This is a genomic window from Bifidobacterium apri, assembly GCF_009299485.1.
In the GTDB taxonomy this organism is placed as follows: domain Bacteria; phylum Actinomycetota; class Actinomycetes; order Actinomycetales; family Bifidobacteriaceae; genus Bifidobacterium; species Bifidobacterium apri.
The window spans coordinates 1-57,671 of record NZ_WBSO01000005.1 but is presented as its reverse complement, the minus strand read 5'-3'; the positions used below and the strand labels follow the sequence as shown (position 1 = coordinate 57,671).

38 protein-coding genes, 1 tRNA gene and 1 rRNA gene (1 of these 40 running past the window's edge) are annotated in these 57,671 nt (G+C 59.6%); 18 read left to right on the top strand and 22 right to left on the bottom strand.

Annotated elements, in window-relative coordinates; genetic code table 11:
- Positions 1-1,395: the 5' portion of a DUF6049 family protein gene (locus tag DSM100238_RS04880; protein ID WP_152355575.1), read on the bottom strand. It extends 912 nt beyond the left edge of the window; the window shows 1,395 of its 2,307 coding nt (coding positions 1-1,395); it begins with the start codon at positions 1,393-1,395; its stop codon lies off the left edge, out of view.
- Positions 1,359-2,009 (bottom strand): NUDIX hydrolase, encoded by a 651-nt coding sequence (locus tag DSM100238_RS04875; RefSeq protein ID WP_167511044.1) that lies wholly within the window; start codon positions 2,007-2,009, stop codon positions 1,359-1,361. Before DSM100238_RS04875 ends, DSM100238_RS04880 begins: the two co-directional genes overlap by 37 nt.
- Before the next feature lie 85 nt (positions 2,010-2,094).
- Here DSM100238_RS04875 and DSM100238_RS04870 point away from each other — a divergent pair, with 85 nt between their 5' ends.
- Positions 2,095-3,513: a CCA tRNA nucleotidyltransferase gene (locus tag DSM100238_RS04870; protein ID WP_152355627.1), complete on the top strand. Its 1,419-nt coding sequence runs from the start codon at positions 2,095-2,097 to the stop codon at positions 3,511-3,513.
- A gap of 193 nt (positions 3,514-3,706) precedes the next feature.
- Here DSM100238_RS04870 and DSM100238_RS04865 read toward each other — a convergent pair whose 3' ends face one another.
- The 7 genes from DSM100238_RS04865 to DSM100238_RS04835 form a co-directional block, all read right to left on the bottom strand.
- Positions 3,707-4,330, bottom strand: coding sequence for a LytR C-terminal domain-containing protein (locus DSM100238_RS04865; protein ID WP_152355574.1), 624 nt, complete (start codon positions 4,328-4,330; stop codon positions 3,707-3,709).
- Between the two features lie 30 nt (positions 4,331-4,360).
- Positions 4,361-5,278: a 4-(cytidine 5'-diphospho)-2-C-methyl-D-erythritol kinase gene (locus DSM100238_RS04860; protein ID WP_152355573.1), complete on the bottom strand. Its 918-nt coding sequence runs from the start codon at positions 5,276-5,278 to the stop codon at positions 4,361-4,363.
- Entirely contained in the window at positions 5,275-6,231 is a 957-nt protein-coding gene (gene rsmA / locus DSM100238_RS04855) for a 16S rRNA (adenine(1518)-N(6)/adenine(1519)-N(6))-dimethyltransferase RsmA (RefSeq protein WP_152355572.1), read from the bottom strand. Before rsmA ends, DSM100238_RS04860 begins: the two co-directional genes overlap by 4 nt.
- Positions 6,232-6,277: 46 nt before the next feature.
- Positions 6,278-7,825 carry an aggregation-promoting factor C-terminal-like domain-containing protein gene (locus tag DSM100238_RS04850; RefSeq protein WP_152355571.1) on the bottom strand — a complete coding sequence of 516 codons (1,548 nt, stop codon included), beginning with the start codon at positions 7,823-7,825 and terminating at the stop codon, positions 6,278-6,280.
- Between the two features lie 540 nt (positions 7,826-8,365).
- A tRNA-Thr gene (locus DSM100238_RS04845) sits at positions 8,366-8,439 on the bottom strand.
- 303 nt (positions 8,440-8,742) lie between these two features.
- Positions 8,743-9,735 (bottom strand): DsbA family protein, encoded by a 993-nt coding sequence (locus DSM100238_RS04840; protein WP_152355570.1) that lies wholly within the window; start codon positions 9,733-9,735, stop codon positions 8,743-8,745.
- A gap of 202 nt (positions 9,736-9,937) precedes the next feature.
- Entirely contained in the window at positions 9,938-11,995 is a 2,058-nt protein-coding gene (locus DSM100238_RS04835; RefSeq protein WP_240812349.1) for a protein kinase domain-containing protein, read from the bottom strand.
- Between the two features lie 259 nt (positions 11,996-12,254).
- On the opposite strand from DSM100238_RS04835, the gene DSM100238_RS04830 reads away from it, so the two are divergent.
- From DSM100238_RS04830 to DSM100238_RS04820, 3 genes are all read left to right on the top strand, one after another.
- Positions 12,255-15,179 (top strand): glycoside hydrolase family 3 protein, encoded by a 2,925-nt coding sequence (locus DSM100238_RS04830; protein ID WP_152355569.1) that lies wholly within the window; start codon positions 12,255-12,257, stop codon positions 15,177-15,179.
- 741 nt (positions 15,180-15,920) lie between these two features.
- Complete coding sequence (locus tag DSM100238_RS04825; RefSeq protein WP_152355568.1) at positions 15,921-18,374, top strand: glycoside hydrolase family 3 C-terminal domain-containing protein; 2,454 nt, start codon at positions 15,921-15,923, stop codon at positions 18,372-18,374.
- A gap of 28 nt (positions 18,375-18,402) precedes the next feature.
- Positions 18,403-18,975 carry a GtrA family protein gene (locus DSM100238_RS04820; protein WP_152355625.1) on the top strand — a complete coding sequence of 191 codons (573 nt, stop codon included), beginning with the start codon at positions 18,403-18,405 and terminating at the stop codon, positions 18,973-18,975.
- Positions 18,976-19,159: 184 nt separating this feature from the next.
- On the opposite strand, the gene DSM100238_RS04815 is transcribed toward DSM100238_RS04820, so the two are convergent.
- Together DSM100238_RS04815 and DSM100238_RS04810 are read right to left on the bottom strand one after the other, a co-directional pair.
- Positions 19,160-20,515 (bottom strand): GHKL domain-containing protein, encoded by a 1,356-nt coding sequence (locus DSM100238_RS04815; protein ID WP_152355567.1) that lies wholly within the window; start codon positions 20,513-20,515, stop codon positions 19,160-19,162.
- Positions 20,516-20,521: 6 nt separating this feature from the next.
- Positions 20,522-21,253 (bottom strand): LytR/AlgR family response regulator transcription factor, encoded by a 732-nt coding sequence (locus DSM100238_RS04810; protein ID WP_152355566.1) that lies wholly within the window; start codon positions 21,251-21,253, stop codon positions 20,522-20,524.
- Positions 21,254-21,684: 431 nt separating this feature from the next.
- On the opposite strand from DSM100238_RS04810, the gene DSM100238_RS04805 reads away from it, so the two are divergent.
- Both DSM100238_RS04805 and DSM100238_RS04800 read left to right on the top strand, forming a co-directional pair.
- Positions 21,685-22,812, top strand: coding sequence for an ABC transporter ATP-binding protein (locus DSM100238_RS04805; RefSeq protein WP_152355565.1), 1,128 nt, complete (start codon positions 21,685-21,687; stop codon positions 22,810-22,812).
- A 123-nt stretch (positions 22,813-22,935) separates the two neighbouring features.
- A complete protein-coding gene (locus tag DSM100238_RS04800; protein WP_152355624.1) occupies positions 22,936-24,372 on the top strand; it encodes a DUF4032 domain-containing protein in 1,437 nt (478 codons plus the stop codon).
- 148 nt (positions 24,373-24,520) lie between these two features.
- On the opposite strand, the gene rlmB is transcribed toward DSM100238_RS04800, so the two are convergent.
- Positions 24,521-25,531, bottom strand: coding sequence for a 23S rRNA (guanosine(2251)-2'-O)-methyltransferase RlmB (gene rlmB, locus DSM100238_RS04795; RefSeq protein ID WP_152355564.1), 1,011 nt, complete (start codon positions 25,529-25,531; stop codon positions 24,521-24,523).
- 254 nt (positions 25,532-25,785) lie between these two features.
- On the opposite strand from rlmB, the gene DSM100238_RS04790 reads away from it, so the two are divergent.
- The 3 genes from DSM100238_RS04790 (at position 25,786) to DSM100238_RS04780 (ending at position 31,857) form a co-directional block, all read left to right on the top strand.
- A complete protein-coding gene (locus tag DSM100238_RS04790) occupies positions 25,786-28,782 on the top strand; it encodes a cation-translocating P-type ATPase (RefSeq protein WP_167511043.1) in 2,997 nt (998 codons plus the stop codon).
- Between the two features lie 313 nt (positions 28,783-29,095).
- Positions 29,096-30,418: an MFS transporter gene (locus DSM100238_RS04785; RefSeq protein ID WP_152355563.1), complete on the top strand. Its 1,323-nt coding sequence runs from the start codon at positions 29,096-29,098 to the stop codon at positions 30,416-30,418.
- A 698-nt stretch (positions 30,419-31,116) separates the two neighbouring features.
- Complete coding sequence (locus DSM100238_RS04780; RefSeq protein ID WP_152355562.1) at positions 31,117-31,857, top strand: alpha/beta hydrolase; 741 nt, start codon at positions 31,117-31,119, stop codon at positions 31,855-31,857.
- 296 nt (positions 31,858-32,153) lie between these two features.
- On the opposite strand, the gene DSM100238_RS04775 is transcribed toward DSM100238_RS04780, so the two are convergent.
- Positions 32,154-34,232 carry a cation:proton antiporter gene (locus DSM100238_RS04775; RefSeq protein WP_152355561.1) on the bottom strand — a complete coding sequence of 693 codons (2,079 nt, stop codon included), beginning with the start codon at positions 34,230-34,232 and terminating at the stop codon, positions 32,154-32,156.
- 215 nt (positions 34,233-34,447) lie between these two features.
- On the opposite strand from DSM100238_RS04775, the gene DSM100238_RS04770 reads away from it, so the two are divergent.
- A complete protein-coding gene (locus DSM100238_RS04770) occupies positions 34,448-34,930 on the top strand; it encodes a nucleoside deaminase (protein WP_376830991.1) in 483 nt (160 codons plus the stop codon).
- 24 nt (positions 34,931-34,954) lie between these two features.
- Here the strand turns inward: DSM100238_RS04770 and DSM100238_RS04765 are convergent, their stop codons facing one another.
- Entirely contained in the window at positions 34,955-37,168 is a 2,214-nt protein-coding gene (locus DSM100238_RS04765) for an alpha-galactosidase (RefSeq protein WP_152355560.1), read from the bottom strand.
- Between the two features lie 344 nt (positions 37,169-37,512).
- Here DSM100238_RS04765 and DSM100238_RS04760 point away from each other — a divergent pair, with 344 nt between their 5' ends.
- On the top strand, positions 37,513-38,358 hold the full coding sequence (locus tag DSM100238_RS04760; RefSeq protein ID WP_152355559.1) for a sulfite exporter TauE/SafE family protein: 846 nt from the start codon (positions 37,513-37,515) through the stop codon (positions 38,356-38,358).
- 19 nt (positions 38,359-38,377) lie between these two features.
- Here DSM100238_RS04760 and DSM100238_RS04755 read toward each other — a convergent pair whose 3' ends face one another.
- Entirely contained in the window at positions 38,378-39,085 is a 708-nt protein-coding gene (locus DSM100238_RS04755; protein WP_152355558.1) for a response regulator transcription factor, read from the bottom strand.
- 55 nt (positions 39,086-39,140) lie between these two features.
- Positions 39,141-40,826, bottom strand: a complete 1,686-nt coding sequence (locus tag DSM100238_RS04750; protein WP_152355557.1) for a sensor histidine kinase — start codon at positions 40,824-40,826, stop codon at positions 39,141-39,143.
- 136 nt (positions 40,827-40,962) lie between these two features.
- On the opposite strand from DSM100238_RS04750, the gene DSM100238_RS04745 reads away from it, so the two are divergent.
- Positions 40,963-41,874: a DUF5067 domain-containing protein gene (locus DSM100238_RS04745; protein ID WP_152355556.1), complete on the top strand. Its 912-nt coding sequence runs from the start codon at positions 40,963-40,965 to the stop codon at positions 41,872-41,874.
- A 476-nt stretch (positions 41,875-42,350) separates the two neighbouring features.
- On the opposite strand, the gene DSM100238_RS04740 is transcribed toward DSM100238_RS04745, so the two are convergent.
- From DSM100238_RS04740 to DSM100238_RS04715, 5 genes are all read right to left on the bottom strand, one after another.
- Positions 42,351-43,046 (bottom strand): ABC transporter ATP-binding protein, encoded by a 696-nt coding sequence (locus DSM100238_RS04740; protein ID WP_152355555.1) that lies wholly within the window; start codon positions 43,044-43,046, stop codon positions 42,351-42,353.
- A gap of 67 nt (positions 43,047-43,113) precedes the next feature.
- The gene (locus tag DSM100238_RS04735; RefSeq protein WP_152355554.1) at positions 43,114-45,306 is read right to left on the bottom strand and encodes a hypothetical protein; all 2,193 of its coding nucleotides are present in this window, start codon (positions 45,304-45,306) and stop codon (positions 43,114-43,116) included.
- 526 nt (positions 45,307-45,832) lie between these two features.
- The gene (locus tag DSM100238_RS04725) at positions 45,833-47,074 is read right to left on the bottom strand and encodes a sensor histidine kinase (protein WP_167511042.1); all 1,242 of its coding nucleotides are present in this window, start codon (positions 47,072-47,074) and stop codon (positions 45,833-45,835) included.
- Complete coding sequence (locus tag DSM100238_RS04720) at positions 47,071-47,754, bottom strand: response regulator transcription factor (RefSeq protein ID WP_152355551.1); 684 nt, start codon at positions 47,752-47,754, stop codon at positions 47,071-47,073. Before DSM100238_RS04720 ends, DSM100238_RS04725 begins: the two co-directional genes overlap by 4 nt.
- A 12-nt stretch (positions 47,755-47,766) precedes the next feature.
- A complete protein-coding gene (locus DSM100238_RS04715; protein WP_152355550.1) occupies positions 47,767-49,008 on the bottom strand; it encodes an ROK family transcriptional regulator in 1,242 nt (413 codons plus the stop codon).
- Positions 49,009-49,242: 234 nt separating this feature from the next.
- Here DSM100238_RS04715 and DSM100238_RS04710 point away from each other — a divergent pair, with 234 nt between their 5' ends.
- From DSM100238_RS04710 to ilvA, 5 genes are all read left to right on the top strand, one after another.
- Positions 49,243-50,532 carry an ABC transporter substrate-binding protein gene (locus DSM100238_RS04710; RefSeq protein WP_152355549.1) on the top strand — a complete coding sequence of 430 codons (1,290 nt, stop codon included), beginning with the start codon at positions 49,243-49,245 and terminating at the stop codon, positions 50,530-50,532.
- A gap of 26 nt (positions 50,533-50,558) precedes the next feature.
- Positions 50,559-51,500, top strand: coding sequence for a carbohydrate ABC transporter permease (locus DSM100238_RS04705; RefSeq protein ID WP_152355548.1), 942 nt, complete (start codon positions 50,559-50,561; stop codon positions 51,498-51,500).
- A 44-nt stretch (positions 51,501-51,544) separates the two neighbouring features.
- A complete protein-coding gene (locus DSM100238_RS04700; protein WP_152355547.1) occupies positions 51,545-52,378 on the top strand; it encodes a carbohydrate ABC transporter permease in 834 nt (277 codons plus the stop codon).
- Positions 52,379-52,753: 375 nt separating this feature from the next.
- Complete coding sequence (locus DSM100238_RS04695) at positions 52,754-54,577, top strand: glycoside hydrolase family 13 protein (protein ID WP_152355546.1); 1,824 nt, start codon at positions 52,754-52,756, stop codon at positions 54,575-54,577.
- 131 nt (positions 54,578-54,708) lie between these two features.
- Positions 54,709-55,974, top strand: coding sequence for a threonine ammonia-lyase (gene ilvA / locus DSM100238_RS04690; protein ID WP_152355545.1), 1,266 nt, complete (start codon positions 54,709-54,711; stop codon positions 55,972-55,974).
- Positions 55,975-56,084: 110 nt separating this feature from the next.
- On the opposite strand, the gene DSM100238_RS04685 is transcribed toward ilvA, so the two are convergent.
- Complete coding sequence (locus DSM100238_RS04685; protein WP_152355544.1) at positions 56,085-56,852, bottom strand: SIR2 family NAD-dependent protein deacylase; 768 nt, start codon at positions 56,850-56,852, stop codon at positions 56,085-56,087.
- Between the two features lie 605 nt (positions 56,853-57,457).
- Between DSM100238_RS04685 and DSM100238_RS04680 the strand changes: the two genes are divergently transcribed.
- Positions 57,458-57,671: ribosomal RNA gene (locus DSM100238_RS04680) — 16S ribosomal RNA — on the top strand; the annotation flags it as partial.

Sequence of the window (57,671 nt, the reverse complement as noted above, 5' to 3'; positions counted from 1 at the left end):
CAGATTACGGGACGTATACGGTTGCTCCATCTGGTAGAACGCACTTTGCGCGACAAACCGTGACAGGCGTCCTGCGTCGCTTGTCTCACTATCGGCTTCGCTGCTGGTCGCCTTGCCTTGGGCGAGACCGGTCAGTTCCTGCTGCGCGGCCAGGACCGTCACATCGCCGAAATCGGTGGAAACGACATATTTGCCCGTATGAACGGTGCCGGAACTGCCGGCATCGTACCCGGAAGTGGCGATGACTGTCGAATACCCCTGCTCCCGTGCGGTATTCAGCGCTTGGCTTGTCCAACGACCACTGCCTTGCCACGCGATGATGTCATGCGTCGCGTTCGTGCTGCCGACCGCCGAACGATACGCGGCCATACTGGCAGAAGCATTCCAATCGGTTGTGTTGACACCGGCTGATTGATAGGCGGCGGGCGTGTTGAGCGCTGCATACCCCGTAATGTCGAACATACCTGGCTGGCTGATCGCCGACGCCTGCGCGGGGATGGACATGGATTGCAGGTACATGGGATCGGCGACGACCTGCAGTTTGGCATGCTTCGTGAGCAGTTGAGATTCAGCCCGTTCGCGCTTGGACGCGTCAGTACCGGTGAATACCGCGCGGACAATCGAAGACGAGTTCAACCATGCGTGCTCCGCGTTGACGATATTGGACACGATGGTCGTATTGCTTTGCCAGGCTGTCGTGCTGAGCGGCTGGACGACCGTGATATTCATCGCCGGCGTATTCGCCGTTGTCAACCCGTCGGTTGAACGGGTCAGGAACGTGTGCAGGGAAGCGCTCGCTGAGCCTGATGCCGAAGCATAGGAGATACGTACCGGTTTCGGCCCCCAACTGGTGATTGCAGCCAGCTGCGCGGCGGATGCATCGATATCGACGGTCACCGTCGTCGTGCCATGGGCGGCAATGCTGCCGACATCGACTTGCGCCAGCTGATTGTTCATAGGAATGCGCGACTGGCCTTGCGCCCAATCTTGGATATCGGTACGGGAAACGAAGGTGTACAGCGCGTTCGCGGCGACCGTCACCGTGCCATCGCCGGTGGCTACGCTCGACGTGTTGCGCAAGGTGAGCTGCAGATGATAGCCGGATGAGGCGGTGACAACCGGCGTGGCGCTGTCAATGCTCATCGAGATCGTGGAATCCTTCTGCCGCGACGTGGTACGTGAGGCGGCGGTCGAGGAGGAGCCGGACGCTTTGCCGGTGGCGGTTACCGTACTCGCATCTGCGGCAGCATACCCGAACATCGAGGGCACGACGACAGCGAGGATACAGGCGACCAGCAGGCGCAGCAGACGCTGCATCCGCGCCAACCGGACGCCATGATGTGCGGGGTAGTTCAACGTTATGCCTGCCTGTTCAGTTTCCTGGCGTAAAGCCATGCGATCTTGCGTTCATTAGGATAGCTGAGCACATTGTCCAGATCCTCAAACTTCACCCAGATCGCGTCCTCCGCCTCATGGTCGGGGTCGCCGGTCACCGTGAGTTCGCCGCTGATCCGGCGAAGCGCATAATGATGCACCAGCTTATGCACGCGTTGGTTTGTGCCGGTGAACCAGTAGTCGATCGTGGCGATGGAATCAACCACTTCGCCGAGGATCCCCGTTTCCTCATGCACTTCACGGACTGCGGTCTCTTGAGGCGTTTCGCCTTTCTCGATATGGCCCTTCGGCAGACACCATTCCAGATGCCCGCTGCGCGAATGCCGGGCGATGATCGCGACACGGCCGAGATCATCGAACACGAGTCCGCCCGCGGAATACTCCCTGACCACCGGAAGTTCCTGCGCGTCCAGCGAAGCGAAGGTTGCCGGCGTGTCGCCAGCCCTGCGGTGGGGCATCAGCGCAGGAGTAGGGGTTCCCGGCTCGATATCTTGATATTTCACGGGTTCTTCCGACTGCGATGTGTACATCAGCGTGTCGGACGACGGGCCCATTTGGGTATGCTTGTCCGCAGCGTTGGCGAGCATGCGCGCAAAGTCTGCGGGAGTAATCATGTCTTCCACCTTACTCAAACCAATGTGCAGGTGGAGTAACGGTATGCTTGGAGGCGTAGAAAGTGCTGAATCGAAAGGGCGTGCGTTGAACTTCGAAGTCTGGCCAGAAGCGATAGAGCTGGGTCATATGTTCGCGGATGAAGGGTATGAGCTGGCTCTCGTGGGAGGTCCGGTGCGCGACCTGTTGCTGCATCGCAAATCCCACGACCTTGATTTCTGTTCTTCGGCCAGGCCTGAGCAGTTTGAACATATCCTGCGGTCGTGGGGGCATGACGGGTTCTGGGATATGGGCCGCAAATTCGGCACGCTCGGGGCGATGCGCCGTCGGCCTGATGGCACACCCGTACAGGTTGAGGTCACCACGTACCGCAGTGACACGTACGACCCTGATTCGCGCAAGCCGGAAGTCAACTACGGCGATTCGCTGGAAGGGGATTTGTCCCGGCGTGATTTCACGGTGAACGCCATGGCGTTGCGTGTGCCGGATCTGGAATTCGTCGATCCGTTCGGCGGCGCGAATGACCTGGCCAAAGGCGTGTTGCGCACGCCTGTTGATCCGCGGCAATCCTTCGACGACGATCCGCTGCGCATGATGCGCGCGATTCGCTTCGTCGCCCAACTGGGATTCAACATCGAACCTGAAACCGCGCAGGCGATCACCGAGATGACTGAACGCATCCGTATCGTCTCCGCCGAGCGTGTCCGTGACGAACTCGTCAAAATGCTGTTGTCATCCCGTCCGCGTGCCGGTGTGGAGGCGTTGGTGGATTCCGGGCTCGCCGATATCGTGCTGCCGGAAATCCCCGCGTTGAAACTGGAAATCGACGAACACCACCGGCATAAGGATGTGTTCGAGCACACCATGATTGTGCTTGATCGCGCGGTGGCGTTGGAAACCGGTCCCGACGGCCCGGTGCCCGCACCCGACCTCGAATTGCGACTCGCCGCGCTGCTGCATGACATCGGCAAGCCGGCGACCAGGCGGTTCGAAGACCATGGCAAAGTCAGCTTCCACCATCATGACGCCGTCGGCGCGAAGCTGACGCGCAAACGTTTGCGCGCGCTGCATTTCGACCATCATATCGTCCAGGATGTGAGCGAACTGGTGAATATGCACCTGCGTTTCCATGGGTATGTCGACGAGCCTTGGACCGATTCCGCGGTTCGTCGCTACGTGCGCGACGCAGGGCCGCTGTACGAGCGTCTCAACCGGCTGACCCGCGCCGACGCGACCACGCAAAACAAGCGTAAAGCCCAGATGTTCTCCGATGCGATGGACGAAATGGAACAACGGGTGCGCGATCTGAAACAGCGCGAAGACATCGAGGCGATTCGCCCTGAACTCGACGGCAACGAAATCATGCAGTTGCTTGGGCTTGAGCCGGGGCCGAACGTGGGAGCCGCCTACCAGCACATGCTGGAATACCGCTTGGATAACGGTCCTGTCGGTCATGATGCGGCAGTAGAGGAACTCAAGCGATGGGCTGCGTCGGAGGGCGCGTGAGCATAGCGTCCGCACGCATCTGCGCACGCCGGATGACGGACGCCGCACCTGGCAGAAGAGGCATGAGACCGGCCCGAATCAGGCGTGTGCACGGTATGCGGTCCAACAAACAACCGGTCATGCTGACGATGGGTTCAGCATGACCGGTTGTGGCGACAGAAAGCAGGACGCCGTGCGGGTCGCCCCCGGGCGGTCAGTTCACCGCGTCATGAGCCAAGGCTTTGGGCAGATTCGTCATCTTGCTGCCGTCCTGGCAGCCGCTGATATTGCTGATTTTCGCGCCTTTGCCCAGCACCTTCGACTTGGTCTTGAGATTGTTGAACGTGGCGCCGAGCACGACGTCAATGAGCTTGTCCTGACGATCGTCCATCTTCAAGACCGCATCGGTGAAGTTGTCATTGAGCGTGTACGCCTCATTGATGTTGTTCTTGCCGTAATAAATGATGGTCTGCTTGACGTCCGTCTTCTGATAGTTCGACACGTTTTCGACAGTGAACCCGCGATTGGTGAGCGCCTCGCCGACAGCGCGCGCGAATCCCGAATGCTGGGTGCCGTTGAGCACGCGAACATGGACGGTAGACGTATCGACATATTTCGCCGTGCCCGATGAATCCGGGACGGCACAAGCCGCAGCGACACCGTAATTCGGCAGGTTTTCGGACGTTGGCACCGCACCAAGACCGAACACATGGAACGAAAACAGCAAGGCGATAATCAGCACAATCACCATACCCATGATGGTGAAAGTGAACACCGCGGTCTGGCGGTGACGAACATAGGCTTTACGCGCCGCGCGTTCATCATAGATTCCGGTCATAGCATCCTCTTCGTTCTGTATCCATCCACTCTACCGGCAATCGCTGACTCCGGGAACGACGTGGATCCGCGGCACAGCCGGGGCTTGCGCCTCGATGATCCGATCAACGGCATCGCCGGCGCGCCAGGTAGCGGCAACTGCCGCCATCGCTTGCGAATCCGGCACGAACGCGACAACGGAAGGTCCCGAACCGGACACCAACGCATGGGTCGCCCCGGCTGCGACCGCCGCATCCATCGCTTCGCCGCTGCGAGGATGAAGCTGCACCGCGGCATATTGAAGATCGTTGTTTGGCCTGGCATCGCCGTCGCGCCGCCATCCGTCACCGATACGGTCGAATTCAGCATACACACGAGGCGTGCTGAGCTGCGTATCGTACGCCCCGACGAGCACCAAACCCGCGAATCCCTGATTGCGCAGCCGTTCGGCGGCATCACTGTCCGGTGGTATCGCAGTGATGCGCTCGCCGAATCCGGTGCCATGCGCGTATCCGCCAGTCAAGCAGAACGGCATATCGGCGCCGAGCGTCGCCGCAACCGACTGAAGGCGCTCAATCGGCCAGTGAAGATTCCACAACGTGTCCAAGGCGAGCAGTGTCGCCGCGGCATCAGCCGAACCCCCGGCGAGACCTGCGGCGACGGGAATGCGTTTGGTGATATGCACGGCGGCATCGGCATCATGCCCGCTCGCCTGCGCCAACGCGTTGACAGCACGCACAGCATGGTTGCTGCTGATGTCGCCGTTGTGCTCGAGGTCGGCGAGATGATCGCCACCCATAGACAGTCGGACGCCGCTTCCCGGATTCGTGGGAGATACCGTGACCGTGTCGTAGACGCCAAGCGCGCAGTAGATGGTGTCAAGCTCATGCCGCCCGTCCCAATCGGCATGTCTTGCGCCGACATGCAAGGTGAGATTGGTTTTCGCGGGGCAGTCCACGCTCACCTTCATGCCGATTCCTGCTTTCCTTCGGTGCTCTCCTGTGCCGACTGCGCGGCGGCAAGGCGTGTGAACTCTTGGATAGTCAGTGTTTCCCCGCGGCGGGTCGGATCGATGCCGCAAGCCGTGAAAGCCTCCGGGCCGACCATGCGTTTGAGGGCGGCATGCAGGGTTTTGCGCCGCTGCCCGAATGCGGCGTCAACCAGTGCGAACACATCGGCGCGTGCGGCGCCCAGCTCAGATGCTTCCGGCAATTGGCCTTCGGGGTACCGGGTGAAGGTGACCAAGGCTGAATCGACGTTCGGGGCCGGCCAGAACACGTTACGGCCGATCATCGCCGACCGTTGCGCAATGCCGTACCATGCGAGTTTTACACTCGGCGTGCCGTAGATTTTGCTTCCCGGTGTCGCCGCAAGACGGTCGGCGACTTCTTTCTGCACCATGACCGTGAACCGGTCAAGTTGGGGGAATCGTTCAAGCAGGGTCAATATGATCGGTGTGGCGACGTTATACGGAAGATTCGCGACCAGCGTGATATGACGGGCGGCGGATAGTCCGGGCGTATCTTCAGGGGTGACGGTCAGGGCATCATGGTTGATGACGTGCAGCCGGTTTGTGGCTTGCGGCATGAACTGTGCGACGGTGCCGGGCAGACGTTGTGCCAGGGGCGGGTCGATTTCAATCGCCGTGACATCGGTTCCGGCTTCCAAGAGCGCCAAGGTGAGTGATCCGAGTCCCGGTCCGACTTCCAACACCGTGTCGCCGGCAGACACACCGGATTCGTGGACGATTTTGCGCACAGTGCCGGGGTCGATGACAAAATTCTGGCCGAATTTCTTGGTCGGGCGGATGCCCGCTTCGGCGGCGATGCGGCGGATGTCGGCGGCTCCGAGCAGGTGCCCAGGGCGGTCTGTGGCGGTGTTTTCTCGGTTGTCCGCCGCTTGTAGAGATGTTGTGGTGTTCATTCGTGCTTCTTGTCGAGTCTCGTGTTCGTGATGGCCGGATGGCGGATCAGTACCAGTTGTAATCTTTCCAGTGTTGCCAGGCTACGGAAGGTTTGCCATAGCGGATGGTGATGTAATACAGGCCCCAGTCGATCTGGACGGCGCCATCATCTTTCCAGTTGGCGCCGAATTGGGACATTTTGCTGCCGGGCAGGGATTGGGGGATGCCGTAGGCGCCCGAGGTGGGGTTGCCTGCGGACCACCGCCAGCCGGATTCTTTGGTCCACAGGTTCAGCAGGCATGTCCATTCGTTGCCGGTCCATCCGCGTTGCGCGGCGGCGCCGGCGGCATAGGTTTGCGCCTGCTGGACTGTCGGATGCCATAGTCTGGAACCTGCCGCCGAGGAGCTGCCGCTGCCGGAGGAGCTGCTGCCGGATGATCCGCCGGTCGATGCGGTGTTGCTCGGGCTGGGGCTTGGTTTGGATGTTGCGGTCTGGCTTGGTGCCGGCTTCGGCGTTGTTGTGGTCTTCGACGGGCTTGGTGTCGCCGTGGCCGTTTTCGATGGTGCCGGTTTCGGGGAAGCGCTGGCGGACGAGGACGGGGATGATGATGCCGAAGCGGATGGTGACGAGGAGGACGATGATGACGATGACGACGATGACGAAGAAGCTGAATCGTCGGAGTCCGTGTCGCCTTGCGCTGCCGACCCGCTGCTGGAACTGTCGGAACTGTCGGAACCGTCAGAATCGTTGGAATCGCTTGACTGCTCCGGTCCTACGGCGATGATCTGCATGACCGGGGCGGCTGTGGTCTGTGACGAGGTCAGTGTTTCGCTTTCCTTGACTCCATCGACGTAAGTGACGTCATAGGTGTCGACTTTGGTGCCGTTCTGCCCGGCCTGTTGGACGACGGTCTGGCCGGGTTGGAGGCTGTTGTCGACGACGGTCTGCGTGTCGAAGGGGATGGTTTCCGTGCGGGTTTCGGTTTGGTGTTTGACGCGTTGCACGCGCAGGATGGTCGTCCCGTTGTCTCGTTCGACGCTGACGCGGTCTTCTTTGCCGAGCGTGATGCCCTTGGAATCAAGGATGGATGCCGCTGTCAGCTTGCCGTTCGGGGCGATGGAGGTGACGCCGTCGGCGATGACGGTGACCGGGCCGCTTTCGTTGATGACCAAGCCGCCGGTGAGTTGGTTGTAGACGTTCTTGATGTCGACGGTCACTTTCGAAGCGGCCTGTTCGTTTTGTTCGAAGAAGCCGAGCAGCTGGTCCATGCTTGTGGCGACTGTCCAGAACGGGACTTCGGTGCCGTCGATATTGATGGTGGTCTCGTATGCTGAGCGGATGGTAATCACATCGTGGTCTTTGAGCGAACCTTTTGACGTCGATTCGATGAGGTCGTGGGATTTGATGGTGATGCCTTGCTCGTCCAACAGGCGATCTACCGAGGACGCATATGTGGTGACTGTCGTGGTTTGCCCGTTGATGGAGAGCGCAACGGTTTTTCTCGCACCGACGGCGAATGTACATACTGAGGCGAGCACAACCGCAACCGAGCAGCATGCCACTCTGATGCGACGCAGTATCACCGTGCGTTGTGGGGTCCAACGACGCGCCATGCCATCACCTTCCGAAATCGCTGAGCGGGCTGCCTGTATGGCAGGCCTCTGGCTTGCATTGTAGCGGTTTGTTCGGTCGCGGTGCGCTGTTTGACGGAGCTCGCAACATTCTCCCACATTCGCGGGTTTCGGTGATGTGTCGCATATCGCGGAACGCTGAGGTGGCGGATTCGGGTGTGGCGCCGTAGCACACGAGGGGTTGACGTTTATCCGCCTCTTGATGCCGATAATGCCGCAAACGGACTCAGTGTGACCAATTTTACGAAGGTGGCGAGTTCGCGTGAACTTGTGCCGGTGCTGGGATTGCGGGTTATGCTGGAAAAAAGCAAGCCCGCCACTATGGGCGGACTTGAAAAGAAAAAGGGGGGCCGAAGAGAAGGGGATGTTCCGGCCCCCCTCAAGGTGAAGCTGGTTGGGGGACGCTCCACCTTTATGTTGCCAAGGGTCGTAGTTGGGGGGAAAGACCCTTGGCTTACTTACTCGCAGTAAGACTCAACGTGGTGCCGCTGGTGCGACACGATAATACTGTACCACGTTTCGAGCCTCCTGTCGGGATCGAACCGACGACCTGCCGCTTACAAGGCGGCCGCTCTGGCCATCTGAGCTAAGGAGGCGTGAGCATGCCGATTGACAACAATATTGTCGATTATGTTGCCACGACTCAAGCACACCGAAGATTAGCATACCAGTGCTGATGAACATCGGTTTACCGATGTGTCTGGGCCGTGTCGCGTGCGCGGTTCCGCAGGGGCGATGGCAAACGTTTGCATACAAAAGTAAAATGTGTGGATTTTGAAAATATACGCTAGGGGCGAACAATACGTGCTTGCCTTCGACCCCCGAACGGCAAAAGCCCCGGCCGACATGACCGGGGCACTGGAAAACAGCGGCGGGGCAAGCCCACGCCATCGGAACGGCTACTTGCCGGTATCGATGGCCTTCGGCTTGCCGGAGCCGATCGACGGCATGACGCCGCTCTTACCGACCTGGCTTTCCTTCAGTCCGATAGAAGTGAGCAACGCTTCCTTGATGGACATGTTGTACTTGCCGACCTTCACCAAATCCAGATACGTGCCATTGATGGTGATGGTAGGAGTAGTCATATAGCCGGCGTAATCACCTGACACGTTCGCAAGCTCCGGCCGCATGCTGGTATACGTGTCCGAAGCCTTCAGCCACGCGGTATAGGTGTTTGAGAACGCCTTGGAAGCCACCGCGGCGGATACACCTGCCTTCTGCGCCTGCTCCTGCAGCTTCTTGTCGCTCACCGGGACATAGGAGTCGGCCTCATCCGGCTGGAAGTCCTCGTCATAGATATATTCGATGTACTTGAGCAGATGCTCCGGGTTGTCGTCATGCTCGACGATATACACCGCGGCGTTGGCGGCGCGTGAGGAATAGTTGTCCGACGAGCTGGCGTCACGCGAAGTCATCAGATGGAACTCGAGATTGACCTGACCCGCCTTGAACATCGCTTCAAGGGTCGAATCAATCTGCCGGTGCATCGACCCGCAGCCGGGGCAGATCGGATCCATATACAGCGCAATGGTGGGGGCGTCGCTGATCGTCTTGTTATAGCCGTTCTTCGAGAACAGGAATCCGCCGGTCGAATTCGCATTTGACGGCTTGGTCTTCACCGCGTTCATTGCCTTCTTCGCCGCGGCAACGGAGGACGGCGAAGCGGTGCCGGATGATGTGGATGTCGAGGACGGATGAGTGTTGCGATACACCGTGACACCGATCACCGCAACCAACGCCACGACCACAAGAACCACGATCGCGCCGATCAGCGTCTGCTGCTTGCGCTCACGTTCCGCCTGCTCAGCCTGCTCTTTGAGACGTGCCTCTTCCTCGGCCCTACGTTCCGCGCGGGTACGGCGTTTGGCGTTCCTCTTGTCGTTCTGGGGCATGATTGTCCTTTCTGGTATGCACGATTCCGCGACCGCGGCATCCATGACCGCTCACTGTCGGATAGTCTAATCGAGGACGGCGAGAACGGCAGGAACGTCTCGGGCTCCTGAACCGCATATGCGAACGATGTCGGCCTTGCGGCGGCGCCGACCAATTGATCGCCGGCTTGCCGCACAGCCGGCAACCTGCACGGCAAGACGGTCATATACGCATATATCCGCTGACGGTCAACGGCACCCAATTGATGGCGTTCGTCACCAGCACCGCAACCACGGCGGCGACCACCAGCACCAGCCATATCATCAGCAACGTCGTGCGGCGGCTTGCCCCGGGGTTCTCGGACGCGTCACTTTGATTGGTCTCACTGCCCGCTTCTGCCGACAGAGCGGTTGTCGCGTCGCGCGGGAGGCCGCGCAAGGTCCCTGATCCCATCCGGATTGCGGCAGCACCGGTCGCGAAAACGCTGACCAGCCATCCAATCGCGGCCGCCCCCGCCAGAACACCGCCGCTGATAGACAACGGACTCCCCGCGAGCAACACGAACGGAACCACCCAACCATTGAAATGCCAAGGAGTGGGGAACGTCGGCAGATGCAAAGCGAGTGTGGCGATGATGATACCCAGTACGGCGATGGCGCCGGCCAACACGGCGCGGGGAATGGCCAACACCAGTCCTTTGACGATATGCCACGGCATGGTCGCCACGCGCAGCGCTCCATCGCCACGTTTCCGGGTCCCGCCACGTTTGCTTTCCCGATCGAGCTGTGAACCGGTATTCAGTCCTATTGCAGTGAGCAGCCACATCAGGATGCCAGCGAGAATCCAAGCGATCACCGGCATCGCCGCAGCGGTTATCGCAATCGGGACGGTCAATGCGGCAAGCGGGAGAATCCCACGCTTGAAGTACTGCGCGCGCCTGATATCGACAGGATTGGGCTGGTGCTGTTCCGGGGGTGTCGATTCGGCTTCGTTCCCGTCGCTCGCAACTGCGGTCGGTGCAAGCGGCTCGCTCACAGTCCCGACAACCCCGGAAGCGTCGGGAAGCGGACGCGTAGCGTCATCGTGCGGCATCACTGCGGTGGACGCAATCGGAGCCGGTGCGGCGACGGTCGGTTGGTCGTCGATCACCGTGGTGGCAGGATCTGCATAATCCTCACCCTCGGGACTGTCGGCAGTGTCAACAGCACCAGGGGAACCGGAGGGGCCAAGGGCGCTGCCGGCGTCATCCGACCACAAGGACCTTGGATTCCCATGCCCGGTATGACCGGATTGCCCGGCATCCGCAGCATCGTCCCCGTCAAAAGGGAGCATCGCATCCCCATCGCCGGACTGTGTCTCGTCCCCCGCCGCAGGGAACGCAACCGTCTGTCCATCCACCATCTGCTCTTGCGCATCATGCCAAACGGCTGGGTCGAGCGCATCCACGGCGATCGTTTGCAACAACTGTTTCGGCGTGCACCGGTGATCCGGATCCGGGTCAAGCGCTGAACGGAAGGCTGCCGCCGTGCGCGCAGGAAGCCCGGCAAGATTCGCGTTACCGCGCGCCTCGCGTTCAAGCACCGCCATCATCGGCTGAGTACCAAACACCGGCTGACCGGTCGCCGCGAACGCCAGCACCGAGGCGACCGACCACCAATCCGTCGCCTCACTTGACTCTGCACCATCAATGATTTCAGGAGCGATGAACCCGGGCGTCCCCATCACCAATCCGGTCCGGGTGACATGGCTTTCCCCCTCGCCCATCGCGATGCCGAAATCCACAAGAATAGGGCCGCTCGCCGCAATCATCACATTCGTCGGCTTGATATCGCGATGCACGATCCCCGCCGCGTGCACCGCTTCGACCGCGTCAATGAGCTTGCGCGACAGACGTTCCAAATCATCGCCCACATACTGGCCGTTTGCAGCGACGTCCTCGCGCAGGTTCCTGCCCTCAATCAGCTCCGTGACAATGAATGCAACCGCATCATCCAACTCCATATCCACGATGGAGCACACGCCGGGATGCCTGATCCGGCGCAACGCCATCGCCTCACGACGCAGGCGCTCGCGGGCGGTCGCATGGTTGCGTGCGGACTGCGCGGTCGCATCGCCCTCATCAACCAAGGAATCGCGCAGGATTTTCATCGCGTATTCCTGCCCGCCGTCATCTTTGACGCGCCAAACCGATCCCATCGCACCGCTGCCGAGACGAGAAATCAGCGTATAGCCGCCGATTTCTTCGCCCGCTTCGAGATTTAACGCGTTCAAATCGCTCATACCCCCAATCCTAGTGACACCAGAGCGAAACCGCGCGAGGCTTGCCATGGCGCCCCGCATGTCGTGCACATGAAGCATACAGATTATGCACCCGAAATGACAGGATGGGGTGGAGCCGAACAACGAACCGTATTTTCTGATGCAATAGCATCAACGCATGTCGGATCGCTCCCGAAGACGGGCAGCACATCGGTGTGAGGCGCGGAAGCCACATCGACACGGTCGAGACATGCATCACCATCACAAGGAGGAGACGACCATGTTACAGATCAACATGGCAGACGTAGTCGCCGTCATCAACTCGCTGGTGCCGTATCTGGTCACTGCAGGCGTGTTGCTGCTGCTGGCGATCATCATCACCATCGCCGTCAATAAGAAAACCGTTCATGTCGTCGCGACGCGTAAGCTCGTGCATTCCCAGTCGTGGCTCGTGGCCTTGGTGGGGATCGTCGTCGCGATATCCATGATGCTGTCCGGCCCGCTGTCAACGCTGCTCAACAATGCGACCGTCACCAAGTACGAACTGTCGTCGAGCACAGTGGCCCAGGCGAACAAGCTCGCCAACAGCGTCGAGGAAGAGGCCGTGACCCTGCTGAAGAACGATGACTCCAATCTGCCGCTGAACGGCAAGAAGGTCAACGTGTTCGGCTGGGGCTCCACCAATCCGGTATACGGCGGAACGGGCTCCGGCTCCATGTCCACCCAGTACCCGACCGTTTCCATGCTCGAAGGCATGAAGAAAGCCGGCCTGACCACCAACAGCCAGCTGACCAAGCTGTACACCGATTATCGTAAAGACCGCCCGCAGGTCCAGATGTTCGCCCAAGACTGGACTCTGCCTGAAGTGCCGGCTTCGCAGTATTCCGATTCGCTGATGACCCAGGCCAAGAACTTCTCCGACCAGGCCGTGATCGTCATCACGCGTGTCGGCGGCGAAGGCGCGGACCTGCCGACCAATATGAAGGCCAAGGGCATCACCTACACCAACAATTCCAAGGATTACGAGGACTTCAAAAACGGTGAGGGCATCCTGGAGCTCTCCCAGACCGAGCGCGATATGGTCAAGCTCGTCACCGAGAACTTCAAGAATGTCACCCTCGTGTACAACGGCGCGAACGCCTTCCAGTTCGACTTCCTCAAGGACTATCCGCAAATCAAGTCCGTGCTGTGGTGCCCACCTGCAGGCCAGACCGGTTTCACCGCACTTGGCGAAGTGCTCGCCGGCAAGGTGAATCCGTCCGGCAAGACCTCCGACACCTTCCTCAAGGACATTACCAAGTCCGTCAGCTACAACAACTTCGGATATTTCGCCTACAAGGACGCCGACGCGCAGGCCGCCAGCTACATCGGCTTCACCGGCAAGGAACAGAAGAGCACCCCGACCTTCGTCAACTATGCCGAAGGCATCTACGTGGGCTACAAGTTCTACGAGACCGCAGCCAGCGAAGGGCTGATCAACTACAATGACATCGTCCAATACCCCTTCGGCTACGGCCTGAGCTACACCGATTTCACCCAGAAGATGGGCAAAGTCACGTACAGCAACGGCAAGGTCTCCCTCAAGGTGACCGTCACCAACACCGGCAAGACCGCCGGCAAGGACACCGTCGAAATCTACTACAATCCGCCGTACACCAATGGCGGCATCGAAAAGGCGACCAAGAACCTGGTGGCGTTCGAAAAGACCAAGACGCTCGAGCCGGGCGCCTCCCAGACCATCGCCATCTCCTTCGACGACGATGATATGGCCTCCTACGACGAGAAGAATGCCAAGGCATACGTGCTGGAGAAGGGCGACTACCAGATCATGCTGCAGTCCGATTCCCACACCGTACTCGCCACGCAGACCGTGAACGTGCCGAAGACCATCACCTACAACAAGGCCTCCGACACGCATAACGGCGACAAGACCGTCGCGACCAACCAGTTCTCCAACGTGGAAGGCGACGTGACCTACCTGTCTCGCGCCAACCATTTCGCCAACTACGCGAAGGCGACCGCTGCGCCCACCGATTTCACGATGAGCGACGCCGCCAAGAAGGAGTTCACCAACAACAACCTGTACAAGGCAGCCGACCACAACGACGCCAGCGACAAGATGCCGACCACTGGCGCGAAGAACGGCGTGAAGCTCAGCGACCTGCGTGGCAAGTCCTACGACGATTCCGCTTGGGACAAGCTGCTGGACGAGCTGACCTTCAACGATATGGACAATCTGATCGCCAACGGCGGCTACGGCACCCAAGCCATCAAGTCCATCGGCAAGGTCCAGCTCACTGATGCTGATGGCCCGGCGGCTCTGAACAACAACTTCACCGGTGTCGGATCGATCGGCTTCCCGTCCTCCACGTCCTTCGCCTGCACGTGGAACAAGGATCTGGCCAAGCAATTCGGCGAGATGATCGGCCAGATGGCGCATGACATGCATGTCGCCGGCTGGTATGCCCCTGCGATGAACATCCACCGCAACCCTTACTCCGGCCGCACCTTCGAGTACTTCTCCGAAGACTCGCTGCTCTCCGGTGCCATGGCGTCCAACGAGATCGCCGGTGCGAAGACCCGTGGCGTGTATTCCTTCATGAAGCACTTCGCGCTAAACGACCAGGAAACCAACCGGTTGAGCATGCTGTGCACGTGGGCCAACGAGCAGTCCATCCGTGAGGTGTACCTCAAGCCCTTCGAAATGAGCGTCAAGCAGGGCGGTGCCCAAGCGGTCATGAGCTCCTTCAACTACATTGGAGCCACCTACGCGGGCGCTTCCAGCAACCTGCTGCAGACCGTGCTGCGTGACGAATGGGGCTTCCGCGGGTTCGTGCTCACCGATTACTTCGGTGGTTATGGCTACCAGAACGCTGACCAGGAAATCCGCGCCGGCAACGATGCGATGCTCGCCACCACCAAGGTGACCAATCACATCACCGACAAGTCCGCGACGTCAGTCAAGGCGATGCGTCGGGCTGCGAAGAACATCCTGTACACCACCGTCAACGGCTGGCAGTACGAGAACGGTACGCCGAAGGTGCCGACCCCGGTGTGGCGCGTTGCGATGATCACCGTCTGGTGCGTGACCGCAGTGCTGTTCATCGGTCTTGAATTCCTCACCATCAAGCGCTATATCAAGCGCCGCAATGAGGCCAAGACCGCCGCTCCGGCAGCATCCAAGGGCGGTGATGTCCAAGCCTGACCCGAACACAACCCCCATAGCAGAGCCGGGTCGCACAGCTGCTGACATGCAACGGTGATCCGGCTCCGCCGGGATTCTTCCTTCCCTTCTTCCCACACGCCGCCGGCGACAGGTTGATTGGCCTGCCGCCGGCGGCGTATGTGTTCACGGCGATAGCAGTGGCGGGCTGAAACGCCGCTCCCGGAGCTGTTTGTGCCGGGGGAGGGGAGCCTCGTCCTCGGCTTCCGTTCCGCTCTTCGGCTTCCGTCGGGAGCCGTCTGCGGCGGGGAAGTCGAGATATCGCCGCGATTGCGAGGTCCTGCGCGCGTACGTCAAGTGGAGGCGAGAATACAGGTCCGGTGCGGGGTTGCCATGCCAGTGGTATGCCGGGACCTCGGAGTTACGGCTCCATGTTCCGGTTCCCGTCATGGCCGCGCAGCAGATTCCGGGAAATATCCGCGCAGATATGACAATTTGCGGCAGACGCACAGGTTTCTGCTGATTGCTGCGACCCGTCGTGCACAGGATTCCGGAACCGTAAGTCTTTCTTCCGATTCCCGTCGTGGCAGATGACGGCGATTCAGCGCAACCAGGATACGATGACGGCCGCGGCAAGCCATCCAGCTTGGCCTCGACCGAATATGCCGCCAAAGCGACAGGTTGTGCGTATGGCCCGATATGGCGGTTGCGGCTCTGATTGAATCAGAATATACCGATACGTCACGCGCAGCAGCATGACGTAGATACAAGGCAGGGAGCAACATGAATCTTGAAGATTGTTCAACCACCGAAAAAGCGGCGATGCTTTCCGGCGGTTCGGAATGGGACTCTCGCGGCAACGAACGCGCAGGAATACCGAGCTTCGTGATGAGCGACGGACCCCACGGCGTGCGTCGCCAGCTCGGCTCAGGCGACCACCTGGGACTCGGCGAATCCAAGCCAGCCACCTGTTTCCCGACCGCAGGGACGGTCGCGAACTCTTGGGATCCCGCCCTCGCACAGACGATGGGCGAGGCGCTGGGTGCCGAAGCACACGACCTGGGTGTCAATGTCCTGCTCGGGCCGGGCATGAATATCAAGCGCAACCCGTTATGCGGGCGCAATTTCGAATACTATACCGAGGATCCGCAAGTCGCCGGGCGCATGGCAGCCGGCCTGATCCGGGGCATCCAAAGCAACGGCATCGCCGCATGCCCCAAGCATTTCGCGGTCAACAGCCAAGAGCTGCGTCGTCAGGCTTCCAATTCCGTAATCGACGAACGCACTATGCGCGAAGTGTACCTGACGGGTTTTGAAATCGCAGTACGCGAAGCGCACCCACTGGCGATCATGAGCTCGTACAACCGGGTCAACGGCGTCTATGCACATGAAAACCCTCATCTGCTGCGCGACATCCTGCGCGACGAATGGGGTTTCCGCGGCATGGTCGTCTCCGATTGGGGCGGTTCGAACTCCGCGGTCGCCGCGGTCAAAGCCGGCGGTTCGCTGGAAATGCCGTCGCCGGGATACACGTCTGTGCGTGAATTGGTCGCCGCGGTCAAGGCGGGCACGCTGTCGGAAGCCGATTTGAATCTGCGTGCGAAAGAAGTCGCCGATATCGCCCGCAACACTGTTATCACTGGAGTCGGGCGAGACGACCTGCTCAGCGAGGAAAATATCGCTGCGCATCATGCGGTGGCGCGGACGGTTGCGGAACAGTCGGCTGTCCTGCTCAAGAACGGTGCGAAGCCGGCAGCTGTCGGCGCGGACGCGGTGCTGCCGCTTCGCCGGGGCGCACGGCTCGCGGTCATCGGTGATATGGCGAAAACCCCGCGATTCCAAGGCTCTGGATCTTCCAAAGTCCATGCGACGCGCGAAGAGAACATACTTGACGAACTCTCGTCCTGCCGGGACGTGCAGGTCATCGGTTACGAGCAGGGCTATGAACGTCAGGGGCAGGACAACCGGGCATTGCTGGAGGATGCGGTTGCTTTGGCCTCGCGCGATGACGTCGATGCGGTTATCGCCGTGGTGGGCCTTGATGAACGCAGCGAATCGGAAGGCCTGGACCGCTCCACGATGGCGATTCCATCGGCGCAGAACAAACTCATGGATGCGCTCGTCGCGACCGGCAAACCGGTTGTAGCCGTGCTTGTCGCCGGCGCTCCGGTCGAAATCCCATGGTTCGACGCGGTCTCGGCGCTGCTGTACATCGGCCTGTCCGGCCAGGCGGGGGCTTCTGCCGCGGTGCGCGTACTCACCGGTGAAGTCAATCCGTCCGGGCATCTCGCCCAAACCTGGCCGTTGCATGCCGAAGATGACCCGACTTCCGGCTGGTATCCGGCGCCCGGACGCGACGCCATCTACCGCGAAGGCCCGTTCGTCGGCTACCGGTATTACGAGACCGCCGGTGTGCCGGTCCGCTTCCCCTTCGGATTCGGTTTGAGCTACTCGCGTTTCGCATACAGTGATTTGCACGCCGACGACAACGGCGTGACCTTCACAGTGGAGAACACGTCGGATACGCCGGGGGCGACGGTCGCGCAACTGTATGTGCGCGGCCCCGAGAACGGTGTCTTGCGCCCGGACCACGAGCTCAAGGGCTTCGCGAAGGTGTCGCTTGGCGCCCATGAGCGCACGACGGTCCGCATTGATTTCGACCGCTACACGTTCCGGCATTATGACGTCGCCTCCCAAGGCTGGCATGTTGAGGGCGGCGATTGGACGCTGATGGTGGGTGAGGACGCGCATGACATCGCGTTGGAGATCACCGCCACGATTCAAGGAGATGTCGATCCGGTCGCCCCGAATCTGGCGCTTGGCGCGTATCTCACCGGCCATGTTAAGGATGTGACGGATGCGCAGATGGCGGCGCTGTTCGGCCATGAGGTCCTGGCGCCCGGAAAAACCGTCGTATTCGATATGAACGACCCGATTCTCTCGTGGAAGGATTCCAAGAGCGCATTCGCCCGGTTTATCGCCAGGAAGCTGGAATCGCGCGAGGAGAACATTCGGCGCAAAACCGGTTCTCCGGACCTCAATACGCTGTTCCTGCTCAACATGCCGCCACGCGCGATGTGCAAGATGACTGGCGGCATGGTGGATGCGGCGATGGTGCAGGCCGTCGTGACCATCGCCAACGGACACACCTTCCGAGGCATCGGATCGTTCATCTCAGGATTCTTCCGCAATAAATCAGCCAACAAACGCATAGCAAAGGAGCTCAATCATGACTGATCACACCACAACCGCCGAAGCGCGGCAGATGCCTGCCGAGGGTCAGACTCGGCCGGGCAAGAAGCAGCGTGAGCGCGGGCCCATCGGCCGATGGATCGACGCGCATCCGAATATCTGGGAGTTCATCCTGTTCAATGTGCTGTCGAATATTTCGACGATTACCCGCATTGTGGTCACATGGATTGGCACGGCGGTATTCGTCTCGTGGCTTGGTTTGACGCAGCCGTTCAGCTTCCTGATTTTCGACTACACCGGCAAGGGAGCCAATGGTCTCGGCGGGTTCCTGACCTTCCTGTTCGCCGAAGTGCTTGCTCAGGTGGTGAACTTCATCGTGCAGATGAAGTGGGTGTTCAAGTCGGACGCCAGCTTCGCCAATGCCGCTTGGAAGTATGCGATCCTCGCCGTGATCATCGTGGTCGTCAACCTCACGCTGCCGGGCCATATCACGTCATTGTGCGAAGGCTGGGGCATGGCTGCAGGCCTCGCTGCGACGATTGCTGCGGTGGTCAACACCTTGCTCGCCGTCATCGTCAGCTATCCGCTGCTGAAGTTCTGGATCATGCCGAAGCATGGTGATACCGGCAAGGAGGCGGGCAAGTAAGCGAATTCGCTCTCTTCTTCTCTCCTTGACGCCCGTCCGGCACGCTGTTGCCGGGCGGGCTCTCCTCTATCTTGCGGGCTTGGTCACCCGTTCCCTGCTTGTCTTTGCGCCTGTTCTCGTGCCCGGTGGTTTCCGCTCGTTGCTATCCGTTTGCCCGTTTCCCGCAGGCCGGCAGGCGGACAGATCATGCCGTGACGTTCGCATCCCGCGGAAGCAGCACGGTCAGAGTGAACCAGTGGTCTTTCGCGGTAATGCTCATTTCTCCGTTGTATTGTTCGGCGATATGCCTGATCGATTTGACGCCGAAACCGTGTGAGGCGCGATCGCGCTTCGACGTTTGCAGATTGCCGGTGGCGTCGGTGCGCAGATCGCCTTCGTAATGGTTCTCAACGCGGATGACGATGAACTGCTGCCGTGAGAACAGCGCGAGTTTGATCAGGCGTTGCTGCGGGTCCTTGATGCGGCTGGTCGCTTCGATAGCGTTGTCGATGGCGTTGCCGAACAGCGTGGCGATATCCATCGAACTCATGCCGGTCAGGAGCTTGCCGTCTGCGACCGCGGTGAAGGTGATGCCGTGATCCACGCAGACCCGGCTTTTGCTGGTGAGAATGACATCCAACACGGGATTGCCGGTCTGCTGCTGCACACTGTATTGCTGCACGGAATGTTCAAGCTGTTCGAAGCCTTGCGCCACATGCTCGGGGTCGACTTCCGCCCGCAGCGCCGTGATTTGGTGCTTCAGATCATGGGCGATTCGTCCCAGTGATTCCAGATTCTCTTTGGATTGCAGATATTCCTGGTGCTGGCTGCGCAGCTGCGCGTTGATGGAAGCGAGTTCGGCGTTCGCCGCGGCTCGTCTCGCCTGTTCCTGCTGAGCGTAGAGAATCGCGAAACCGCAGAAGTCCACGAGTGTACGAATGTAGAACACCTCTTGGCCGACGCTGCCGGAGAAGGGTGTGTTGGTCGATACGAAACTCAGGTTGCTCATTGCGAACGTGACCACAGTGATTGCGATGGTCGCGATGGTGGTGGAACGTGTCGGCTCAAGCGGTTCGGTGCGGCTGAAATTGTTGCGTTCCAGCAGCCATGCGAGTGCGAAGCAGGAACCGTAGATGACGCACAGGGTGACGATATCCGCCACGTCGCGGACGCTGCCGTACCGTGGCGCGTTCCCGCGCATGAGGAACGTGGTGATTTGCCAATGCAGCGACGCCACAAGTTCTGCGAGCACGAACGCGCGTGCCGTGACATACAGTCCTTCGCGTTTGCCGGTGCCGGCTGCGAACAGCACGATGAGATACATCACCGAGAAAGCGAGAATCATGCCGAAAATCCAGAACCACATCGGCATGACGCCGTCGAAGTATTGGATGGCGATCATGGCGGGCAGACCGGCGGCGATCACCGCGATGCTGCGCGTGCGTGGGGCGCGCCGGTCGATGACGGTGACGTAGACCAGACATGCCAGCCATTCGCAGATGGCCGTGTACAGGCGCGGAATGTCGGGCAGGGCGTTGGTGATGGAGTTGATATCGTGCATTCGCCCTCACCGTTCGTCTGGCGTGGCCGTGCCCGCGAAATAATCTGCCAGCGCGATGAGGAAGCTTTTCTTCCGTGGTCGGCTGATGCGCAGCCGTTCGCCGGAACTCATCACGCAATCCTGGCCGTCAACGCCCGTGACGTGACGCATATTGACGAGGTAGCAGGAGTTCGAACGGTAGAAGCCCTGTCCCGACAGCTGTTCCTCGAGTTCCTTGAGCGTACTGCTGATGGACAGCTTTTCGTTCAACGTATGAATGATGATCGTATGCCGCATGGATTCGATGTACACCACGTCATTGAGGCTGAGACGGAGTTTCTGCGCGCCCGCATCGACAAGCAGCGAATCCTCCGAACGCCGGCGGACCATGCCGATGCAACGTTTCATCTCCTGGCTGAACGCGAACCAGGGGACGGGTTTGAGTAGGTAGGACAGCGCCCGCACCTTGTACCCGCTGATGGCGTACTGGGGTGCGGCGGTGATGAACACGATGACCACGTCATCGTCGACCTGTCTGATTCTCCGGGCGGCTTCCATGCCGTCCATGCGTTTCATCTCGATATCAAGCAGCAGAATGTCGTACACGGGCTTGTAATGTTCGACGATTTCTTCGCCGTCACTGAAAACGGAGACCGCGAATTCGACATTCTGTTCGCGCTGGTACCGGTTGAGATAGTCGATGACCTGCTGGCAGGCCGATGTGTCGTCTTCGACTACGCCGACGCGGATCGTTCGCATGGAGCTGCCTCCCTGTGCATCGTGCGTTGTATGCGGGCTCGTTGCGGCAATGCGGAGCCGATGTCGCAACGAACCCGCAAAATTCGGTGGTATATGGTTCCACATTATCAGGTCGGCCGCCGTTGCGAGGGCGATGTTATCCGCAGGCTATAAAGAATTGGCGGGCGTATACGCCGGGTTTTTCCGTCCGTCAGAAGCGCTCGCAAAAGTACCCGATTTTCGGCTTGGCACAACACGTCAAACGACACACCCTTGCCAATGTCAAATCCTCGTGTATAGTGGAGCTTGGCTCAAAGAAGAGAACCTTCAATGGACCGGAACAAGTAAACGCCGAAGCTTGCAGTTTCCGACGCCGGATACTACGAGTGAACGCACTAAACCCTCTCACTACGGATCGTGAGGCACGTACCTGCCTCTGAAAGGATGACATTATGGCAGAAGTCGTATTCGACCACGTCACGCGTATCTACCCGGGCAACGACAAGCCCTCGGTTGATGATCTCAATCTTGATATCAAGGATGGCGAGTTCCTCGTGCTCGTCGGCCCGTCTGGCTGCGGCAAGTCCACAACGTTGCGTATGCTCGCCGGCCTCGAGGAAGTCAACAAGGGTCGCATCTTCATCGGTGGCAAGGACGTCACTACCATGCAGCCGAAGGATCGCGACATCGCAATGGTGTTCCAGAACTACGCGCTGTACCCGCACATGACCGTCGCCGACAACATGGGCTTCGCCCTGAAGATCGCCGGCACCCCGAAGGAAGAGATTCGCAAGCGCGTCGAGAAGGCCGCTGAGATCCTCGACCTCACCGAGTTCCTCGACCGCAAGCCGAAGGCTCTGTCCGGTGGTCAGCGTCAGCGTGTCGCCATGGGCCGTGCAATCGTTCGTGAACCGAAGGTCTTCCTCATGGATGAGCCGCTGTCCAACTTGGACGCGAAGCTCCGTGTGCAGACCCGTACGCAGATCGCAGCTCTGCAGCGTCAGCTCGGTGTCACCACCCTGTACGTGACGCACGACCAGACCGAAGCTCTGACGATGGGCGACCGCATCGCCGTCATCAAGCTCGGCAAGCTGCAGCAGGTCGGCGCTCCGACCGAGCTGTATGATCGCCCGGCGAACGTCTTCGTGGCCGGCTTCATCGGCTCCCCGTCGATGAACCTGAACACCCACCCGGTGGTCAACGGCAAGGCGAAGATCGGCGACGATACGCTCGATCTGCCGGCAGAGGCCGTGAACAAGCTCACCCCGGAAGACGGCGGCAAGATCGTTGTCGGCTTCCGTCCGGAAGATGGCTCCCTGGCAGCTCCGAACGAGTCGAACGCATTCTCGCTCAAGGTCGTCAACGTCGAGGATCTCGGCTCTGACGGCTACATCTACGGCAACATCATCACCGATGGCTCGGTTGCCGAAGCCACCACGCTGATGTCCGATCAGAACAAGCTCACCACGATTCGCGTGAACCCGCGCGTGCTTCCGCGCGTCGGCGAGGTCGTCAAGATCAAGATCGACCCATCGAAGATGCACCTGTTCGCGCCGTCCACTGAGCTGCGTCTGAACTAGGAACTTGACGGAAGCGATTCCGTCAACCATTAACGCGAGGCTTCTCTTCCTCTCTTTCGGCCTCGTTGGAAAAGCCCCGCATTGCTGCGGGGCTTTTCTGTTGGAAAGGGTAGCATGAAGAGCATGGAAACGAATGACCAGTCACAGCTTGACCCGCGCGCAGTGAATGCGACATCCGTCAACGCGGAGGATGATTCCACCGAGTCAAAAGAACCAGAAGCGCTGAAGATCACGGCGGCAAGTTCGAACCCGAAGATGTTCACGCTGCCGTGGAACCAGCCGCTGGCCACATGGCCCGATAATCTGCTCGTGAACTTGCCGCGAGGCATCTCCAGGCACGTGGTGCGGTTCGTGCGCGTCGGCACTGACGTCTACGCGATGAAGGAAATCACACGGAGCGTCGCGGAACGGGAGTATGAGTTGCTCCGGCGTCTGCGCAAGCTTGATTTGCCCACGGTTACGCCGATCGCCGTCGTCACCGGGCGTCACGACAAGGACGGCAATCCGCTTGAAGCGATGCTTGTGACCGAGCATCTGAAATACTCGCTGCCGTACCGCGCATTGTTCGCACGGAATCTGCGGACCGACACCGCGGAGCGGCTCATCGACGCGCTTGCCGTGCTGATGGTCCGTTTGCATCTCGCCGGCTTCTACTGGGGCGATGTCTCGTTGTCAAACGTGCTGTTCCTCCAGGACGCCGACGCGTATTCCGCATTCCTGGTGGACGCCGAAACCGGTGATTTGCACGCGAACCTGACCGAAGGCCAGCGCGAATACGATATCGATCTGGCACGAACGAATATCATCGGCGAACTCATGGATTTGAGCTCCGGCAAACTGCTCCCGGGAGATGTGGACGAGGTCGAAGTCGGCAACCGGCTGGTCGACCGTTATCATTCCCTGTGGAGTGCGCTCACCGATGTCGATACGTTCAACCCCGACGAAATGTGGAAGATCGAGAAACGTGTCAACAAGCTCAACGAACTCGGCTTCGACGTGGACGAGCTCGAGGTGAAAACCGCCGCGGACGGCACGCATGTCCTCGTGCGGCCGCGCGTGGTCGATGCCGGATACGCGTCTCGCAAGCTGATGCGTCTGACCGGCCTTGACGTGCAAGAAAACCAGGCCCGTCGCCTGTTGAACGATCTCGATACGTACCGCGCATCATCATGGCGCCAAAACGAGGATCTTGAAGTGGTGGCGACCGATTGGATGCGGGACGTCTACGAGCCGACCGTGCGCATGATTCCGGAAGAGTACCGTTCGCAGATTGAGCCGGCGCAGTTCTTCCACGAAGTGTTGGACCACCGCTGGTTCCTTGCCGAAAATGCCGGACATGACATTCCAATGGCGGAAGCGGTGCAAAGCTATGTCAAGAATGTGCTTCCCCAGTACAAGCTCGACAAGAAGGCGATGAAGGATATCAACGCGGACGCCGATTCTGGCGTCATCGACGACGAATTCACCTATGCCGATGACTCAGTTCGCAGCGATCAAGACACGGACGGCGACGGGTACAATCCCGAGGACGACCCCGATGCCGCCGTCTGGAGCCACTGACATGCGGAACTGATGGGCGGAACTGGCTGAGATCAGCCTGAGCCGCCCCCGACCCTGATACCGTCGCACGCCATACACAAACTGGTTACGCTGGGACCCTTCCCAGCGTAACCAGTTTGTGTATGGGAGCTGTGCGGTTGGCTGTTGGTTACTTGGCAGCCGCTTGCGCCTGCTGTTGTGCGGCCTCACGACGGGCGCGCGCCACTGCGTACAGGCTGATACCAGCGGCGACCGAGGCGTTCAACGATTCGACCTGGCTGTCAATCGGGATGCCGGCGATGGCATCACACGATTCCCGCACAAGCCGGCTGATGCCCTTGCCTTCGGAACCGAGCACAACGACGAGCGGATCGGTTTCAAACCCGGTTTCACCGACAAGCGCATCTCCGCCGCCGTCAAGCCCGACAACGTAATATCCGCGCTCTTTCAACGCCTCAATTGCCTTGGTCAGGTTGACCACGCGCGCAACCGGCAGATGGGCCGCAGCGCCCGCGGACACCTTCCAAGCCGCCGCGGTGACAGAAGCGGAACGACGCTCGGGCAGAATCACACCGTTCGCGCCGAACGCTGCCGCGGAACGAATCACAGCGCCAAGATTCTGCGGGTCGGTCACACCGTCAAGGGTGATGAACAACGGGCGGGCCGAAAGACGTATTGCCGCGGAATCGACCTGCTCCATGGCTTTCGCGCGTGTCTCCGCCTTGTCGGCGAGATCACGCAGCGACGCGTACTCGTAGGGCTGCACCTTGAGAATGATGCCCTGATGATTGCCGGAATGCGCGATATGATCCATTTCCAAGCGATCGGCCTCCAGCAAGTGAAGCCCTTGCGCGGTGGCGATCTTGATGATTTCGCGTGTGCGGTCATCGTGCTCGATATGCGAAGCGATATACAACTGGGTGCTCGGCACGCCGACGCGAAGCGCCTCGAGAACGGAGTTGCGTCCGATGACCAGATCGGCGCCGTCGGAGGTGTACTTTGCCGCCCGGCGACGTGCGGCGAGACGCGGATCGGCGGCCTTGCGGCGGTCCGCCGCCTGCTTCGCCTTATATGCCTTGTGATAGACGCGGTTCTCGGCCTTCGGAGTCGGTCCTTTGCCCCGAAGCGCGTTACGATGTTTGCCGCCCGAACCTTTGGTCGGGCCTTTCTTATTAGCCATACCGTCCATTATCTCATGGGCGATGGAGCAATCGGCGGTTGCAGCGGCGGCGGCCAAAGGCGGAGTGTCGCCGGGGAATCGGGGATTTCAGCGTTTCGTGAACGCTGCAGTAGGGGGTGGTTTTGTAAAATACGAGTAATGCGTCGCAGGCAATCGCCCGGCGCCCATAACCGCGCAGCCTTGCCGTGCCGGTATCGTCATCAGATGCAGCGGCACAAGGGCTGACTACTCCGCGGCTGACTGAGGAGACCATCATGGTTGATCACCAGCTCGATCAATCCCCATCCCATGCCCCCCAAGCTCAACCGGCAGATACCGGCGAGCGACATGCATCCGCCATATTTGACACCGACCCGTCGCTCACCGACGCGTCGGATGTCGCCAAAGCGCTGCATGTCGATCCCGCCGTCGGGCTGAGCACGCAGGAGGCGAAACGTCGCAAGGAACAGTTCGGCCCCAACCAACTGGCCAGCGCACCCCCGGTGCCCAAATGGAAAAAGTTCCTTGCCCAGTTCCGCGACCCGCTGGTCTACCTGCTGCTCGTTGCCACGGCCATATCACTGGTCGCCTGGTTCATCGAACGGGCGAACGCGCAACCCGGCTCATCCACCGAAGCGCTCCCGTTCGACGCGATCGTCATCGTGCTGATCCTCATCATCAACGCGGTTCTCGGCTACGTGCAGGAAGCGAAGGCGGAGCAGGCGGTGGCGGCGCTCGCCAGCATGACTGCCCCGCAGACCTCGGTGCTGCGTGACGGCCAAGTCATGCGTATCGATACCGCTGACATCGTGCCGGGCGATATTCTCATCCTGGGCGAAGGCGATTCCGTGTCCGCGGACGGCAGGCTGCTCGCTGCGGCATCCCTGCGCATTGCGGAGGCAAGCCTGACCGGAGAATCCGTGCCGGTCGCCAAGAAACCTGAAACGCTTGACAGCGCCAAAGCTTTGGGCGATCGCATGAACATGGTGTTCAACGGCACATCCGTCACGCAAGGCACCGGTCGCGCAATCGTCACCGGTACAGGCATGGACACGCAGGTCGGCAAGATCGCGGACATGCTGTCGCAGACCGAAGACGAGCAAACCCCGCTGCAGAAGGAAATGGCGCACGTCTCCAAGGTGCTGGGCATCGCCGTGTGCATAATCGCCGCAGTGGTTCTGGCTGCGCTTGCACTGATGGAAGGTTTCCACAGTGTCGATGACATCATCGAATCCCTGCTGCTTGCGGTCTCGCTTGCGGTCGCCGCAGTGCCCGAAGGCCTCGCCGCAATTCTCACCGTGGTGCTGGCGCTTGGCGTCCAGCGCATGGCCAAGCATCATGCGATTGTCAAGAAGCTGTCGTCCGTCGAAACGCTCGGCTCGGCTTCGGTGATTTGCTCCGACAAAACCGGCACCCTCACACGCAACGAGATGACCGTCGAACGCGTGGTCACGCCGAGTGGCGAAGTGCAGTTGACCGGCACAGGGTACGCCCCTGAAGGCAGGATGGTCACGGTCGGAGCCGCCGACGGCGACTTGGAGGTACCGGCAGACATCCGTGCTGAGGTTTACGCCACCTTGGGCGCCGGAGCCATGGCGAACGATGGCGAACTGCGTGAGGGCGACAAGCCGGGTACGTGGGACATCGTGGGCGATCCGACCGAAGTGTCGTTGATCGTCGCGGCGCGTAAAACGAAAACCGATCGCCGCTTCGAGAACTTCCAGCGGGTCGGCGAAGTGCCGTTCACTTCGGAGCGCAAGCGCATGTCTGTTGTTGCCAAAGACAATGCAGATTCCGGCAAACTCACCATATTCGCCAAAGGCGCTCCGGATGTGCTGCTCGCATACTGCACAAGAATCGCCGTAGGCGGCGCAGTACGGCCAATCACCGAAGGCGACCGGCAGGAAATCCTGCATCAGGTCGAACGGCTGTCGAACGAGGCTTACCGCACACTCGGCGAGGCTTACCGTCCGCTTGATACGGCTTCCATCGCGGATGTTCCGGGCATGATTTCCAATGCGGCCGGCGAAGTGCTTGATATCGCCGACCAGAGCGATGCACTGGAACGTGACATGATTTGGACCGGTATGGTCGGTATCATCGACCCGCCACGCACCGAAGTACGCGATAGTGTCGCCGAAGCGCACCGCGCGGGTATTCGCACGGTCATGATTACCGGCGACCATCCGCTGACTGCCGCGCGTATCGCCACCGATCTCGGCATCATCGACAACGGCGGCAAAGCCCTGACCGGCGACCAGCTCGACGCCATGGACCAGCAGGCCTTCGACAAGGCGACATCCGAAGTGTCCGTGTACGCGCGCGTCGCCCCGGAGCACAAGCTCAAGATTGTCGACTCCCTGCAACGGCAAGGCAATATCGTGGCGATGACCGGCGACGGCGTCAACGACGCCCCTGCGGTCAAGACCGCGGATATCGGCGTGGCGATGGGCATCACCGGCACCGAAGTGACCAAAGAATCCGCCAAGATGATTCTGGCGGACGACAACTTCTCGACCATCGTGGCGGCCGTGCGCGAAGGTCGTGGCATCTTCGACAACATACGCAAGTTCTTGCGCTACCTGCTCAGTTCGAACGTCGGTGAGGTGTTCACCGTGTTCTTCGGCGTGGTCCTTGCCGGTTTCCTCGGCATCACCCAGCCGGGTTCAGCGGGTGTCACCGTGCCGCTGCTGGCGACACAACTGTTGTGGATCAACCTGCTCACGGATGCCGCGCCGGCGCTTGCGATGGGCGTCGACCCGCAGACCGAGGACGTGATGAACCGCAAGCCGCGCAAGCTCACCGACCGGGTGATTGACCGCTCCATGTGGGGTGACATCGTGTTCATCGGCGTCATCATGGCAGCGGTCACACTGATCGGCATGGATATGCATTTGTCCGGCGGCTTGTTCACCGACCGTTCCGTCAACGCCATCGGGCATGACGCGCAGATGGTGGAGGCGCGCACGATGGGCTTCACCATCCTGGTGTTCGCGCAGCTGTTCAACGCGCTCGCCTCGCGCTCGGCGCGCCAATCCGCGTTCGTCGGCCTGTTCTCCAACGGCTGGCTGTGGGGCGCTATCGCACTGTCCATCGTTCTGCAGCTTGCGGTGATTTACCTGCCGTTCCTCAACACGGCTTTCGGCACCACCCCGCTCAGCGGCGGCGCTTGGCTGGAATGCGTCGGATTGGCCGCCATCGTGCTGGTCGCATCCGAATTGCGCAAGCTGGTGCTTCGTGCCGTGGAACGCGGCAAGGAATCCGCGAAATGACGCTGATACAGTGCAAACAACGCAAACAGCGCGACAGCGGATGACGTGACACATCATGCGGAAGGCCCTGATTCGCACGTGACAGCGTGCGGGACGTGCAGGGCTTGATTGCGGGACGTTGTACGGCGACCGGGAGACCGGCATTCGTCGTACAACGTCTTCGCATATATGCCATGCCATCACGGCGTGTTCGCGTCGGCGGCGACATATGGTGAAACGATGGTGACAGCGACCCGCGCAGTGCCGGGAAGCTGTCGGGCATGAACGATAATTGCTCTTGCATAAGCATGATTGAAACGTGAATGAGGGCATGATGACAGACGACGGAAAGGCGTTCCCCATCGGTTCCAGGAGCTCTGCAGACCCGCAGGCGGACGGAATGCCGGAAACCGGAGAAGATGAGGTTTCCCGGTCGCGGCAGACCATATCGGATGAGGATGATTTCAACCAAGATGACGATCGTCTCTATGCTGACTCCGCTGACTATGTTGACTATGCCGACTCTGCCGACGACAATCCGTGGCAAGACCCGCTTCATCCTTGGAATGGCCTGTACGACCGTGCCCAGGCGTCTCCTCAGCCGGACGACGATGTGATGGCCAGACTGCAACAAGAGAACGATGGATTGTCGTTATCGCCGCAAGCGTCGGCGGCTTATGCCGCCGGGATATCTGCCGCCGGCGGGCAGACGGAGGATAATGATTCCGCGCAACAGCCCGCACGTCCGCAACTGGCTCAGACAGGTGCAGCCGACATTGCCGATTCCGGCGCCGGCAACCCATCGGATCCTCGGCGGGCATCAGCCGATGGCGGCCACACCGCCGGCGATAAACCGGATCGTCTGGATGAACCAGCGGTGCATGAGCATGAATTTCACGCCGGCGAGGGGCGGGACCCGCACGCGTTGGCGGCGCCCAAACCCAAGCGGCAGCGCAAGCCCATCCCCGCGGAACGGTGGATTGCCGGCGGTGCCGCGCTGAGCGCGTTGGTGTCGCTCATCGCGGCGTCATGCGCGGCAGTGCGTGCGGTCGCACCCGGCAAGATGTCTCAACTGGCGGTGTTGCCAGTCTCGGGTTACACCGCGATTGGTTGTGTGTTTGCGATCTTGGCCGTCATTCTTGTCGTCGCCGCCCGCGTTGCGGATTCAAAGCGCCGCAAAGGAGGCCACGCAGGTACCGTCGCCATCGTGCTGACCGCGTTGGCCGGCATGTTGATCGCCAGCGCGCTGGTGGTCGGCAACTTCTTCCCGGACGGCATCATCAAGGCTTCAGGACGCGATGATGCTCCGGTCAACAGCGTGTCGCGTATGGAAACCGATATCGAGGCATCAACCCAGCGGTGTTCTGACGGCTGGCAGTCCATGGATGTCAGCGGATATCCAGGCATCAGCGCCGTGGCGGTGTGCAAAACCACGCGGATGGCGTTCGTCACCTTCGACAGCGCATCAGCCGCTTCGATGTACCGCAACGCGATCACATCGAAAATCTCGTCCACGTTGGACAGCTATTCCAGCGACGCGCGCGCCCAAGGCGACTGGTGTCTCCTCAGCGGCGGACGTTGGATCGCCTTCGGGCAGAAATCCGATATCGAAGCCTTGCGCGAACAGTGGGGCGGCACCATCAGCACCGTACAGTGAGCGTCCATACGGATTGTGCGATGAGTTGCGCGACGGGAGTCATACGGTGGATACCCGGCGTGATGCGTAATGTCTGGCTTCGACACTCAATCCGGAACGGTAACGGTGATGTGTTTGCTCTCTCCACTGCGTGAAAGGTGAATCGATCTGTGCACTTGGCGTGTCTGCGTAACCCGGCTTCGCTGGGGAGTGCAGGACACGTCCACGTCCACATCGCCAAGCGGTGAGATGTACGATGCGAATTTCCCTTGTTCGTTGGAGATATATGACTCAAGGGTGTGCACTTTTCCATCTTGCGGAGTGAAATCACACGTGCATCCGCTGATTGGCTTGCCGTCGCTGTCACTCACCGTTACAGTGACAGTCGCTTCTTGCGATGAAGTCCAGGGCGACGTCCCTCCGGGAGACTCCCACAATCGGCGGCAAGGAACGCAAACCATCACAAGCGCGATGAGAACGACGGCAATGATTGAGATGGTAACAATGCTCGCTTTGCTGTGTGTTGTAGCGGTGTTGTTGATGTTCGTCATGTGGTGCCCCAATCATGCCAGAACGGCTTAAAACCGTGTGATGATGAACGCTATTATCGCACGGGAAAAGAACGTCTCTCCATCGAGTGTTGGTACGGTTCGTGTGGCGAGAGCGCGTATGGTTCGTTTTGGTGCGAGGTCGAGCAGCAAGCGGGTATATTGGGCGATATGAGTGAATCTTCGCAGCTGGTGGGTCGTGAATCGAACGTAGTGCCGGGGCGGTTCGGCGAACCGATGCAGGTGCGTGAAGCCCAATGGTCGCGCGGAGGCGGCAACGCGCAGCCCAATCGTCCGATGCTGCTGTGCCTGCACGGCTGGGGGTCGAACGAGCAGGATCTGGCGGATATGATGCGCTACGTGGCGCCTTACAACGATTTCGCATCGCTGCGTGCGCCGCTCGTCTTGCAGGAGGAGCGCGGGTCGGTTCCGGGTGCTTACACGTGGTTCCACGATTGCGTGCCGACCGGCGAGGATCTGGATCGTGACGCCTTCGCCGCCGCCAACGCAATCGATGCGTGGGTGTCGGAGCATATCCCCGCAGAGCGTGACGTGGTGCCGATCGGCTTCTCCCAGGGTGGATTGCTGGCCATCCACTTGCTGCGCGTGCATCCGGAGCGATACCGCGCTTCGATTTCGCTGTCCGGCTTCCTCGCCCCTGCGCAGGTTCCGGGCACAGCTCCTGCGGATGACCGGCTCGCCGACCTGCAAATCCCGACCTTCTTCGGTTACGGTCAAGCCGACACCGTGATTCCGGCGTATGAGATCCACGCGATGTCTGCGTGGCTGGAGGAACACACTTGGCTGACGGAGAAAAGCTACCGCGGCCTCGACCACGCGGTGAGCTTGCAAGAATTCAACGACCTGCGCCAGTGGCTGATGTTGCACAACATCACGTCCGGTATGCTGTGAATCGGGGTGGCGGCGCGGAATCGGGGTGACTCGGTGCCCGGTGCACTGTGCAACGTGCCTGCTGTGTGAGGATTGGCTCACACAGTGGGGGTTGCATCACTTGAATCTGGCTGATTTCGGCCCAACAAGGATGAGTTTGTGAGGATTCGCTCACACAATGGGGGTTCGGACGGCTTGAATCTGCTGATTGCAGCCTGTCGGGTGCCATCGTGTGAGGATTGGCTCACACCATGCGTATCGGATGTCCCGGATTTGCGCTTCGAACGATCATCCGGCGCATCCATGTGAGGATTCGCTCACACACCGGAATCCGCATCCACCTGCATCACGTACACGTTGCGCCGCAACTGCCGCAACTGGGCGCGACTGATCCGCCCGTCCTCGAACAAATCTTGGATAATGCCCAGCTCAATCGCATAACTGTCGCGTTTGACGTCCTCCACCTCATTGATGGTTTCGGCGCTGCGCTCCACATTCGGCCGGTTGCGCAGCGACGCTTCGGCGCGCTGATAATCAAGGATCAATGCCGAACAATCCTCAGTATTGTACGTGCCGGCATGCATCTGCTCATACAGCTTGCCGATGACCACATGAATCGCTTCGAGCTGGGTGCCTCGTACCGCCGCATAGATTTCGTCCTCGCTCATCAGCGGAGCCGTGCGCAGAATCTTGCTGTAGATCCGCCTCGCCAACAGTGATGTGCGGCGTTGCAGCGCGCGCAACCTGCCGCGAATCTGCGATACCGCTTGTGAATTGCCGAATCCCGCGGTCGCATGACGCAAGGTGGTCATCAGCTGGTCAAGCATGCGCTCGCAAGCCTCGACATGCAGGTCGCGCTGATGGGATGCCGCCGGCGTGCCGGTCTCTTCGTTTTTCAGGTCGATGATTCGCTGTTTGAGGAAGTCTTTCTCCCATGTCAACGCTTCGATTTGCAAGGCTTCGAAACCTTGTGGATCGGCGCTGCCAAGGCGGTGTTTCAGCCGTGTGATGCGCTTCGTATACGAATCGATGACCACGAGCACCGCACGTCGGTTTTCCGGGGTGACGCGACGGGTCAGCTCCTCGACGGTCTGACGCAGCACTTCCACGGTGATGTCATCCATTTCCTTGGTGCTGTGCCGGTGATTCGGGGCGAGCAACGGCAGCAGGAAATTCGCGAGCAGCAGCGTGACGATGATGACGCCGGCAGCCACGAAAATCAGCTCATCGCGCATCGGGAAATCAGCGCCCGCGGCGATGGTGTACGGGATGGTGAACATCAGGGATAGCGTGATGGTACCTTTCGGTCCGCCGAAGGTCATGATCGCGGCGGAACGCCACCGTTGAGCGGTCATCCGTCGCCGTTGCCCGGTGCGCTGGTCGCGGGCGATGCGCAGCATGGCGGCCACCCACACGAATCGCATGACGACCACCACCGCAGACACCAAGGCGATAATGCCCAGCAGCATCGAGTTGCTCTCAGTGGGATCCGACCATGTGGTGCCGAGCACGTCGGGCAGCATCATGCCCAGCATGATGAACACGGAACCGTTCAACGCGAACGACAGCACCGCCCACACGCTGGAGGAGACAATGTTGGTGCGGGCGACATTCGGGCCGACCCCACTGCGGTCATAGCGCGCGATGAGCCCGGCCGCGACCACGGTCAGAATGCCGGATACGCCGATCGCTTCGGCGCCCAAATACAGCAGGAACGGCAGGAACAATTCCATCAGGATGCGTGACGTGGTGGTTTCCCAGCCGAAGGATCGCATCAATCCGAACAGCCAGTTGGCGAACACGCCGAACACCAAGCCGAGCACAGTCCCGCCAAAGAACGAGACCGCGAACTCCCCGGCGGCCGCCCCGATGGAGAATGTGCCGGTGATTGCGGCGAGAATCGAAAATTGGAAGCCGACAATGCCGGAAGCGTCATTGAACAAGGATTCGCCTTTGAGGATCCCGCGCTGCCGTTCACTCAGCGTGGCTTCATGGCTCAGGGACGCCACCGCGACCGCGTCAGTCGGGCCGAGGGCGGCACCCAATGCGAACGCGGCTGCAAGTGGTACGGCGGGCCATGCGGCATGCGTCACATACCCTACGGCGATCATTGTGGCGATTGCCAGGCCAATGGCAAGCGACAGCGATAGTTTCAGGTTCTTCAGCAATGCTGTTTTATCAATGCTGCGTGCCTCAAGATAGAGTAGCGGAGCGATGAACAGCACCATGAACAGTTCCGGGTCCAGCGTGGCGTCAGGGAAGAACGGCAGTCGCGATGCCAGCGCACCGAGCACGATTTGCACGAGCGGCGTGGACACTTTGGGAATGAACCGGCTGAGGAACGATGACACCACGACCGCGCCGACAATGCACAGGACGAGGGTCAGTTCCGTCATGATGCCGCCTTCCGTTCCTTGGGCTGGGTGATGTGGCGCGTTGCGCTGACGCATGATGCATGCGGCTGTTCCCAGCGTACCGGGTGCAGATGAATTCTGTTCGCTGCCGGCTACGGATTGGCTGTAGATCAGGTACGGATTGGTGGCAGGGGATTTGACGGCAGAGGATTGTGCGCTGTTCCGCGCGTGGGGACTCTGCCACTACACTGGCTGATATGGCGGAAACGGGACATTACGCAACAATCGGTGGGACGCTGCGCGAGTCGATGCGGCTGGCGCTGGATCTTGCGCATGAAGCGGCACGCGATGGGGAAGTGCCGGTCGGGGCAGTGGTCATCGGCGCTGACGGCGCGGTGCTTGGCCGTGGCCGCAACCGGCGTGAACATGGCGGCGACCCATTGGCCCACGCCGAAGTCGAGGCGATGCGTCAAGCCGCCGGCACGCTGGGAAACTGGAATCTTGCCGATTGCACACTGGTTGTGACCTTGGAACCGTGCCCGATGTGCGCCGGGGCGTGCTTGCAAACCCATATCGGGCGTATCGTGTTCGGCGCTTGGGATGCCAAACTGGGTGCGTGCGGTTCAGTATGGGATATCCCACGTGACCCGCACGTCGGCTCGTTCCCCGAAGTGTACGGCGGCGTATGCGAAACCGAATGCGCCCGTCTGCTTGCCGATTTCTTCAGTCGCAGACGGTGAACAAACCGTCTGCGACTGAAGAGTTCACACACGCACGGCTTCGAACAGCACGGCCTGCGCCGGGTGCAGGCTCGGGGGACGGATGCCATACGTTTCGAGCGCGACCGCAGGCAATGCCACACCGTCGGCGGTCCACCAGCCGAGGGTGGACTGCCCGTTGCCGATGCCGGCGGCGTCAAGGTCCAGACTGACCGGCAACGGCTTGACCTGATATACGGCATCCGGGTCAAGGCCAGGCAAATCGACTGGCGCAGCCGGGTAGGTCTGTGACGTGGTCAGTTGAGTGAATCGGTACACGGCGTGCGAGCGGTCGGCGCTGACGATACCGTCCAAGCGCACGGCGGGATCCGCAGTATCCGCATGCACTGCCGTTCCGGTTTCGAACATGGCGCGGTGCTCCTTGTACGCGCGCACCCATGCGGCCAGTTTGTCCAGATCCTCCTGCGGCTCCTTGAGCAGATTCCATTCGATGCCCATATGCCCGAAGAACGCCATATCCATACGCAGGTCTTGGCTGGTGGCGCGGTGCGTCGAATGCGCAGGGCTGGCTCCCACATGCTCACCGATCATCTCGGGCGGCACCAACAATGACGTGTAGCGCTGGATATCGGCGCGTTCCACGGGATCGACGCAGTCGGATGCCCAGATACGGTCGGCGTAGCGTAGGATGCCCAGATCGACGCGCCCGCCGCCGGACGAGCAGCTTTCGATTTCGAGCCCGGGATGCGCGAGTTTCAGATCGCGGAAAATCCGGTATACGGCAAGCGTCTGCTCATGCACCGCCGGTTTGCCGGTACGCGGCGACACCGCTTCGGTAACGAGCTTGTTGTGGTCCCACTTGATGTAGTCGATGCCCAGTTCGCCGACCAGATGATCCATCGCGCCGAACACGTAGTCGTACGCATCCGGGTTGGTCAGATCGACGACTTGCTGGGAGCGGCCCTGCATCGGCAGACGACCGGGGGCGGGACGCAGAACCCAGTCCGGGTGGTTGCGGAACATGTCGGAATCCGGGTTGACCATCTCCGGTTCAAACCACAGGCCGAACTCCATACCTTTGCCGTGCACGTAGTCCGCCAACGCTTTCAGGCTTTTCGCGCCGTCAGGCCACACGTCTTGCGCGATCTGCCAATCGCCGAGCCCAGAAGTGTCGTCACGCCGGGAGCCAAACCATCCGTCGTCCACAACGAACCGCTCCACACCGCTGTCCACGGCCTTGTCCGCGAGCCGGACAAGCGTGTCGTAATCATGCTGGAAATACACCGCTTCCCACGTGTTCAGGATGACCGGACGCGGTTTGTTCGCAAGATTGGGGTGCTGTGCGCGCACAAACTCATGGAAACGGTGTGCGACCTCGTTTAACCCTGTCCCGAACGCGCCATACACCCATGGCGTGGTGTATTGGTCGCCATGCTCCAGCGTGATTTCTCCGCCGAACAGTTTTTCCCCGCCGCCGATCACGCCTTGCGTGTAAGGCAGACGTTCCGCGGACAGCACGCTGTTGCCGCTCCAGCCGACATGCACGGAATACACGTCACCGTGCTCGAAGCCGAAACCTGGAGCGCCTGCGGTGAGCAGCAAGGACGCGTCGAAATCAGGACGCCCGGCCATGGAAAGCTTCTCGAAACGGCCGACGGTGAGCGGCTGGCGTTGCGGCGAACGCTCGCGCAGATGATGACCGGTGGTGGTGAGGATTTCCACCGCTTGTTGAGGCAGAGGATACCCGAGTTCAATGCCGTTGACGGCAAGAGTGCCGCTCCCGAGATTGGTGATGGCGGCGGATTGACGAATCAGCCCGGAATCCGTCAGCTCGCAGGTCCAGTGCAGAGCGACCTGCTGTTCGGCGTCTTGCGCATCGACGCTGATGATGGACGCCCCGTCGTTGTCACCAGCAGCCGGGCTGAAGGCGGTAACAGTGAAATCGCAGAACAGCTCACGACCATCACGGCAGATATCGATGCGCTGGGCGCCGATCCAGGATTCTGATTGCGTGGGCAGGATGCTCGGCCACACGGTGTTGTCCAACGCGCCGGATACGCGTTGCGGTTTCAGCGCGTCATACAGGTGCACCAAGGTTTCCGGGTGCGGCAGTGGGCGCCCCCAATGAACGAAGCGGGGGAGAGCCTTGCCGGGGAAAATCAGTGCGAACGCCACATCGGCGTCGGTGTTTTCCGCGTACACCGCCGTCAGATTGGTGCCGTCATTCGCTGTTCCGGGGATGATAGTGATGCGCGTCATTGCACTCCTTTGGTCCGTGAGGTCTGTCGTTCTTTCGCTGTGCCGGTTCGGCGCGTTTCCTCTTGCCCCACACCGTGCCGGCATCGTTGGTTGTATGGTATGTGCTCGCGTTTTCCTTGTCTTTGGGCGCGTGTCGTGTGCATTGCGCAAGAAAAACGGGGGTTTCCGGGAAGTGTTGAAGGAAACGAGGGTGTTGAAGGAAACGAGGGCATCGGGAGGCAACACAAGCGTCGGGAAACCGGCATGGAACGAGGACGTTGTGCGGCTTCCGGGCGCGCTACAGTTGGTGCCGACCGTGTCGCATTCATGCGCGCGAGAAAGTGGGAAAGCGGGAAAGGACACCCATGGCGTATTCCAACACACAGGATCATGATGCACTCGGGGGCAATCTTGTCCGTCGTGTGGCGGTGCTGGCGATGGTGGGTGTGCTGTCGGGCCTGATGTCCGGTCTATTCGGCATCGGCGGCGGAACGATCATCGTGCCGGCATTGGTCTGGCTTGGCTTGACACAACGGCATGCGGTCGCCACCTCGCTCGCCGCGATCATTCCGACCGCCATCGTCGGCGTGATTTCGTACGCGCAATCCGGACATGTGGACTGGATCGCCGCGCTCCTGCTCGCCTGTGGCACAATCGTCGGAGCGCAACTTGGCAGCTGGCTGCTGTCGCGCCTGCCGGAAATGGTGTTGCGCTGGGCGTTCGCCGCATTCCTGGTCTTTGTGATTGTCTCGCAGATCGTCGGCACGCCGTCGCGTGACGGTACGATTCACATGACATTCCTGACCGGTGCTCTGCTGGTGCTGCTCGGCGTGTTCGTGGGCACGTTGTCTGGCCTGCTTGGCATCGGCGGCGGGGCGATTGTCGTTCCGGCGTTGTCGCTGGCGTTCGGCGCGAGCGACCTGGTGGCTCGTGGCACGTCCCTGCTCATGATGATTCCCAATGCCATCGCAGGCAGCGTCGCGAATGTCCGGCGCGGCCTGGTCAACCTGCGTGACGGCCTGATCATCGGCGTGGTCGCGGCATGTCTGACCCCAGCTGGCACGTGGATTGCCGGCTCTATCAGCGCGCGTATGGGCGCGAACCTGTTCGCCCTGTATTTGTGCGTGATCGGCGTGCGTTCCATCTGGGCTGCAATCAAGGTGACGCCCGCCTTGGCCAAGCGGCTTGAGCGGCATGGGGCTGGTCGCTGACGCGCATCATGCGCCGATACTATCTTCCGGCGCGCTCCACCAGTCTCGCCAACTGCACCCGGTTCATGCTCAGGCGTTCGCTGGCATTGGATAGATGCGCTTTGACTGTGCGTTCGGAAATGAACATCCGTTCGGCGATCTCCTGATTGCTCATGCCCTGCGCAGCCAAAATCACGGTTTCCTGCTCCCGCTCGGGCAGACTCTCGAGCATGCGTTTCGCTTCGTCTTCTCGGGCGTTGAGCCGTGCGCTCGCCATATCGTCCAGCAACTGGCGTTGTGCGGCTTGATTGAATTGCGGTTCGCCTTGGCATACGGCGATGAGACGTTCGATGATGGTTTGCGGCGCGTCGGTTTTCGAGACGAAGCCTTCCGCACCCATTTCCACGGCACGTTCCACGGTGCGTTGCGGACTGAGCGAGGTGAGAATCAGCACATGCGTGTCCGGGCTTACGCGCCGCACCCGATCGGTGGCTTCGATCCCGTCCATGGTAGGCATGTCGATATCCATGAGAACAACATCCGGATGATCCCGTTCAGCGGCGGCCACGGCCTGCAACCCGTCCGTGCAAGTGTCGAGCACGCGGATCCGACCGCGAGAATAATCCTGCACAATCAGCGCCATGGTCTGGCAAATCATGGGATCATCATCGGCAATAATCACGGTAATCGGTGCTTCGCTGCCCGCTGCCGTGTCATCCGGTCGTTCGATTTTCTCCTGTGTCCGCACGGCTCCATGATACCGGGAGCACGGATACTGGGCACCGCTGCAATACGGGAAGCACCTATTTTCGTTCGGCACCAGGCTGTCGCTGAACACTTCGCGGCGGAAGCGATACCTCAAGATGGAAGACGCTGCGCTTGTCGGTTCCCCATGTACATGTGCCGCCGACTGCTGCCACACGTTCGCGGATGCCTCGTAAGCCGTTACCGCCCGCGGGCCTGCCCATGGGCTCGCGCTCGGCCCTGATGCCGTTGCCGTTGTCGGCGGTATGCTCTGACGTCTGTACGCCGGTCGGATTGCTGATATGCACATTGATGCCATGTGCAGCTGAGCAGGTGACTTCCAGCTCAATGGGCTGTCCGGGGGCGTGCCGCCGTGCGTTGGTGAGTCCTTCCTGAACCGTACGGTAGGCGATTTTCGTGATATCCGGATCGATGGCGCCCATGTCTTGGATGTCAATCCACGTGTCGATGTGCGCGCCCGCCGCTTTCGCCTCGGCGATCAAGCTGCTTAATGATTCGCGCGACAGTGATGTGGCATCGTCCGGTCCGAGCGTCTGCCGGGCTTTGTTCGGGTTGTGCAGCAGGTCGATGATGCTGTGCGCTTCGTCCAAAGCCCCGGCCGCCTGTTTGCGGATATCTTCCGCACGCTGCGCGATGTCGTGCACCTGCTGATCGGTGATATTCCCCGCGGTGAGCGTCCCGCATTGCACTTGCAGCGCCGATGCGTTGACAGCGATGAGCGACAGGCTGTGTGCGAGCGTGTCATGCGCTTCTGTGGCGATTGCATCCGCCAGCTGCTGGCTGGCAAGATCGGATTGCAGCATCTGCGCGCGGTCTTGTTGTTGCGCCGCTTGCCGTTGGGCGCGCTGGGCGCGTGAAGTGTTGCGGTTCGCCACGCCGACGATCACCGCGATGGCGATGGATATCACGGCGAGGAGCAGTCCGGCCAGCAGCATGCCTTGCCGGCTTGCGGCGTGGGTGACATCTCCTTGGTCGTTGGTGCTGGACAGCATCGTGCCGATGATGGAGTATTCGGCGGGCATCAGGGCGTCGCGCAAACGGGAGATGACGGTCGCAGCGCTGCTGAGTGCGATAAGTCCGTAGATGCGGCGATCCGGCTCGCGACGGGCGATCAACGCGCTTTGCGCCATGAGGGCGGTCAGTGGGCTGATTGGCAGACATATGGTCACGATGGCGACGATCAGACATACGAATTCAGGCTTTTCGTCGCGCTCGCGCAGCAGGAACGGTAGCGCGGCGCCGGTGACCAGCCCGATGAGCGACCAGAACATGCCGATATCGCTATGCCACGCGGACATGCCTTCGTATATGAACGCCGGTTGCACGAGTCCACAGGCGATTGCGCATGCGAGCATTACCGTGGTGATGCGTCGCGGTTTCCTGTTGGCCGTTTTGGAAGTGCTGGCGTTTCCTGCTTGCCACTGGGGTGCCGAATATGGGGGTTGCGGCATATAAGGTTGCGCCGGTTGTGATTGTGGCCGCTGGAACTGCTGAGGTCGCTGCGTCGCGTACGGTGGTTGGTACTGGGATGCACCGTGGGATGGGCCGCTGCCGTATCCGTACCCATACCCGTATCCGGAGCCGGATAGTGTTTGGGGCCTGATGCGCGTGGATGCCGCGGCAGGAGCCGCCTGGGGTGTTCCGGCGGTACTGTCCGTCCCGATGATTCCCGTGCTCATCCGTCTACCGGGTTCGCCGCCCGGATGCCCTCCTGCTTCGCTCATGTCGCCCACTGTACTCACATGATCGTCGTGTGGCTATTGTCCTTTCGGGCATATCGGTACGGCCTGTCGTACACTTTCCGCATTTTTCCTTCGGCCGTAGCGTGGGGATTGTCCTGACCGGAAGAGAAAAGCGAGGATGACATGGACAACAATCAGCAGTTTGAGCCGCAGCCGTATGGCGGCTCTCAAACCGTATACACGCCGCAACAGCAGGTGGCTCCCACGATGCAGGCGACTCCCGGGGGGGACGCTCCCGCCGAACACCGTATACCCTCAACCTGCGCCAGACAATGACCCTGATGAAGACCGTCCGCGCAAGTTGAGCGCCGCCGCGATCACAGGACTGGTACTTGGTATCATCGGCATTATTTTCAGTTTCATCCCCATCATCAACAATGTCGCGTTCATTCTTGGTGTGATCGGTCTGGTGTTCGGTATTGTCGGCATGGTTGCCACCAAGCGGTACGGCAAGCGCCGCGGCAGGGGGCTCGCAATCGCAGCGGTTATTCTGACGATTTTGGCGATGGTGATTACGCTGGTGATGCAGCAGGCTACTGGCAAGGCGCTTGATGATGCGCTTGGCACGTCTTCCACCACGTCCCAGTCGGCTTCGTCTGATGCGAAGAAGAGCGGCGGTGAATCGTCGTCTTCCGCTGCTGCGGCGTCTGGGGCGCAGGATACTGAGGGTGATCTTGACAAGCTTCACGTCAAGATTGTGTCCGCCGCCAAGTCTGGGGCTGATTACAACGGTCAGCCGACTGTGCTGGTGACCTACGAGTGGACGAACAACACCGACAAGAACCAGGTGTTCTCGGTGGCGACATCCGCGAAAGCTTTCCAGAATGGCAAGGAGCTTGACTTGGCGATCTATACGGAAGCGCCGGCCGGCTACGATTCCAATGCCAGCCTTCAGGAGGTGCAGCCCGGCGCAACCCAGCAGGTGAGTGTCGGCTACGTGCTCCAGGACGATTCGCCGGTGGATGTCGAAGTGAGCGGCACCTTTGATTTCTCAGGCGCCAAGGTTTCACACACGTACCAGTTGCAGTAGCTGATACGGGGCGGTTGCCGAGTGTGGTTCGGGGCTGTGCGGCCGGCGGCATGTCGGTTGTGTGGCCCCGTCTTGATGTGAGGATTCGCTCACAAACTGCGCGGTAGAGTGCAGTGAGTTGCTGATTCGGCAGTCTGGGATACTCACTTTGTGAGGATTCGCTCACAAACCGGCCACTGCAAACACCCTGAGAGGGCGATTCGGGGTTGCTCGAGTATCGCTTTGTGAGGATTCGCTCACACAGTGGTGGGTGGATGCCGCCGGATTGGACAATCCGGCACGTTTGGGCGTCTTGGTGTGAGGATTCGCTCACAAAACGGCGGGCGGAACACACGGACTTCGTCGTTCCGCCCTCCTGACAGCCTGTTGTGCGAGCCAATTCTCATACACCGGCCTGCAACGATGGCTCACGCCGCCCCTTACTTTGGGTTTGCGGCCGCGTTACACGTCTGCGCCGCACCGGTTCCAGCAACCTCTCAGACCGCCTCCAGCGTGGTTCTGCCTGACGCCTCCCGTGTGAGGCACAGTCGCCTGTCACAGCGCTGGGCGATTGTTTCGTCGTGCGTGACAACGACCAGGGTCTTCCCGAAATCGCGTTGGAGTTGCAGCATCTGGCTGAACATGTCATGGGCAAGATGCGGATCAAGGGCTCCTGTTGGTTCATCTGCGAGAATCAGGTCTCCGGGCTTGAGCATGCATCGGGCGAGAGCAACGCGTTGTTGTTCGCCGCCGGAAAGTGTCATGACACGGTCGTTGATAACTTGTCCCAAGCCGAGTCGTTGAAGCAGATTTACAGCGTCATCGCGCTTATCTTCTGTATTGCCTGGCGCATATTTCAATCCGAGTAGCACATTGTCCAACGCAGTGATATCGGTGATGAGGGCGTAGGACTGGAACAGGTAGTTGATGCGGTTGCGGCGCATGCGGGTCGCCGCAGCGGAATTCATGCCGGGATATGCAGAGCCCTCAAAGCAGATGCGACCTGTTGTCGGCTCGTCCAGTAGTCCAATCATATTGAGCAGTGTTGATTTTCCCGAGCCTGATGGGCCGGTAATCGCCAGGCTCTCTCCACATGCCACGGATGCCGTGACATGTTCCAGCACGGTTCGGTTCGCGAAGGTTTTGGAGACGTCCTGGATGTCCACTATGGGCTGTCCAATCTGTGTCGTCATGATGATGCCTTTCGGATGATAATTGGGATGATGGGTCGCGCTTTCGGCGGCAAGGTCGATAGTCGCATTATTCCTGCGCGATCATGGTGGCCAGTTCCTTGGTTGCGATTCGTCGCGTGTCCGACAGGAGGATGACAGTCTGGAGCACTGCTAGAAGCGTGGTGAATGCGAATGCCGCCATGGAATGAATGAAAGCCGCAATGGCGATGGATATCGTCGATACCAGTACAACGGTAAGGAATGTGGGCGCAAAGATGCTGACCAGCGGGTATCCGAGCAGCCGTTTGACCGCGATACGGGTACGGTACGTCGCCGCGAAAATCCGGCACATCGCTATGGACAGCACCAGTTCGAGTGATGCGAGGAACGCCATGACCAAACCGAAGAACTGAATGGTCTGGGTCGCGGTCTTCGTCAGGCCGGCGATGAAATCATCGACCGGAATATACTGCGGATTGTTGTCTTCCAAATGATATTGCGCAAAATACCGTTGGGTCGCGTATCGTTGTGCGGCCGGCTCGCTGAGCTTGATCATGCTGTTTTCCAGACCAACGGCGCTGAGATTCTCTCCCTCGAATGGTGTCATGTTTTCGGGGGTGCATACGAGTATTACCGGGTCGGTTGTCCAGTTGGGCAATGTGTCGTCGGTATTCCACGTGAACAGTTTGACGGACGGGTGATATGTCACAAAACTGATATCGCGATGCTTCATGTACGACGTGACGATCGATCCTTTCCACTCGGCGTTATGCTCGCTATCCAGCTTCTGGTATGTTTCCATGGCTGTGCGCTGCCGGGCGGTCCACGTGTCAGGTATGAGGAAGATGCGTTCGCCGCGTTTTGCCCGGTTCGTAACCTCCTGGGGGATAGCAAACCCTTGATCTGTCAGATAGTTTGGGGATGCATCGAGTTGCCAGAACGGTTGTTCCGGAGCGGCATGGTAGATGGCTTCCCACGACTGGAGATTATCTTCGTTGTAATGCGCCATATTCGCGATATACACGCCTTTTTGGCCGGCGATGGAGGAATACCAGTCGTAGGTTTCTTTGAAGTGCTCGCTTGATTGCCCGGTGAAACTGCTTTGGTTCGTTCCGGGCGTCTCATGGTACAGCAGCCGCATCGACCGATAGGGTGACCATGAAGCGCGTATCGAGCTGAGATGCTGGACTTCATGCATCGGGCTGTCCATGGCGGTGCCGCCGGATACTAACGCGCCTGATGAGCAGCAATACAGGATGACAAGCACGACGAGCAGTCCTCGCTTCGATATCCGATTGCGAATGGCATCGACTGGATGAACGGTCAGGAATACGCATGACCCGAGACAGGCTGCGAGAAGGGCAAGTGCGCATACGACAATGCCGCGTGTCAGGCAGTATGCGGTCAGCTGCCCTGAAATAGGGAACGATGTGACACCCCAGAACACGCATGCGGCGATAATCGGCAGCGTGACCAGTGACCATAGCAGCATTGGCCGGTATACCATCCAGGCGTATCCGATGCGAGACCAGCCCAGCATGATGTGGATTCCCAGTGTGCTGAATTGCTGGTAGGCGCCGAGAACCAAAATGACGGTGAGCAGTATGGTGGCAGCGGCGAGGAGGCATTCGGCGATGGTACGTTGGAGATTATCGGTGGTATCGGAGCCGTGAAGGGGCTGTTGCAGACGTTCGGCGCTTATTCCTGTCGCCGCACTCAGACTGGAGACGAGCGCATCATATTGTGATTGCGATAGTCCTATGATTCGGTATTCTCCGTTCACTGTGCCGGAGCGTTCCGCGAGTCTGTCCAGTTGCATGACGGTCACGCTGGTTCCGTATCGCACGTTGGGCAGGTCGGCGATCATATCGGCGCGATTCTGGTCCAGTCCCAACGTCGCATGCTGTTCAGCACGCAGGAGCTTCGACAGTGTCGTTGCATCGAGCACGGTGCTCCCGAAAGCGGTGAGTCGCATATCGTCTGGGTGCCGTTGGACATCTCCGAAGACGCCGATGAGATACCCGCAAGCCGCTCCCTCGTCATTGTCGGCGAGCTTGCTGTCTGTTCGAATAATGGTCCCATGTGCACCGGCGACCCTGGTTTTCAGCAGGTCGAGAGCGGAATCACTGTTCTCTTGCGCAATGTCCGTGAGGAATACGGATCGGCTCTGCTGCGGGTAATCGCTGATTATCCGGGAATACCGGTCGCTGAGCGCTGATAATGAAAGCATCGCGGTCGCCACGCTCATCAGCGTTAACAACAGCACTATGACGATGTTCATCCACCGTTGCATCGGTTTCTCCTGACAAAAGGATAGCGGGGCATCAATATTGATGCCCTTATGAGTGGTTATGCTGAGGCAAATATTTTCGAATTAGCCCCGGCAATCCCAATATGCAGTTGCCGGATGGGTACCTATAAATTGTCGTGCGTTCGCTGATGTTCCAGCTTTCTTCCAACCGGACCATGTGGTGTTCGCGGTGGAAGAATGATCATAATAATGCGATTGAACGTTTGAATAGCTGTACACACCATATGAGCGCCCATGGTCCCAGCTCACACGTGTTCCGCGGTAATATACTGTGCTAGCACATGCTGCCCCTGCGCTGGCAAACAACATGGTAATTGCGAGCACCGTCGCTGTTACTTGTTTTTTGATATTGTTCAACTTCTCGCTCCTTTCGGAATCTGGGTTCGGGCTCATTCCCTCACCTTGGGACATACGGTAGGAAGTGAGAACAGGCGAATCCATGTTCTGTCATTGTTCAATGACAGGTGCGCGATTGATCCGATGCGAGAGGTGCGGCTCAGTGCCGGGAACGCGGTACAGCAGCGGGAGAAAGCACGAAAGCGGCGCGCAACATCCAGACATCCTCATCCGTTGCGTATGTCAATTCCCCGCCCATTGACTCGATGATGCGACGGTGCAATGCCAGCCCCCTGCAGGATCGCGTATGTCTGTCATCCTCGCCAGCCGTGTTCGTCTGTACGATGACCAGTCGGCCATGTTCGATTCGGTAACGAATGGAGAAATCGCCGCCGTTTGGGCAATGGTGCTCGATATTCGCGAACAGTTCGATGGTGAACGATGCCAGTTCGTCGTATACGTCTTGGCGTATCGGCATCTGTTCGAAATTGTGCTCAAATGTTGCCGCTCCATGGTATCCGCAGGCCGTAAGGTGCCGTGCCTGCCGGTCAAGCAATTCGCGCAACGAGTTCTGCCATGCGTCCGACATTGAAGCTGTGCGAGATTCTCCTGTATTGCGCAGCACGTCAATGACATGGTGAGCGCACTGCATGGCTTCGCGGGACGTATCGTCAATCGCGCGCAACGTACGTCGTTGTTCCGGATCCTTGCAATCAAGGAGGAGCGTTCCGCAGAGCATGGAAATACTTGCCAGATCGTTGGTCAGCGTGTCATGAAGGTTGCGTGCCAGCGAGAGGTCGCGTTCCGTGCGTGCAATAGACGCCTCGGCTTGGTGCAGGAGCTCCGCGTTGCGCTTGTTCTGTTCGTTCAGCCGTTGCCGACGGTAGGTGTATCCGATAACAGAGGACGCGACCTGCAAGATGATGCCGATAATGACGAATGCCGTCCCTCGGCCCCAGAATACGTGATAGATGGCGAACTCGGCGGTAAACGCCACTTGGACTGCCAATCCAATCCACGTGGGCAGGCAGTAGTACAGCGCAGCGAACGCCAGCGCGCACCCGAATGTCAGATCTTCGAGATGCGTCCACGGCAACGGTATGCAGATTGCAGTGAGCGCGATGACGCCAATGCTCATCCATTGCGGCATGAGAGGTAGCAACGCGCAGGCGCACGCATACATGACAAGCAGTATCCAGGCGATCGGCCCGGATTGGTCGTCGGCAAGTCCGGTCGCCGCTGGGTAGCAGTCTGCAACCAGGCAGACAGCCATGACGGCTGCAAGGAAGAGACGTTGCCCTGTTGCAGGCGTCATCACGGGTTGCCCGAAAAGCAAGATTTCGCCGTAGCCTTGTGATTTGAACTGCTGACGAAAGCGTTGGCACAATTGTCGCGTACTCATCTGGTATTCCTCCGCTTGACCAGAAGCGCAATGAGCTGGACCCTGTTCTTGACTCCGCATTTGCGGCAGGCGCGCTGGATATATGTTCCGACTGTCGCGGGGGAGAGCCCCAGCTGCCGCGCGATATTGACCGAGGTGTTGCCGTCGGCGCTGAGTTCGACAATGGTACGTTCGCGAGGTGTCAACGAATCGATGCCATCGTGTTGCCGATGGTGTGCAAGCCGTGCGAACGCGTCTTGTGCAAGGGGAAAATCGATGGAAGCGTATCGATATGGTTGCCTGCGTTGCACGCCGAGTATCGTTGCCGTGAGCTGTCGCACGTCGCCCTTTGCTGCGATTGCCTGGGCGCCGGCATCCGCCGCGGATTGCGCGTATTCATCAAGAGGGAAGGATGTTACCGCGAGCAGCATGATGCGGCTGTCTCGTTCCCGGATGGTGCGGATGACTTCGATTCCGCTCATTTCGGACATGGACATGTCCACGAGCAGCATGTCTGGGCATGGTTCGGTCAGGCAACGGTGTATCGCTGTCGTGGCTGATGTCGTCAGCCAATCCAGGTCGGTGCTGTCGGCGAGGGCGCGTGACAGGTAGTTGCCCATCGCGGCAAGGGCGAATGCGTCATTGTCCACGACGCCGATGGTGAAGTGCGGTATCGCCGTGCCCTCTGACTTCAATCCCATGGCCACCCCGCCTCACCCGATATACCGCGCAATTGCCCGCGCTGCCGCGGCTTTCGCCCAGCTTTCCCAAGAGAAGTCGAGAATTTCGAAGTCAACGGTCGCCGCCTGGCTGGGACGATACCAGTTGATGCCATTGCGGATGGACTCCCGGTTCATCTTCGCCAAGTATGAGGATTCCCCGCTGATCAGCACCTTGGACGGCATCGCGAAGTTCGCGACCGTGGACACCAGCACACCAAGACGGAAGCACAGCCGGTTGACCAGTTGCCGCGCCTGAGCGGTCCCTTGTTGCGCATCGGCGGCGAACTGGTCGAAGGTGACCATATGCCCCACCAAGGCCGAATACTCCTCGGCCAAGGAGTCATTGGTCAGACATTGCGAACAGCCGGTATGCCCCGCATAGCAACGCGGTCCCTCCGGGTCGACAAGAATATGTCCTGCCAGACCGTAACTTTTGTCCGGGTAGTCCACAGGCATCCCGTCTTCTGCAAGCGAATACCCGACGCCCGCCCCAATGGTGACCACCGCAAACCGCCGCACGCCGATTCCCGCCCCGAACCAGCTCTCATACTGCAGTAACGAATCCAGATCATTGAACACCGCCGTCGGCAGTCCGCCGGTCTGTTCAATCGCCCCGGCGGCATCAACCCTGCCGTCCCAATGCAAGAACGGCGCATACGTCACATACCGGTCATCCTCGGCATGCCCGCCAAAACTCAGCCCGACAGCCACTGGACTGGGGGCGACGGACCGGCGGTAATCTTGGATCGCGCTGCCGATCAGCGTGGCAACATCCTGCGGTTTGGTGGATTCAAGCGTGAACGTGCGACACGGCCCGACCGGCCGGCACAGTGCGTCAACAGCCACAATGCTGACCTCGGAACCGTGGATGTTGACGCCGAGGAAGGTGCGCTCGCCGGCCCGCAGGCGCAGATTGGTCTGGGGGCGCCCTCGTTTTTCGCGCGGTTCTTTCGGGGTGAAGCCCTGCGGCAGCTTGCCTTGTTCTGTCGTGCCGGCGGGGAGCTCCTCGATGACGCCTTCGTATATCAGATCGCTGGTGATGCGCGACAATGCGCCTTGTGACACTCCTAGGAGTTGGGCGAGCGTCGTGCGTGCGATGGGGCCGTATTGTGCGATGGCGCGAGCCACCCGGTGGGTTTGCGGGGAGCCGCTGAACCATTGGACATCCGATGTCTGCCTGTTGTCATTGTCTGATTCCGCGGATTTCCGCGCATCTGTCGCGTATGCTGCCATCGCTGCTCCTTGCCTGTGTGCTGCCGCCGGCGCGCGAGGATACGACCCTGTTCTCATTGCCTCGCATCTGGTATCTTGTATTTTCTTTCTCAATACATAAAAATACCGTGTTTTTCTTTCCTCATGCAAGAGGCGCGCAGGGGGTGGGAATGAAATCCATGTTCACGTATCCTCGGAACCACAAACAAAGCCGCGGCGAAGACGCTGCGGTACGGAAGAGTCAAAGGAGTCTTCATGAAGACGGATTCCCATTCAGGACGCGGAACGCTCAGGTCGGTACTTCGTCGTGCACTCACCGTGGCATGTGTCGCGGTGATGGGGCTCGGTGCCGCAGGGTGTGGAGCGTCGAACGCGCAGACGGTGACGCTGGACTTCTTCCAGTTCAAATCCGAAGCTGCCGACCAGTTCAAGAAGATGGTTCAGGAGTTCGAAAAAGAAAACCCGAACATCCACATCAATATCAACAATTCCGCGAATGCGCAGACTGATTTGCGCACGCGACTCGTCAAGAACCGCGTTCCGGACGTGATCACATTCAACGGTGATATCAGCTTCGGCATGTTCGCCGCCACCGGTGTATTCCATGACTTCACGGATGATCCGATTGTCAAGGAGCTCAATCCTGGCATGGTGCAGATCGCCAAGAACCTGGTCCAGACCACCGATCCGGCGAAGAAGCGCCTGTATGGTCTTCCGTTCTCCGGCAACGCATCCGGCTATATCTACAACAAGACCTTGTGGCGTAAGGCCGGTGTCGATCCGGACAATCCGCCGAAGACGTGGGATGAATTCATTGCCATGCTCAAGAAATTCAAGGCGGCTGGCATCAACCCGGTTCAGGCGAGCGTCGCGGATTCGTGGACTACGCAGGCTCCGCTCGCATCGCTGGCGGGAACCTTGGTCCCGGAATCCGAGTACACGAAGCTGAAGGAAGGCAAGACCGATTTCAAGACCATCTGGACCGAGGTCGCGCAGAAGGAAGTCGAAATGTACTCCTACTCGACATCTGACAAGGGCGTCACCTATCAGGAGGCCACCCAGAACTTCGCGAAAGGCACGGCGGCGATCATTCCGCTCGGCACATACGCCATCCCGCAGATCACGATGATCAACCCGGACATCGATCTCGGCTTCGCACAAATGCCGGCGAGCAACAACGCCAAGGAGCAGAAGCTTACGGCGGGCGATGACGTGATGCTCACCATGAGCGCCACCACCAAGCACCCGAAGGAGGCCATGAAGTTCATCAAGTTCCTGATGAGCGAGAAGCAGCTGAACGCTTACGCCAAGGCGCAGTCCGCCATCACCCCGCTGAAGAAGACCTACTTCGGCAACAAGGCGCTTGAGGGCATCCGCCCGTTCTTCGAAAGCAACAATGTGGTCGACTTCTGCGATCACTACATCCCGTCGTCCATCAATATCGGCGGCTACCTGCAGACCATGGTGATCAGCGGCAACGTCTCCCGCTTCATCAATTCGATGCAGAAGGAATGGGACAAAGTCCAGGCTCGCACGGTTGAGTGACCAGAGCGCGGAGAAAGGAGCATAGCATGTCTGCAACAACTATTTCGGCACAGCAGCCAGCAGCGTCGGACAAGCCGGCGAAGAAGAAGCGCAATTCGGCGTTTTCGAACCGTAAGGTGGATCGCGCGTTCTACTGGATGACCGTCCCTGCGGCGATTATCTTCTCGATCTTCCTGTATGTCCCGTTCATTCGTGGCATCGGCTACTCGTTCACGAACTCGCAAGGGTACGGCAGCTTCAAGTGGGTGGGTTTGCGCAACTATCAGGCGCTGTTCATCGATGATCGTGTCGGCCACGCTTACCTGTTCACCTTCTTCATCGCCATCGTCATCACGGTGCTGATCAACCTGATTTCGATGTTCCTGGCGGTGCTGCTGAACAGCAAGATCGCATTCAAGAACGGTTTCCGCGCGATCTTCTTCATCCCGTATATCTTGGGTACGCTGGTTATCGGCTACGTGTTCAAGTACATTTTCATGACTCCGCTTCCCGCGCTTGGCAAGGCGTTGGGCATCGGCTGGCTGTCTGAATCGATGCTGACCAGCGAACAGTACGCTTGGATTCCTGTGGTGTTCCTCGCCGTGTGGCAGGGTGTCGCTTACTCCACGCTGCTGTACATCGCCGGCCTGCAGACCATCGATGATGAGATTTACGAGGCGGCTTCGATTGACGGCGTGAATGCTTGGCAGAAGTTCTGGAAGATCACCTTCCCGCTGATTGGACCGTTTGTGACGATCAACCTGGTATTGTCCCTCAAGAACGCGCTCGGCACCTTCGATCAGGTGGTCGCTTTGACTGAGGGCGGCCCGAACTCCTCCACCGAAACGGTGACCTACCTCATCTGGAAGGGCGGTCTGACCGGCGGCGAATACGCCTACCAGACGGCTAACGCGGTGATCTTCTTCATCGTTCTCGCGATTGTCGCGTTCATCCAGCTTGGATTCTCGAGAAGCAAGGAGCAGATCTGACAGCCGCGCGCTGAAGCCCGACTGACAGAGGGGAAAGGAATATCATGAAAGACAAGACATTCCACAAGGATCATCGGATTAATTGGTGGCTGACCGCCTTGACCGTGGTGCTGTCGCTCACTGTGTTGATTCCGCTGTATTTCACGGTGGTCACAGCGTTGAAGACGCCGGCTGAAGCTGGTACGTTCAGCTTGCCGTCCTCGTGGCAGTGGAGCAATTTCGGCGCCGCGTCGGCGAAGGTCGATTATCCGCGCGCTGCTTTGAACTCCGCGATCATCACGGTGTCTGCGGTGGTGCTCACCCTGCTGACGAACACTTTCGTCGCGTATGCGGTCGCACGCAATATGGATAAGCGCTTCTTCCGCTTCCTGTACTACTTCTTCATCGCTGCGATGTTCGTCCCGTTCCCGGTGGTGATGCTGCCGATCGCCAAGCAGATGGGCGCCTGGCATTTGGACAACCAGTTCGGTCTGATTCTGCTGTATATGACGCTCGGTTTGGGCACGAACCTGTTTATTGCGACCGGCTTCATCCGTTCGATTCCGCCGTCGCTTGAGGAAGCGGCGCGTGTGGATGGCGCGAGCACGTGGACGATTTTCTGGAAGATCATCTTCCCGCTGATGAGCCCGATTAACGCGACGATTGGCATTCTGACCGCGCTGTGGGCGTGGAACGACTTCCTGCTGCCGCTGATTGTGCTGACGGATCAGTCGAATCAGACGATTCCTCTGGCGCAGTATGTGTTCAGCTCGCAGTTCGCGACCAACTATCCGATGGCGTTCTCCAGCTATCTGATGGCTATGGCTCCGATCCTCATCGTCTACGTCTTCGCTCAGCGTTGGGTCGTCAGCGGCGTCATGAGGGGCGCGGTGAAGTGAGGTAGTGGAAAGCCTGGTGGGCTTTTCACTCACCGCACCGGATTGAACCGATTGGCCTCGCTGTCTTCCGGCTCGGTCCGGTCCTCACTTGTTTATTTCTCTTCGATTGTTCTCTCCCGCTGAGGGGTCTGTGATCATCCACAGGCCCCTCAGTCTGTTTTTCCTGGCGTTGTGCGGTCGTCCAGTCGCACGGCAGACCGTTACTGGCTGTCGTCTCTGCGTCCGCTCCCGCTATCCGCCCGCCGTGTGGCTGCTCAGCCGCGCGCCGCCCGAATAACTTGCCTTGCGCATCCGGCACGCCAGCAATAGGAATGAAAACGTGTGCATCGTACGATAATCCCAGCACAACAACACCAGACAGCAAAGGAGCTTGCCATGACCAATTTCAACCGTCCGGCCCTTCCCGCCGGTGTCCGCACAAACGGAGCGTCCGTCAACCCGTGGTGGTCGAATGCCGTGGTCTATCAGATTTACCCGCGCAGCTTCCAAGACACTGACGGTGACGGTTTCGGCGATATCAAGGGCATTACCCGCCGTCTGGATTATCTCGCCGATCTGGGCGTTGACGTGCTGTGGCTGAGCCCGGTCTACAAGTCCCCGCAGGATGACAACGGTTACGATATCGCGGATTACCAAGACATCGACCCGATGTTTGGCACGCTTGACGACATGGATGAGCTGCTCGCGCAAGCGCACAAGCGTGGTCTGAAAATCGTGATGGATCTGGTCGTCAACCATACGTCCGACGAACACGCGTGGTTCCAGGCGAGCCGCGACAAGAACGACCCGCATGCCGACTGGTATTGGTGGCGTCCCGCCCGTCCTGGCCATGAGCCGGGCACGCCGGGTGCCGAACCGAACCGCTGGGGCTCGTATTTCGGCGGTTCCGCTTGGCAGTATGACCCCAAGCGCGGCGAGTATTTCTTCCACCAGTATTCCCCGAAGCAGCCTGATCTTAACTGGGAGAACCCGCAGGTTCGTCACGCTGTCTACCAGATGATGAACTGGTGGCTCGACCGTGGCATTGACGGCTTCCGCATGGACGTCATCACGCAGATTTCCAAGCGTGTCGACCCCAACGGTAAGCTTCCGGGCGAGCCGGGCAGCCAGATCGAGGATTATCCCGCCGGCCCTGACGGCTATTCGTCCCCGTTCCCGTTCTGCTCCGATGGTCCGCGTCTCGACGAGTTCCTCAAGGAAATGCATCGTGAGGTGTTCGACGGCCGTGAAGGATATCTCACTGTTGGCGAGGCGCCTGGTGTGGCTGCGCAGCGCAACGAGCAGATCACTGATCCTGCCGCGCGTGAATTGGATATGCTGTTCATGTTCGACCACGTGGATATCGATTGCGAGAACGGCACGAAGTGGAACCCAACCCCGTTGGATGTCCCGAAGTTGAAGCGCACACTCGCCGCCCAGCAGGATGCTGTTGCGAAGAAAGGATGGGTGAGCCTGTTCTTCGACAACCACGACCAGCCGCGCGTCGTGTCCCGTTGGGGCGATGACTCCACGGAGGAGAACCGTGTCCACTCCGCTAAAGCGCTGGCGATGCTGCTGCACATGCATCGCGGTACCCCCTACATTTACGAGGGTGAGGAGCTCGGCATGACGAACGCGCATTTCACTCGTCTTGACCAGTATCGCGACCTTGAATCCCTGAACATGTTCCGCCAGCGGGTTGAGCAGGCGCACATCCAGTCCGCTGAATCGATGATGGATGCGCTCGCCAAACGCAGCCGTGACAACGCCCGCACCCCGATGCAGTGGGACGATTCGAAATATGCCGGATTCACCGCCGCCGACGCCAGCAAGGAGCCCTGGATCAGCGTCAATCCGAATCATGCGACAGTCAATGCACAAGCCCAGCAGAACGACCCGGACTCGGTGTTCTCCTTCTTCAAGCAGCTGATTGCACTGCGGCACAATGACCCGGTCGTGTCCGCAGGTGATTGGCATCTGCTTGACGAGTCCGACCCGCAGGTGTACGCGTTCACGCGCTCGCTGGGGGATGAACGGCTGCTTGTTGCCGTGAACCTGTCTGGCAAAGATGCGCACATTCCTGAAGAAACCGCCGCCGCTCTCGATGATGCAGCGAAGTCGCATGACATTGTGCTGACATCATACGATGCTCAGCATTCCGCCGATTCGCTCGCTTCCCGCACGCTGTCTGCGTGGGAAGCAGTGACGGTCAGGCTGTAAGCGGCATATCCGGAAGAACTGGTCGTCGTGCGGGGCATTCGTCTGCCATCGACCGCATGGCGGCCGTTCTTCCGCTTCAAGTTACGAGACGCGGTAACTGCTTGTGCCTTGACCGTCCTACAATAACGATCATGGAACAAAACGAGGTTCTCAAAGCATTGCAGCGCGATCATGCCGCTGAATTGAAGCAGGCCGCCCAGCGGCTCAAAGGCACGGCCAAACACACGGAGGTCATTCCTTCTCCGGTACTGTCCGAGATGACCGGCCACCAGATTCTCCTCAAACCGGAGAATCTGCAAGTCACCGGTTCGTTCAAGATTCGCGGAGCCTACAACAAGATCGCCTCCTTGTCTGAGGACCAGCTGGCTCGTGGTATCGTCACCGCATCTGCCGGCAACCATGCGCAGGGTGTCGCCTATGCCGCCCGTGAGCGTGGGGCGAAAGCCACGATTTGTATGCCCACCATCACTCCGCCGCTCAAGGTTGACGCCACCAAGGCGTATGGCGCCGACGTGGTTCTACACGGCGATGTGTTCGACGAAGCCGCCGCGTACGCCCAGAAACTGAGCGATGAGCAAGGCATGATCTACGTGCCGCCGTTCGATGACTACGAGGTCATCTGCGGCCAAGGCACCATCGCGATGGAAATCCTTGAGGATGTGCCGAATGTCACCGATATTGTCGTGCCGCTCGGCGGCGGCGGTCTGGGTGCCGGTGTGGCGCTCGCCGTCAAGACGTTCAAGCCTGAAGTTCGTGTGATCGGCGCGATTCCGGAGGGATCGCCGGCTTTCAAGAATTCGTTCGCCGCCGGCCGTGTGGTCCCCGCCGACAAGGTGGTCACTTCTGCGGAAGGTGTTGCCGTCAAGCGTCCGGGCGACTTGACCTTCGCCTTGCTCAACGAATTCCTGGATGACTTGATCACTGTTTCCGAGCGTGACATCAACGAGATGATTCTGCTCATGCTTGAGAAGCACAAGCTGGTTGTCGAAGCTGCTGGCGCGGTGTCGCTCGCGGCGTTGGAGCATCTGAATCTGCGTTCGCGCAAGTTCGCGTCCGCTCCTGGCCCGCATGTCGTCGTTCCGATTATGTCGGGCGGCAATATCGATACGGTCACTATCGGCGCGGTCATCCAGAAGGGTATGATCGCCCGCGGTCGCATCATGAACTTCGAGGTCGAACTGCCTGACTTGCCGGGGCAGCTGTTGAAGGTCGCACAGGTGCTCGCCGAACAGCGTGCGAATGTGATCGCCCTCGACCATGATCAGTTCAAGGCGTCTGGCCATTACACGAATGCGGTCGCTCTTGGCGTCACTGTTGAAACGAACGGCCCTGATCACATTGACCGTGTGCTTGATGCGTTGAAGCAGGCTGGGTTCGATCCCAAGCGCATTTACTGAATTCCAACGGTCGAATCTGGTATCGCAAGAGGCCCCGGATTCCTTGTCAATCAAGGTTCCGGGGCCTCTTGCATTGTCGTCGTTGACTGTGATGGCAGTCGACGTGGCGATTAGTGTTCGTCGGCCTGCGCTTCGGCGATGGTTTCATCGACAAGTTTCGGCAGTGCGACGGCGATATCTTCGTGAATCAGCCGGGTGGCGATATTGTCGTATTGCGTTTTGCCCATGTTCATGATGGTGACGGGCACTCCTGCCTGTGCGGCAATCGGCGCCAGCGATGCTGCGGGGAATACTTCGAGTGTTGAGCCGATCACCCAGAATTCATCAGCTTGGGATACCAGACGCATGGATTTTTCCATGGCCCCGTCGGGGAGCATTTCGCCGAAATACACGACATCGGTTTTGATGATGCCGTTGCAAGGCATGTCGCCTTGGTATTTGAGCCGGCGGTGGCAGTGTGGGTCGGGTTCCTCGTCAAGCCGTGCCATGATGTCAGCCGTGTCGTATTTCGCGTGGCATTTCATGCAGTGTGATGTGCCGATGGTGCCATGCAGGTTCACGATGAGGTCCGGCGAGTTTCCGGCTTTTTCATGCAATGCGTCGAAGTTCTGGGTGGCGAGGAGTGTCAGGAGTCCCGCTTGCTCGAGCTTGACGAGTGCTTTGTGCGCGGTGCCGGGCTGGGCGTTCCATACGGGGGATTCTTTTTGCCAGCGCCATGAGTATTCGCGATCTTTTTGGCTGGTGAGGAAGGCGTCGATGTCGTAGACCTTGGTTTGTTCGGGGTGTTTGGTCCACACGCCGTCGGGCCCGCGGAAGTCGGGGATGCCGGCGGATGTTGAGATGCCGGCGCCGGTCAGTACTGCGATCTTTTTGCTCATACTTCAGGGATACCACGTTGTGGTGAGTGGTGGCGTATGGAAGCGCGGGTTTGGGTTGGGTCGATTGGTGGTTGATGGGTGTCGTTTGATTGTTGGGCGTGCGGTGTGTATTCGATGTGACGTGTGATGTGGTGTTGTTGGGTTAGTTGGTGTGGTGGCATGTTGTGGTGTTGCCGTGGCGTGGGTGTTGTTGGGTTGGTTGGTTGGGGTGTTGTTGTGTTGGTTGTTGGTTGTTTTTTCGACACGCCGGTGTTTGGTTGGTTTTCCGGGGGTTTTGGGGTGTGTGGTGTGGGGTTGGTTTGCGTGGTTGGTGGTGGTGGTGTATGTTGTTCTCTTGCTGCCGCTCGCCGGCCGGCTTCCTTCGGGGGGTTTGGTTGGTGGGTGTGTGGTGGTGGTTTGAGAACTCAAGAGCGTGTCTGTACTACTTCTTTTATAGTCAATGATTGCCAGTCCGGCTCCCGCTTCCGTGCGGGGTGCTTGTCGTCTCGTGGGGGAGTCCGCGAGGGCGGTTGATGGGGGTCGGGGTTTTCGTGCGAGTCGCCTTTCCTTATTAGGCGACCGTCAATTTTATTGTGAGAGTCTTGATTGGCTTTCCGCATTGTTTTTTTGTGGAGGGTTCGATTCTGGCTCAGGATGAACGCTGGCGGCGTGCTTAACACATGCAAGTCGAACGGGATCCTGCGGGCTTTGCCTGCGGGTGAGAGTGGCGAACGGGTGAGTAATGCGTGACCAACCTGCCCCATGCTCCGGAATAGCTCCTGGAAACGGGTGGTAATGCCGGATGCTTCCGCGCCCCGCATGGGGTGTGGGGAAAGCTTT

Coding starts and splice junctions, on each gene's coding strand:
- DSM100238_RS04695 (WP_152355546.1), top strand. CDS start 52,754: ATGACCAATTTCAACCGTCCGGCCCTTCCCGCCGGTGTCCGCACAAAC.
- DSM100238_RS04720 (WP_152355551.1), bottom strand. CDS start 47,754: ATGGGATTGAAGTCAGAGGGCACGGCGATACCGCACTTCACCATCGGC.
- DSM100238_RS04780 (WP_152355562.1), top strand. CDS start 31,117: ATGAGTGAATCTTCGCAGCTGGTGGGTCGTGAATCGAACGTAGTGCCG.
- DSM100238_RS04785 (WP_152355563.1), top strand. CDS start 29,096: ATGACAGACGACGGAAAGGCGTTCCCCATCGGTTCCAGGAGCTCTGCA.
- DSM100238_RS04790 (WP_167511043.1), top strand. CDS start 25,786: ATGGTTGATCACCAGCTCGATCAATCCCCATCCCATGCCCCCCAAGCT.
- DSM100238_RS04775 (WP_152355561.1), bottom strand. CDS start 34,232: ATGACGGAACTGACCCTCGTCCTGTGCATTGTCGGCGCGGTCGTGGTG.
- DSM100238_RS04860 (WP_152355573.1), bottom strand. CDS start 5,278: ATGAAGGTGAGCGTGGACTGCCCCGCGAAAACCAATCTCACCTTGCAT.
- DSM100238_RS04815 (WP_152355567.1), bottom strand. CDS start 20,515: ATGCACGATATCAACTCCATCACCAACGCCCTGCCCGACATTCCGCGC.
- DSM100238_RS04835 (WP_240812349.1), bottom strand. CDS start 11,995: ATGAGCGATTTGAACGCGTTAAATCTCGAAGCGGGCGAAGAAATCGGC.
- DSM100238_RS04805 (WP_152355565.1), top strand. CDS start 21,685: ATGGCAGAAGTCGTATTCGACCACGTCACGCGTATCTACCCGGGCAAC.
- DSM100238_RS04820 (WP_152355625.1), top strand. CDS start 18,403: ATGCCTGCCGAGGGTCAGACTCGGCCGGGCAAGAAGCAGCGTGAGCGC.
- DSM100238_RS04865 (WP_152355574.1), bottom strand. CDS start 4,330: ATGACCGGAATCTATGATGAACGCGCGGCGCGTAAAGCCTATGTTCGT.
- DSM100238_RS04760 (WP_152355559.1), top strand. CDS start 37,513: ATGGCGTATTCCAACACACAGGATCATGATGCACTCGGGGGCAATCTT.
- DSM100238_RS04745 (WP_152355556.1), top strand. CDS start 40,963: ATGACATGGACAACAATCAGCAGTTTGAGCCGCAGCCGTATGGCGGCT.
- DSM100238_RS04710 (WP_152355549.1), top strand. CDS start 49,243: ATGAAGACGGATTCCCATTCAGGACGCGGAACGCTCAGGTCGGTACTT.
- DSM100238_RS04800 (WP_152355624.1), top strand. CDS start 22,936: ATGGAAACGAATGACCAGTCACAGCTTGACCCGCGCGCAGTGAATGCG.
- DSM100238_RS04770 (WP_376830991.1), top strand. CDS start 34,448: ATGGCGGAAACGGGACATTACGCAACAATCGGTGGGACGCTGCGCGAG.
- DSM100238_RS04830 (WP_152355569.1), top strand. CDS start 12,255: ATGTTACAGATCAACATGGCAGACGTAGTCGCCGTCATCAACTCGCTG.
- DSM100238_RS04825 (WP_152355568.1), top strand. CDS start 15,921: ATGAATCTTGAAGATTGTTCAACCACCGAAAAAGCGGCGATGCTTTCC.
- DSM100238_RS04850 (WP_152355571.1), bottom strand. CDS start 7,825: ATGGCGCGTCGTTGGACCCCACAACGCACGGTGATACTGCGTCGCATC.
- rlmB (WP_152355564.1), bottom strand. CDS start 25,531: ATGGCTAATAAGAAAGGCCCGACCAAAGGTTCGGGCGGCAAACATCGT.
- DSM100238_RS04685 (WP_152355544.1), bottom strand. CDS start 56,852: ATGAGCAAAAAGATCGCAGTACTGACCGGCGCCGGCATCTCAACATCC.
- DSM100238_RS04725 (WP_167511042.1), bottom strand. CDS start 47,074: ATGAGTACGCGACAATTGTGCCAACGCTTTCGTCAGCAGTTCAAATCA.
- rsmA (WP_152355572.1), bottom strand. CDS start 6,231: ATGAACACCACAACATCTCTACAAGCGGCGGACAACCGAGAAAACACC.
- DSM100238_RS04735 (WP_152355554.1), bottom strand. CDS start 45,306: ATGAACATCGTCATAGTGCTGTTGTTAACGCTGATGAGCGTGGCGACC.
- DSM100238_RS04765 (WP_152355560.1), bottom strand. CDS start 37,168: ATGACGCGCATCACTATCATCCCCGGAACAGCGAATGACGGCACCAAT.
- ilvA (WP_152355545.1), top strand. CDS start 54,709: ATGGAACAAAACGAGGTTCTCAAAGCATTGCAGCGCGATCATGCCGCT.
- DSM100238_RS04700 (WP_152355547.1), top strand. CDS start 51,545: ATGAAAGACAAGACATTCCACAAGGATCATCGGATTAATTGGTGGCTG.
- DSM100238_RS04750 (WP_152355557.1), bottom strand. CDS start 40,826: ATGAGCGAAGCAGGAGGGCATCCGGGCGGCGAACCCGGTAGACGGATG.
- DSM100238_RS04740 (WP_152355555.1), bottom strand. CDS start 43,046: ATGACGACACAGATTGGACAGCCCATAGTGGACATCCAGGACGTCTCC.
- DSM100238_RS04705 (WP_152355548.1), top strand. CDS start 50,559: ATGTCTGCAACAACTATTTCGGCACAGCAGCCAGCAGCGTCGGACAAG.
- DSM100238_RS04875 (WP_167511044.1), bottom strand. CDS start 2,009: ATGATTACTCCCGCAGACTTTGCGCGCATGCTCGCCAACGCTGCGGAC.
- DSM100238_RS04840 (WP_152355570.1), bottom strand. CDS start 9,735: ATGCCCCAGAACGACAAGAGGAACGCCAAACGCCGTACCCGCGCGGAA.
- DSM100238_RS04810 (WP_152355566.1), bottom strand. CDS start 21,253: ATGCGAACGATCCGCGTCGGCGTAGTCGAAGACGACACATCGGCCTGC.
- DSM100238_RS04715 (WP_152355550.1), bottom strand. CDS start 49,008: ATGGCAGCATACGCGACAGATGCGCGGAAATCCGCGGAATCAGACAAT.